The following is a 57671-nucleotide window of genomic DNA, read 5'->3' on the forward strand; positions in this document are numbered from 1 at the left end:
ATACCGCGGGTCACGAAGACTTCGGGGTCGGTTGGATTCAGCTGAAGAGCCTTGTCGTAGCAGGTCAGCGCCTCCTCAGAGCGGTAAAGGTTGTTCAAAATCATCCCTTTACGCTGCCAGGCGTCGCTGCTGAAAGGCTCAAAGGAGAGTAAACGGTCAACGAAATGCAGGGCCTCTTCGAACTGGCCATGTTCGAAGTAGAATTGGATGATTTCCTCGAGGGCCTCGGTGTTGTTGATGTCCTTTTCGCCGTTTTTCAGCTGCTCACGGAAACGGCGAAGATCATCATCCGAACGGTCGTTGGGCCGAGGAAGATGCTCATCGTCATCAAAATTGTCGAGCCCTGCCATCGCGGGAGCGCCTCCAGCCTATTCTTGCCAATTAGAAATGAAATCCTTGGATCAATTAAGCGAAAATTGGAGTGGCAGTCAAGGAGTGCACAATGAATGCGCTTGGCGTTTTAGCGAACTCAAGCCTAGAGAGCTTTTTCCGATTGATTTTCGTACGTTCTTGGGGTATATTTAGCTCCTCAAAAGTGGTAAAATGCTAACGGAGAACGCAGAAATTGTGAGGAATCGCATACGGGAAGTCTGTTCCCGCTGCGGACGCAAACCCGAAGACGTTCTCCTTCTGGCAGTCTCCAAGACGTTTGGAATCGACCGCATCAGCGAGGCAATCAATGCGGGTCTTTTCGATTTCGGCGAGAATTACGCTCAGGAATTTGTGGAAAAATGCTCGCAGGTCAATGATGAGCGCGTCCGGTGGCATTTCATAGGCCACCTTCAAAGCAACAAAGTCAAATACATAGCCGACCACGTCCATCTTATTCATTCGCTGGACAACGACCGGCTCGCAGAAGAGCTTCAGAAAAGAGCTGAGAAGTCGGGACGCCCTTTCGACGTTCTCGTGGAAGTGCATACCACTGACGAGGCAACGAAATTCGGTATTCCGCCTCGCGAGACACTGGATCTCGTCAAGCGAATTGCCAGATTCGGCCACGTGAGAGTTCAGGGATTGATGACGATGGGGCCGTTTTCTGACGACCCCGGCGATTCCCGCCCCTCGTTTCAACAACTCCGAGAGCTTCGGGACAGGATCGGGCGTGAAGGGATCGAAAACGTCTCCATGCGCCATCTCTCAATGGGCATGACTCACGACTATGAAGTTGCGATCGAAGAAGGTTCAACCATCGTGCGGATCGGGACGGCGATTTTCGGGGAGCGGACGTACGCGGTCTGAACAATCCGGCGAGTTCAACAACTGACGCAGGCCAGTCACCACTCGTTTCCGGAAGAAATGATCTGGCTCGATTGTCAGGGTCATTGACTTTCGTTGACAGTTTTGGCGGTATTGCTTGCCCTGATGTATTCGGGGCTTTGCCTGAACGCTTCTTTTGACCGGGGCGGATGGCCTGTTCTTACTATGCGCTGCTTCGGCTACAGAACCACCATCTCTCACTCTATGAAAGGTCGAGAGAATGAAGATTACACCGCTTGACATCAAAAGGCAGCAGTTCAAAAAGGTGATGCGGGGATATGACCCTGTTGAAGTGGATACCTTTCTCGACATGCTCTCGCACGAGCTCGAAGATGTTGTTGGCCGGAACAAAGAGTTCAGGGACAAGCTGATCGAGTTGGAGACGCAGCTCAAAGGTTACAAGGATATGGAAAGGACCCTGCAGCAGACTCTTCGGCAGGCCCAGGAGACGAGCGGCAAGGAGATAGAGAATTCGCGCAAAGAAGCCACGCTGATTGTGCAGGAAGCCGAACTCAAGGCGTCTCAGATTGTCGACAAGGCGCGGACGGATTTCGGCCGCATGAAGGAAGAGATCGCGAACCTCAAGGCGCGCAAAGAGAGCATCCTCAGCAGACTGAAAGTGCTTCTCAGATCAGAGATCGATCTCATCAAGGCTCTGGAAATCGATGACGATCCTTCGCAGCAGGATTCTTCCAGAGGAACCGGCAAAGAGAACCTTGAGATTGATGAGATACTGAAGAAACTCTGACCCATGCCCAGCGAGCTTCGCACACATATTGACGAAACGGTCCAATTCATCCGGACGAAGACTGCATCGACTCCAAGCATCGGCATTATTCTGGGGACCGGCCTCGGAGCCCTTGTCCAGGAGATTGAAAAAGAGACCGTCATCGACTACGGCGACATACCGCATTTCCCTGTCTCAACAGTCGAATCGCATCACGGCAAACTGATTTTCGGAACCCTCGCCGGCAAGAAGGTCGTCGCAATGCAGGGACGCTTTCACTACTACGAGGGATACGCGATGTCCCGGATTACGTTTCCGGTCCGCGTGATGAAATTCCTCGGCGTGGAGACGGTGCTCATCTCGAATGCTGCCGGTGCGCTCAACCCGGCCTACGTGCGCGGTGATGTGATGCTGATGTCCGATCACATCAATCTGCTCGGTGACAACCCGCTGATCGGTCCCAACGACGATTCGCTCGGCCCCCGGTTCCCTGATATGTCGGAACCGTACAGCTATGAGTTGATACACAAGGCGGAGGCGATCGCGGCTGAGCTTGGCATCAAGGTTCAAACAGGCGTGTATGTGGCGATGACGGGCCCGAACCTCGAAACGAGATCAGAATATCGCTTCCTTCGCATGATCGGCGCCGACGCCGTCGGTATGTCGACGATCCCTGAGAACATCGTTGCGGTCCATATGGGGATGAGAGTCTTCGGTGTTTCCATAGTCACGGACGAGTGTTTCCCGGACACACTGAAGCCGATCACGCTCGAAGAGGTCATAGCCGTTGCAAACAAAGCCGAACCAAAGATGACGGCGATCATGAAGGAGCTGGTGAAAAGGATGTAACGAGTTAGGACTTCGAAGTCTGGAGTTCCAGGTTGGCTGAACCAAACTTGGAACTTGGAACTTGAAACTTTCTTTGACCTCCCCCGATCCTTGCGAGCCTCGTCTTGAGCGTTCTGCTGAGAAGAATTCTATGGCTCATCCCCGCGGGCGGGAAGAAGTAGTCCATTTCTGATCACGTATCCAATGCGGTCACTCGAATGCCGTTCAAGCAACTGACAGACAAAATCAATTATCATTCGCTCGAAAGCGAAATACTGAGATTCTGGGACGACCGGCGTGTCTTCGAACAGAGTGTCACCTCACGCGAAGGGCAACCGGCCTTCACGTTTTACGAGGGGCCTCCGACCGCCAACGGCCGACCCGGCATCCACCATGTCATGAGCCGCACGCTGAAAGATCTGGTGTGCCGCTTCAAGACGATGCAGGGATTCCAGGTACATCGAAAGGCGGGTTGGGACACCCACGGTCTTCCGGTCGAGATCGAAGTCGAGAAAGCCCTTGGCTTCAAGAACAAAGATCAGATCGTCGAATATGGCATCGCGAAGTTCAACGAGGAATGCAAGAAGTCCGTCTGGAAATACAAAGTGGATTGGGAAGAGATGACCCGCATGATGGGCTACTGGGTCGATCTCGCTCATCCGTACGTCACGTTCGAAAACAACTATATCGAATCGGTTTGGTGGGCGCTCAAACAGTACTTTGACAAGGGACTGATCTACAAAGGATACAAGATCCAGCCGTACTGTCCCCGCTGTGAAACTCCGCTTTCCTCTCACGAAGTTTCTCTCGGCTACAAGGACGTGAAAGATCCGTCCGTGTATGTGAAAATGAAGGTGAAGGGGGAGCCCGAGGGGGTCTATTTCCTGGTTTGGACCACTACACCATGGACCCTGATCTCGAATGTCGCCCTCGCCGTTCATGCAGATATCGACTATGTGAAAGTTGAGCACCGCGGCGAAAAACTGATTCTCGCCGAAGCGCGGCTGAGTGTGCTTGGGGACGAATACACCGTCCTCGAAAAATTCAAGGGCTCCGCTCTGGCGGGCAAGGAATATGAGCGCCTGTACGAATATCACCATCCAAATGAAAAGGGATGGTACGTGATCGAAGGCGAATTTGTCACGACGGAAGATGGTTCGGGCATTGTGCACATCGCACCGGCATATGGTGAAGATGACTACCAGATAGGCCGGAAGTACGGCCTCCCGACAATCCATCCTGTCGACAAGTCGGGCGAGTTCGGTCCCGAGGTCACTCCCTGGGCGCACAAGTTCGTCAAGGATGCAGACCCTGAAATCATCGCCGAGCTCAAGCATCGCGGCCTGCTCTATAAGAAAGAATCGCACCTCCACAGCTATCCGCATTGCTGGCGGTGCTCCTCGCCGCTCCTCTATTATGCACGTGAATCGTGGTACATCCGCACGACCTCCTACGCACAGAGGATGATCGATCTCAACAACACCATCCGGTGGATCCCCCCTGAAGTTGGCTCGGGTCGGTTTGGCAATTGGCTCGAGGAAAACAAGGACTGGGCGCTCTCGCGCGACCGGTTCTGGGGAACGCCTCTCCCGGTCTGGGTCTGCGAAGGATGCGGCAAACAGAAGTGCGTTGGAAGCGTGGAGGAATTGAAGGAAGGAAAGAATGTCCCCGAGCCGTTGGATCTCCACAAACCATATGTCGATGGCGTAACGTTCGTCTGCAAGGATTGCGGCGGAACCATGAAGCGCACGCCCGAGCTCATCGACGTCTGGTTCGACTCCGGTTCCATGCCGTTTGCCCAGTGGCACTATCCGTTCGAGCACAAAGACGTCTTCGAAAAGAGCTACCCGTCCGACTTCATCTCCGAAGGCATCGATCAGACGCGCGGCTGGTTCTACACGCTTCATTCGATCGGCACGTTCTTGTTCGACAAACCGGCATACAAGAACGTGCTGGTGAACGAGCTCATTCTGGACAAACAGGGACAGAAGATGTCCAAGTCCAAGAAGAACTCCGTCGATCCGTTCGAGTTGCTGAAAAAGTACGGCGCAGATGCCACCCGGTGGTATCTTGTCGCCAACAGCCCGGTCTGGCGGCCGACGCTCTTTGACGAAGAGGGGATCGCAGAGGTTCAACGAAAGTTCTTCAGCACGCTCGTCAACACGTATGCATTTTTCGCCCTCTACGCGAACGTCGACCAGTTCGAGTTCACGGAAGCGCCGATCCCGCCCTCCGAGCGGGCCGAGATTGACCAGTGGATCCTGTCAGAACTGAATTCGCTGATCAAAAACTACGTGCAGTGGATGAACGACTACGATGTCACTCGTGCTGCGCGTGCGCTCAGTGACTTCACGATCGATCAGCTTTCCAATTGGTATGTGCGACGCAACCGCCGGCGTTTCTGGAAGAGCGAAAAAGGAAAAGACAAGACGGCCGCGTATCAGACACTCTATGAATGTATGTCGGCGGTCTCGAAGCTGATGGCGCCGTTTGCGCCGTTCCTGGCGGAAGAACTGCACCAGAACCTCAATGCGGTGGCAAAGCAGGGGGCACCCGAATCGGTGCATCTGTGCTCATTGCCTGCGGCTGATGAGAGCGTTATCAACAGGGTACTCGAGCAGCGAATGGAACGAGCGATCAAGATCGTCGGGCTCGTGCGGGCCATGCGCATGAAGTCCAATCTTAAAGTACGCCAGCCGCTCAAGAAGATCATCATTCCGGTTTCAAGCGAGCAGGACCGCACAGTCATCCAACAGATGGAAGACGTGATCCTTGAAGAGATCAACGTGAAGCAGATCGAGTATGTCACCGATGACTCGGGCATCGTCCGCAAGAAATCAAAGCCGAACTTCCGTTCGCTCGGCCAGAAGTTCGGAAAAACAGTTCAACCGATTGCCGCACGCATCCGGGAGTTCACGTCGCAGGAGATCAGTCAACTCGAGCGCGAAGGGTCGATGACGCTTCCCGTCAATGGGGTCGAGTACACCATTGGCAGGGATGACATCGAAATTCTTCACGAGGACCTCAAAGGATGGATGGTGGAATCCGACGGGTCGATGACTGTTGCCCTCGATACCGAGCTGGACGAGGAGTTGATCAGTGAAGGGCTGGCTCGCGAGTTCGTCAATCGCGTGCAGAATATGCGCAAAGATGCAGGGTTCGAAGTGACAGACCGCATCAAAATATACTATCGATCGACTGAGCGATTGGCAAACGCCCTGGACCGGCTGTCGGACTACGTGAGGCAGGAAACGCTTGCGACTGTAGTGTCAAATGCCCCGCCCGCTGCGGTCACGCTTGTAGACGCAGATATCAACGGGGAGGCGGCTTCGATAGGGATTGAGAAGAGTATTGACTCTTAAGAATTAACTACACAAGTTTGCACGTTCTACAGTGGCACCCTGTTGGTGTTGTCCGCTGTGAAGCAAACAACCAACAGCACTCATAACGGAGGAGATCGGACATGGCGAAGAAAATCACAACCAAGAAAGCTGCACCAAAGCCAGCGACCAAGAGCAAGGTGAAGGTCGTCGCGAAGGCGAAGCCGCCTGTGAAGCCGAAAGCAAAGCCGGCGCCCGCAAAAGCACCTGCCGCTCCCCGTGGATTTTCGAAAACTGAATTGGCTCACTTCAAGGGGCTCATTACCGAGAAGCGAAAGGAAATCCTCGAGGAACTTGAGACGCTCAAAGCGAGCATGATGGATGTTCAGACAGGGGAATACGTGACCGAGAATTCCACCTACTCACTTCACATGGAGCAGGGGACGGACACGATGGAGCGCGAGAAGACATTCTTGTTCGCCTCCCGCGAAGGGAAATTTCTAAACTACCTTGACGATGCCCTCAAGAGAATCGAAAAAGGGGATTATGGTTTCTGTCTCGATTGTGCAAGTTTGATTGACAAGGAGCGGCTTGAAGCGGTCCCTCATGCCCAGCTCTGCATCAAGTGTAAACTCAAACGCGGGCGATAGTCGGCGGCATTCCCTCATCATCAGTTTTTGAAGGCTATCGATAATGCGCGTTTTGTATTTGACGGGAATAGTCGTCCTGCTGGACCAGGTCACCAAACTTCTGATCAAGGGATTCGATGTCCCGATTCTCAACCTCTACCATGCCGGCATTGCTCTCGGCGCAAGCTATCCGATATTCGGAGATTTTCTCCGCCTGACGTTCATCGAGAATCCAGGGATGGCCTTCGGGATCGATGTTGGCGGAAAGCTGTTCCTCACCATCTTCTCCATTTTCGCGAGCATCGGCATCTTCATCTACCTGTACAAGATTCGCGGCGAGGCATTGGTCATCCGCCTTGCACTGGCGCTCATTCTCGGCGGAGCGATCGGCAATCTCATCGACCGCGTATTCTACGGTGTTGTCTTCGGTGAAGGGGCCCTGTTCTACGGCAAGGTCGTCGATTTCATCGATGTCGATTTCTTCAACGTCGACCTGCTCGGATTTCATCTCAACCGGTTCCCTGTCTTCAACCTCGCCGATTCATCCGTCTCTGTAGGCGTTGTGATGCTTCTCATGTTCCATCGTCGGTTCACGGAGGCTGAGCAGCCGCAGAAGTCATCGGAAGACCCATCGCCAAATCCGGATGCCCCGGCAGGGGTTCCTGTACCCGTCGCCAACGATCCGCACGCCGTGACCAGCAGGAGCGAAGGTTTCCAGAATACTACGTCCTAATATGGCAGTTTCTGCCAAAACTACTCCCCCTGCATCCTCCGACTCGGAAGAGCTCGAGAAGATTCGCATTGTTGTTCCTGCAAAGCAGTCCAGAGAACGTCTTGACGTCTATCTGACGCATCAGATCCAAAATGCCACGCGCAGCAAGGTCAGGAGCGGCATCGATGCCGGATTTGTCCTTGTCAACGGCAAGAAGGTGAAGGCGAGTCATCCCGTCGCCCCTGGCGAGATTATCGATATTACCCTTCAGCATCCGCCTCGTCCTGAGGCAAAAGCCGAGAACATTCCTCTCACCATTGTCTTTGAAGATGACCAGCTCCTTATTGTGAACAAGCCGGCCGGTATGGTCACGCATCCCGCTTACAGCAACTACACGGGCACGCTTGTCAATGCGTTGCTCCATCACTGCAATTCGCTTTCGACCATCAATACCGAAACACGCCCTGGTATCGTTCATCGATTGGATAAGGACACAACCGGGCTTATGGTTGTGGCGAAGAATGATGTCGCCCATCACCTGCTTGCGAAGCAGTTCGCGTCCAGGACGATCTCGCGGGAGTATTGGGCAATCGTGTGGGGGATTTTTAAGCAGCCGAAGGGGACGATCGAAGCCAGCCTCGGAAGAAGCAAGAAAGATCGTAAGAAGGTTGCTGTTACGGCAGCGGGCAAGCATGCCGTAACGGACTATGAGGTCATCAAGGCATTTGATTTTCTGTCCCTCATTCGGTTGAAGTTGCGGACGGGGCGCACGCACCAAATCCGTGTTCATTTGGCGCATGTCGGACACCCGGTTTTTGGGGATCCGACGTACGGTGGCCGCAGTCATCAGTGGGGTGGACTCGAGGGGAAGAAGGCGCACCATGCGCAGAATTTGCTGAAGCTCATCGGCCGTCAGGCTCTCCATGCAAAGACCATCGGGTTTATCCATCCCTCAAGCAAGGAACAGGTTGAATTCGATTCCGATGTGCCCGAAGACATGCAAGAGATACTGAAACTGCTCTCGCGTTGATCTCCAGTCCCCCCGAAAAATAGCAACGGCGCCCGATCTTCTGGACGCCGTTGCTGCATGATAAAGAGTCCTCTTCACTCAGTCTCTTCTTCTTCCGCCTTCTCTCCGGTTCTGCTCACTTCCTCTGGGCCTCTCTTCCTTTTTGCCTGGTGCCGGCTGTGGTTCAACACGTGTTCTTGGAGCCGGAGTTTCGTGACGCTGTTCGCGCTGTGGCCGCTCTGGTATGACGACTCGTCGTTCCTGCTGTTGTGGAGACTGTTCCCGCCGCAAGGAGGGAGCTCGATCAGCTTTTCGGCTCTGCAGTTCGCGGCGCTCTACGGTCGGACCTTGCGGCAATTGATTCCTTCGTTCGATGCGGGGCTGTTGTACGGGTTCTTCACGCCGTGGCGGCGTCTCCGGACGTTGAATGCGTTCTGGCGGAGGCTCGTTCCCTTCTCTCGTCACTGTCCGGCCGCGATCCGGTTCTCGCGGCTCGAATGTCCGACCCGATTCCCGGGGTGGCCGTTCGATCTTCTGCAGGTCGAGTGAGGACCCGCGGTCAAGTCTGCGCGCTTCGATGCGCTCGGGGGTCCGACCTGTCCCTGATCGATCCGGGCGATACACATCGATCCTGTCCTCGTTCCTGCCCCGAACGATTCTCTCACCGATATTATTCGTTTCTCTGACTTCCGTTCTTGCGATGCGGGTATTTCCTCCTCGCCGCTCCACGATACCCTTATCGATACCTCTATTGATGATGCGGTCGCCGTCAACGTCATACCGTCCGCCTGTTCGAGTGGAACCGATCAGCCGTCTCGTGTGCTCAATCGGGACTAGCTCACGTGTGACATGCGGAGAACCGAAGTGACGGTACCGGACAAAACTCCAATAGTGGTACGGAGCGAACCAGCGCATCGTGAACCGGATTCCAGCGTGGAAGCTGAAGCTGGCATACGGAGGTAACGGCGCCCACCCGATGTAATCATCATTGTACCGCCATTCGACCCATGAAGGTCCCCAGGTCCGATCGGGAATCCATATCCATCCGTAGTAGTCATCATTGTACCAACGCCCATAGTGGAAAACAGCCCAGCCGAAGGGCTCGTCAGAAAGCCAGTACCAGCCGTAATCCGTCCAAGCCCAATGGCCGAACATATAAGGTCGCCAGCCATATCGGACGTGAGTTGGCCGCCACGCATAGAAGCCGGCATCCATCTCGAGCCACTCCCCATACGGTGCAAGATCGCCGTAGAAAGATCCGGCATCACCGAAGGATGCAGAGCCGCGAACAGGGAAATCCTTCGGATTGGGGGATCCGGCATGTGCCGGTGTCGTGAGTGCTCCGAGAATGAGAAGGGTCATCAATAGGTTTTTCATGGCTCGCCTCGCATAGTTTAGTGCTCTTTCCGCCACATTTGGTTCAAGCTGCGTGCCATCAACGAAATGCGTCTTCGGAGTGTAAAATGGCCATCGATCAACAATTCCTGTCCTAATCACACACCAACCCGTTGGCTGGACAGTACACTCTCTTTCGCATTTTCGCCATCTTGAATACTTCGGCAAAATACGTCATCTTCCTCGCACGATCGAAGTTTCCGAGGCAGCAAATCAAGAATGGATTTCTGAAAAGGATGATTATGAAATATCCGCTCTTTAGAAGACTTGCTCGTTTGTCCATCTGTGGGTTGATCCTTCTCTCACCGGTGGAAGCCCAATGGCAGTCGATTGGGGATCTTGACACATTTGTGAGAGAAACAAACGGCGTGATACTCAGAGCCGGACCGACGGTCATTCGTGTGACCGCACTAACGCCGGATCTCATCCGGATTCGTGTGGCTGCACAAGGGACTTTCGTGCCTGATCAGTCATGGGCAGTCGTGAAGAACGATTGGGGAAGCGTCCGCGTTGACGTGCGAGATTCGGGCGATGCGCTCAGTCTGGAAACCGGGGAGGTGGTGGTGCGGATCAGAAAGAAACCGCTGAGGATGACAATCCTTGACCGGAACGGAACCGTTCTCAACAAAGACGATGATGAACGCGGGATTTCGTGGAGCGGCAAGTCCGTGCGTGTCTGGAAATCCATGCCACAGTCGGAGGAGTACTATGGTCTTGGGGAGAAGGCCGGCGCGTTCGATCGCAAGTACAGACACGTGACGATGTGGAATACCGACATTCCCGCGTACAAGGCCGACACGGATCCTCTGTACCAATCGATACCCTTCTTCTATGGCATCAACCGCGGAAAAGCGTACGGGATCTTCTTCGACAACTCATATTGGTCCTCGTTTGACATGGGGAAGGATTCCCCGGATCGGTACTCTTTCGGAGCAGAAGGCGGCGAGATGAACTACTATTTCTTTGCCGGACAAACGCCCAGGAAGATCCTCGAACGATTTACGGAACTCGTCGGCCGGATGCCGCTGCCGCCGCGATGGTCCCTCGGATACCAGCAGTGCCGATGGAGCTACTTTCCGGAAAGCCGCGTGCGCAAACTCGCGGCAGACTTCCGTGAGAAGAAGATCCCCTGCGACGTGCTCTATCTTGACATCGACTATATGGAAGGGTTCAGGATCTTCACGTGGAGCAAAAAGAACTTTCCTGATCCAAAGAAAATGATCTCGGATCTCTCCGGCGACGGGTTCAAGGTTGTGACCATTGTTGACCCGGGCATCAAGGTCGACTCGACGTACTCGGCGTTTATCACCGGAAGTGCGGGAGACAATTTTCTGAAATACCCTGATGGGAGATTGTATACGGGGAAGGTATGGCCGGGTGTTTGCGCGTTTCCCGATTTCTCGAGCGCTCTGGCGAGGGAGTGGTGGGGAAAGAACCTCGACGCGCTTGCTGGTGTCGGAGTGCGGGGATTCTGGAATGACATGAACGAGCCCTCGGTGTTTGACGTCCCGACCAAGACGATCGATCTCGAGGTGATCCATGACGACAACGGTCTACGAACTCCACATTCGAAGAACCACAATCTTTATGGGCTGCAAATGACACAGGCAACATACGATGGGGCGAAATCGTTGAAGCCAACGGAGCGGCCGTTTGTCCTCACCCGGGCGTCGTACGCCGGCGGACAACGATTCTCGGCAGCGTGGACGGGGGATAACATTGCTTCGTGGGAGCATCTCCAGATGGCAGTTCCGATGATGCTGGGCCTCAGCATCTCGGGCCAGCCTTTTGTCGGAACTGATATCGGGGGATTCGTGGACAGCCCGGACGGCGAGCTCTACACGCGCTGGTTGCAGCTGGGGATCTTTTCACCGCTGATGCGGACTCATACGGCCTGGGATACCAAAGACCAGGAGCCATGGTCCTACGGACCAGAGTTTGAAGCGATCAACAAACGGTCGATCGAGCTCCGATACGAACTCCTTCCCTACATCTACAATGCGATGAAGGAGGCGTCCACATCGGGTATCCCGCCGCTGCGCCCCCTCGTGTTCGATTATCCTGACGACGGCAACTTCACATTCAATGCGACGGAATTCATGTTTGGCGGCGGGCTTCTCGTTGCACCTGTCCTCTGGCCCGGCGTTCGCGACCGATCGATAACACTGCCGAAGGGAGAGTGGTACGACTACTGGTCCGGAACGCACTATCAGGGCGGGAGCCGCGTTGACGTGAAAGCCCAGATGGACAGGATCCCGATATTCGCAAGAGCCGGGGCCGTGATTCCCACGCAGCAGGTTCTTCAGTATTCAGATCAGGCCCCCATCGATCCTCTGACTCTGAGCGTGTTTCTTGCTGACACAGCGCGGTATGAATACTATGAGGATGACGGTCATACCTTCGAGTATGAGAAGGGAGTCTTCGCGAAGAGGATGATTCAGCTTACCAGGAAGGAAGGCGCAACGACACTGGTCATGGGTGAAGTGAAGGGAAGCTACCGAATCCCCGATCGATCTCTTGTTGTGCGGCTCGTAGGCGTTGATGTACAGCCTTCTGTGATGAGATTGTCTGGAGCGACGATTCCGAAGGTTCTGGCTCTTGAGTCGGTTGAGAAGGGGTGGAGGTACGACGCAGCTGCAAAGTGTGTCTGGTTAAAGATGCCCGAGGTGAGGGCTGAGATGATCATTGTCGTTCAGTAACAGGTGTGACCAAGCCGCCAAAACACCTGGCCCTTGAATCGCCTGCATGGTCAATCGTTGCCGCGAAGCTGTACCGGCCCTGAACTTTTGAATGAACCGGATATTTCCTATATTTGAATATGAAGCACTCCGAACTTCTCCTCGTTCTCGATTTTGGATCACAATATACTCAGCTCATCGCACGTCGGGTGCGTGAACTTGGGGTCTATTCCGAAATTCATCCCTTCAATATCTCCGTTGCGAAGATTCGCAGTCTGCAACCAGTGGGAATCATTCTCTCGGGCGGGCCTTCGAGCGTCTATGAAACCGATGCTCCAAAGCCGTCCCCCGAAATTCTCGGGCTCGGGATCCCTGTGCTCGGGATTTGCTACGGGTTGCAGCTGATTGCGGAGCAAATGGGAGGCAAGGTCGACCCCTTCGCCAGGAGAGAATACGGCAAAGCTGTGCTGCATGTTGACAAGGGAGACGATTTGCTGCAGGGACTCGACGATTCTACGCCGGTCTGGATGAGCCACGGTGATTCGCTCAGCCAAATGCCGGCCGGGTTCGAGCCGATAGCACATTCTGACAACGCTCCGATCTGCGCGATTCGCAACGCGTCCAAGAGGATCTTCGGTGTACAATTTCATCCGGAAGTTGCTCACACGCCGCAGGGGAAAAAGGTCCTTGGCAATTTCCTCTTCAATGTCTGCGGTGCGAAGGGAGACTGGACCCCCGCTCACTTCATCAAACAGTCGGTGCAGGATATACGAGAACGGGTCGGCTCTTCCCGTGTGCTCTGTGCGTTGAGCGGAGGCGTGGATTCCTCGGTCGCCGCCGTGTTGCTCCATCAGGCAATTGGTGATCGCCTCCACTGCATACACATCAACAATGGTCTGATGCGGAAAGGGGAGAGCGAGCAGGTTGTGGAGACTTTCCAACAGACCTATCACATCCAATTGACATATGTTGACGCATCGGAGACTTTCCTCACAAGACTTCTGGGCGTGACCGATCCGGAGAAGAAACGAAAGATCATCGGCAATACGTTCATAGAAATCTTCGAGATCGAAGCGAAGAAAATTGCCGGGAGTGGCGCAGGGTTTGAATATCTGGCCCAGGGGACGCTCTACCCGGATGTCATCGAGTCCACATCGTTCAAAGGCCCGTCGGTGACGATCAAGACTCACCACAATGTGGGTGGATTGCCTGAGAAAATGAATTTCAAGCTTCTCGAACCCTTCCGGGAACTGTTCAAGGACGAGGTCCGTGAAGTCGGAACGATGCTCGGCTTGCCGGCTCACTTCATCGAGCGGCATCCATTCCCGGGACCGGGACTGGCTGTACGTGTCCTGGGTGACATCACCCGGGAGAAGCTGGACCTTCTTCAGAAAGCAGACTTCATTTTCATTGAGGAGATACGAAACGCCGGGCTGTACAACGACATCTGGCAGGCTTTCGTGGTTCTTCTGCCTGTTCGGTCCGTGGGTGTGATGGGGGATGGAAGGACGTACGAGTATACGGCGGCGCTGCGTGCTGTCACGAGCGTCGACGGCATGACGGCGGACTGGTCGCGCATTCCATCCGACGTCCTGGCGAAGATCTCAAGCCGCATCACCAACGAACTGCGTGGAATCAATCGCGTCGTGTACGACATCAGCACGAAACCTCCTGCCACCATTGAATGGGAATGAAGGCGATTCGTCATCAGATGAGTCCGGAGCAGCGGGAACAACTCTCTACCACCATCAGTGAGATCCATGATTGAACTTCGCAATGTGACGAAGAAGTTCGGCAGTTTTACGGCAGTGGACAATATTTCCTTCGTTGTGCCGCCGGGGGAATTCTTCGGATTCCTCGGACCGAACGGGGCTGGAAAGACAACCACCATCAAAATGATGGCGGGGCTTTTTACTCCGACCGACGGGCAGATCCTCATCAGCGGCTATGATGTAGTCAAGGAGCCGATCAAAGCGAAGTCGCACACCTCATACGTTCCGGATCAGCCGTTCCTCTACGACAAGCTGACCGGCAGGGAGTTCCTGTACTTTATCGGCGGCCTCTACAAGATGGAGAAGAGCGCCATCGCAGAGAAGATCGCAGAGGTCATCGATCACTTCGAGATCGGTGATTGGGTGGACAAACGCACGGAGGACTATTCGCAAGGCATGCGTCAAAGGGTGACGATTGCGGCGGCGCTGGTGCATCAGCCCAGGGTCTTGATCATCGATGAGCCGATGGTCGGGCTGGACCCGCGCAGCGCGAAAATTGTCCGGGAAACCCTCAGGATGATGGCGCGGCAGGGGGTGAGCGTCTTCATGTCGACGCACAGCCTTCCCACCGCGGAAGAATTGTGCGACCGGGTTGCTTTCATCAAGGACGGGCGTATTGTGTTCATGGGAACGCAGGAAAACCTCCAGACATACAAACAGAAACTGGATGGAAAGTTCGAATCGGTGTTCCTCGAGTTGACGAAATAGCGATGACGAAGACCGCCGCGAGCACATGAGCACCTTCTTTCACATACTTAAATACAAGTTCCTCTCATTCATCAAGTCGACGTTTGACCGAAAGCTGGTGACTGCCGTCCGTGGGTTCGGATCGCTTGCCGTCTTTGGAGCGTTTTCAATCGCCGCATATTTTCTCGCGTTTGCAGTTACGAAGAGCGTTCTCGAGCAGACGCGAATCGGCCTGTTTGTCTACCACCGCTTCATCTCGATGATGTTATTCGTGCTTTTTGTCTCGGTGAACATGGGAAACATTATTGTTTCCTACGCGACGCTCTATAAGTCTTCCGAGGTCGGATACCTCTTCACAAAACCGGTCTCCTTTACCCAGATCTTCGTCCTCAAGTTCCTCGACAATTTTCTCTACAGCTCCGCGACGTTCTTCCTCATGGTGTTTATGGCGCTTCTGGGGTACGGCGCGTACTTCGGGTACTCGTGGCTGACGTTTGTTGCGGTGATGTTCCTTGTTCTTCTGCCGTATCTGTTCCTGTCGGCATGTGTTGCCGCGTTGATTCTGATGTCGCTCATGAAGGTGGCGAGCAAATGGGGTTTTCGAAAGGTCATGTCTGGTCTGGCTCTTTGCTACGTTGCGATGGTCGCCCTGTTTTTCAAGTACTCGAATCCGATCGAACTCGTTGAGTTCGGGCGCCGCTTGAACGTTGACACCAGCATATCCACGGCGGGACTGGACACCGGAGTGCTGGCCAATCTTCCCAACGCATGGGTTTCCAATGTTCTATTCTACATCGCTCGGGGGAACAGCTCTCTTGCATGGACGCACGGTGCGCAGCTGTTCCTGCTGACAGCGGCGATGTTTGGTGTCGTAGTGTTCGTGGCGCACCGGTTCTATTACAAGAGCTGGCTCGTCACGTTCGAATTCCAGGCCAGGAGCAACACGATTGAGTCAGGGAAGAGAGTCAAGGTCTTCGATTTCCGGAGAAAATCCATGTTCTCGCCTCAGCTGGAAGTGCTGTTGAAAAAGGAGTATTTCCAGTTCTTCCGCGAATCGAGCCAATGGATTCACCTTGCCCTGATGATCGTGCTTGTCGGTGTCTTTGCGTTGAGCGTCGGGAACGTGAATCTGAAACTGCGTGTAACGGAGATCCAGACTGTCGGTTATCTCATCCTCTATGCGTTCGGGGGCTTCCTCAGCTGTTCGCTCGCTCTTCGGTTCCTGTTCCCGGCCATCAGCATCGAGGGGAATTCATTCTGGAGCCAGCTCAGCGCGCCGCTGGATCTGAAGAAGCCGTACTTCATCAAGTTCACCATCGGTTTCATGGTGGTCTTTGTGCTGGCGCTGCTTGTCGCTGTGTTTTCAAATGCGCCGTTTGCTCGTATGTCGGAGCGGCGTCCCATCCTGATGTACTTCGGCATCTATAGCGCGTTCTGGGTTTCGCTCACGCTCGTCTCGCTCAATCTTGGCCTTGGCGGATACTTCGCGAACTTCAAGGAGAAGAACCCGATCCGCCTTGCATCATCGCAGGGAGCGACGCTGACCTTTCTGATGTCTCTTGTCTACCTGATGGCCCTCGTGTCGGTCATCATCCTCCCGTTGACAGAGTATTTCCAGTCGTTGTTCCAGTTTCTTCCCTTCGAGATCTCCACGATCGTCGCACCCGCCACGACGGTTTACATGCTCTCTGCTGCGCTCAGCGCGTTTGCACTTTTTGTCGGGCTCCGTTCTCTGCAAAGGGATTTTTGATTGCAATTCAGCCCCTCAATCTCTATCTTCTGCCAGTATGATAGACGAACCAACTCTGTCGCAGTGGCTTGATCAGGCCCGATCGCTGGTTGACGAGCGAAAGCTGCTGCATGCGCTTCAAATGTATCACAGAATAACTGCCGCCGCACCGTCTCTCGATACCGCGTGGGTTGAGCTCGCGTATGTTCAGTTTGAACTCAAGCAGTACCCCGCGGCGGAGAAGACTCTTCTTCGAGCTGTCTCAACAAGTAGCGAACCCGAGGAGATCCTTTTTCTCGTCGGCAACCTGTATCTGAAGCTCAACGAGTACGTCAAAGCGCTGTCGTACTACAAGAAACTCCTAGGACACCCTCAGACGCTGAGCAAAGATCTCCGTGCGCATCTGAATTTCAACGCTGCGCTTGCCTACTACTATCGCGATAACATCCGTCTCGCTGAAATACATTTTCGTGCCGCGCGCCGGATCGATCCGCGTTTCCCGAAGATAAACGAATCGCTCGGCGAGCTGCTCCTGCGGCGGGGAGCGTACGCAGAAGCGACCGATTGCCTGAAAGAAGCGATTGCGAAGGAACAATCCAGCTGGATCGCGCACTACATGCTCGGCACCGCGTACGCGAAGATGTACGATTGGCGAAAGGCGCATGCGGAATTCGTGATCGCAGTCGAAATGGATCCGAAAGAGCCGAGGGCGTGGCACATGTGCGGCGAGGCGCTGCTGGCGCTTCACAAGCTTGACGAAGCTGAGCGATATCTCCGCAAGGCGCTTGAGCTGAACCCCCAGCTGACCGATGCCGTCGTCGATTTTGGATTTCTCTTCCTCCGCCGCGGTGACTACCAAAGAGCCCGGGAGCTCTTTGAGCAAGCTCTTCAGGTGGAGCCCCATCACACCCGGGCCCTGCAGGGCACACGTGAACTTAAGCAATCCCAAACTCCGCACTCCTGATCTGCCATGACGCTGCGCCGACGCTATCTCTTGCTTCTGGCTCTCGCTCTTCTCACCGGGATGATATTCCACGCTGCTTTCAGCCAGATCTCGGTTCGTGACTCCGTGACATACGTGCCCGCCGTCGAACGAGCGTTCCAGAATGCGATGGGGCAGTTCAAGAATCATCGGTACAGGACTGCACTCGAGGCATTTCAGGGCATCGTGAGCATGGCGGAAACCACTCATCGGACGAGCGGTGCGTATTTGATGGGGGCCAAATCGCTCTATCATTTGGGAGAGTACGAATTGTCTGTCTCGCTCCTGAGAAAGTTCTTCAACGAGTTCAAGAAATCAGAATACAGCGACGACGCGGCGTACACACTTGGACTCGATTTGTACCAGTTGGAACAATACAGGCAATCCGCAGAAGCATTTCTTACGGCGTGTGAGGCTTCGGGTGATTCTGTGCTGGCGGCCAGGGCCGAACGAATGCTCAGCATCGTCGCCTCTGCAAACCTCCAGCCGGTGGATGTCCAGCGGCTCCTCGGGGAAGCGAAACACACGCGTGTCGAGGCCCTGCTGACCATACAACTCGCAGACAAGGTGCTCCGATCCGGCGATGCGAGTGAAGCGAGGACGCTGCTGAGGGGCGTGCTCGCACTTCCAAAACCGAATCCGTACTTCAGTGAAGCGCAAGCGGCGCTCGAGCGAATCGACCGGAGCGGTGTGCTGCGGATTGGCGTGGTGCTGCCGCTGACCTTCAAGTCCGATCAATCGAGCACCCGCGGCGTCGGTCAGGATCTCCTTGACGGCATACGCGTGGCGGTCGATGAGCACAATGCGGAAGCGATGCCGAAAGTGAATATTGAAGTGCGGGATTCAGAGCGTGACGCGGGCGTAGCGGCGCGCCAGGTTTCGGAGCTTACCGCGGATGACCAGATCCTGGCCATTGTGGGGCCGGTGTTCAGCAACGAAGTGTTCTCGAGTGCGGGGCTCGCTGCTCGGAAGGGAATCCCGCTCATCACGCCGACGGCAACATCGGTCGGCATCGCGGCGATCGGCGAATCGGTGTTTCAGGCGAACCCGGATTTTGTCGCCCGCGGGCGGGCGATGGCGCAATATGCCGCTCTGACTCTCGGCGCCCAGCGGTTTGCCGTTCTCGCGTCATCTGATACGGTCAACAAGCTCATCGTAGACGCGTTCGTCCGCGAGGTGAACGCTCTCGGAGGTCAACTTGTCGCTGTGCAATGGTACGCACCGGGCGAAACAGATCTTCGGGCTGAGCTCGCGGTATTAAGAAAACGGGGAATGGAATTGACGGAGCCGAAGGTGGTGAACTTTGGAGTCAAGCTTCGTCCGGTCGATCTCAAGAACATGGTCACCTGGGGTGTGCCGCAGCCCGTCCTCGATTCATTGTCAGCAGTGGGTGGCGTGGTCGACGTCACCGTGTTGTTCGGAGAGGCGGGAGCACGGATTGCCGATTCCATGAAAATCCCGACGCAGCGCGTCAAGGCGAAGTATGACAGCCTTGCGTATCCTGTCACCGGTATCGACGCATTGTTCGCGTCAATTGCCGGCTCAGAGGAAATCGGAATTGTCGCGTCGCAGCTGCGGTATTTCAATTTCCAGACTCAGTTGCTCGGAACCGGCAATTGGAACGACCCGACCGAGCTGGATCAGAACCGGCAGTATGCGAACGGGGTGATTTTTGCCACGGACGCGTATTGGGAAGAGATCGACCAGCAGTACCAGCTGTTTGCACGCGAATTCAAATTGAAGTACTCCAAAGATCCCTCGTTGAACGCTATGATCGGATACGACGCGATGAAGTTGCTCCTGCAGGCTGTCCGGCAGGGGGCGATTCGCCGCGAGGATGTTATCGGGGCGTTGAACACCGGGCGCGTGTTCAGGGGTGTTCATGCAAAGATCAGTTTCAACAAGGGGAGGGTCAATTCCTTTCTGACGTTGATGCAGTTCAAAGGACGGGTCATCAAGAAGGTTGGTGAGATTGACGTAAGCCGGAAGGCCATTACCGGCAACGAGTGAGGACCATGAACTCCCGTGACCAGACAGAGCGAGGAGTCTTCGAACCCTCGTACTATCACACGACGATCAAGCAATGGCCGTCGGGGGAGCGTCCGCGGGAGAAGCTGTCGAGGCATGGCCCAGCGTCTCTCTCCGAAGCCGAACTCCTCGCAATTCTCCTGCGCTCGGGCTCAAAGGGCGTAACTGCAGTCGACCTCGCTAAGAAACTCCTGTCTGATCATCGCACGTTGAGAGACCTGGCTCGCATGTCGGTTCTGGATCTCGGCCGTCTCGGCATCGGCAGGGTCCGGGCCGCGAGCATTGTTGCGGCGTTCGAACTCCTGCGCCGTCTGCCGGCGAGCGACGGAACGGACCGTCCGGTCCTTCAGGCTCCCGAGGATGTGGCGCGCATTTTCTCGCCGAAGCTCCGAGATCTCCGGCATGAAGAGTTCTGGGCCCTGTTGCTGACAACTTCGAATCATCTGATGCGGGAGTTGCGGATCACCAGTGGAACGCTCAACTCGTCGCTTGTGCATCCACGTGAATGTTTCGCCGAAGCCATCACGGAAAAAGCGGCGAGCGTGATTTTCGTGCACAATCACCCAAGCGGGAACCATGAACCGAGTCAGGAAGACGTTGCCATTACAAAGCAACTGGCCGAAGCGGGCAAAATTTTGGGAATTCCGGTCTATGACCATGTCATCATCGGCGGAGCGCAATTCTCAAGTTTCGCTCAACGCGGTCTGTTGTAAACGGTTCACTTAAAAACGTTTAACGGGTTACTTTTTCTTGACTTTTAGGGCTTGAATGTGTATCATTCTTCAGAGTTCGCTTTGTGAATACCGGACCGTGCAATTGAACACATAGGAGAAGTTCTCATGAAGAAATCATATGCTGGTCTATTTGTTGCGGGCGCGATGTTGGCGGTGTTGGCCAGCGGCTGCACGAGTAAACCAAGTGCGGCAGAGCTGAAGCAGTTGGAGGACTTGAAGGCCGAGGTGTCATCCCTGCAGCGAGAAATTTCTGCAAAGGAATCGGAGAAGGCCGCGTTAATGAAGGCAATCGCCGACAAGTCAGCTCAGCTGGCGCAATGTGAAAAAGACAAGGCGCTCGTGCAAGAGCGTTTAAAGGGAATGTAATCTAAGGCCCATTACCAAGGAGAATGACCATGAAATTTATGAATCGCGTAGTCCTCGTGGCGGCCTTAGTGCTCTATGTGTGCTCGTACGCCGCTGCACAGGAAATGACTAAAGAAGATTGGCAGAAGCAGATGACCGAGCTCACTGCCACGCGGAATGCACTCAAGACCAAGTTGACCGCGTTGCAGGCTGACGTTGACAAGCTGAAGAAGGAAGATGCCGACAAGGCTGCCGCCCTCAAGAAGTGCAATGACGACATCATGGCTCTGGTCGCTGCTGACGCAGCTGCCGAGCGTGCATTCGCTGCAAAACTCGATGAGGTCGATGGAAAGATCAATGAGCTTTCCCGTCTCTCCAACCAGGATCTGTGGGCCCGCAAGGCTGAGGTTGACGATGTTCAGAAAATGCTTGACGACGCAAAGAAGAACAAGCTGAGTGCGTTGCCGAAGTTCTACGACCGGATGAAAGAACAGCAGAATCGGCTTGATGCACTCCGCAAGACTCTGGAAGCCGCGCAGATGGCAATGACCTATACCGTTGGCACGTGGGCGAAAGACAGGGATTGCCTCTGGAACATTGCGAAGAAACCGAAGATCTATGACAATGCATTCATGTGGCCGAAGATCTGGCAGGGAAACAAGGACAAGATTAAGAACCCGGATGTGATCAAGAAGGGTCAGGTCCTGAGCATCCCGGCGAAAGCTGATTTGACGAAGGAAGAAAAGTCCGCTGTCCGGTCATACTGGAACAAGAAGAAATCAGCCGAAGAACCCGCGGCAAAACCAGCCGCTCCGGCAAAGAAGTAAGGGAGTACTACTTCCGTCGATTTGTTGAACGCACAAACGTATACGTCTTCGAAACGCCCTCTCCGCACCGCTGTGCGGGTGTGAGGGCGTTTCGCTTTTTTGAGGCGGCACACTCGGGAGGCATATCGGATTGGCTGAAAGGAAAGTTCTGCTTGCCGGCGTCGACACCATGCAGCTGCTCGGATTCAACGACGCCAACCTCCAGCTCATAGAGGATCGCTTCGATGCGGCGATTACAGTCAGGGGCGATCAACTGACGGTGCGGGGTTCGGAGGGGGAAATTGCCAAGGTCGCGAAGATATTCAAAGAACTGATCTACATCCTCAACAAGAACGGAAACCTCGCTCCCAATGACGTGGACACCGTCATTGACCTCGTCACTGTCAACGGTTCCATTCCTGAAGCGCACCACGAAGGTGCTTCCGAAGATTCCGACTATTCGATTCTCTACACGAAAGTCGGCATCATCAAACCGCGTACGCCCGGACAGAAAACGTACATCCAGCAGATCAGGAAAAACGATATCGTTTTCGGCATTGGTCCGGCAGGAACGGGCAAGACCTATCTTGCCGTGGCGATGGCCGTCGCCGCGCTCAAGAACAGGGACGTGACAAAAGTTGTTCTCGCCCGGCCCGCCGTGGAAGCGGGGGAGAACCTCGGCTTTCTTCCCGGCGATCTCCAGCAGAAGGTCGATCCGTACCTGCGACCGCTCTACGATGCGCTTGATGACATGCTTTCGGCGGAGAGGTTCCAGAGTTACATGGAGAAGCGCATCATCGAGATCGTGCCGCTCGCCTATATGCGCGGGCGAACCCTGCACAATGCCTTCGTCATCCTCGACGAAGCTCAGAACGCGACCGCAATGCAGATGAAAATGTTCCTGACGCGGCTGGGAGCCCACTCACGTGCCGTGATCACGGGGGATGTCACGCAGATTGATCTTCCGCACACTGCGGTCTCAGGACTCGTCCAGATACAGGATATTCTGAAGTCGATTCAAGGGGTGGGATTCGCGTATTTCGACAGGAATGATGTCGTCCGGCACCGCCTGGTGAAGGACATCATCGATGCCTATGACCGGTTCGACAAAACGGGTGATGGTACAAAGAAGAATGGCGACCGGACACCCCAGAAGGCCGGGGAGCAGCGCTTACCGTAGCTGCGATTTCTTTTCCAGTTTCTTCCCTTCATTCCAGATCGCGTCCATTTCCTCCAGCGTGGAGTGTTCCAGCTTCTTCCCGCGCTTTCGGATTTCTTCCTCGATCCGCTGAAAACGCTTCGTGAATTTCCCGGTCGATTTGCTGAGGGCGCTTTCAGGATTGACCTTCAGGAAGCGCGCGTAGTTCACAAGGGCAAACATGAGGTCTCCGAATTCCTCTTCCAGGTGATCATGTGAGCGTTTCTTCTCTGCGCCGTGCAGTTCGCCTATCTCCTCGACAACTTTTTCCCATACATCTTCTTTCCGTTTCCAGTCGAAGCCGACTTTCGAGGCCTTCTCCTGCAGGCGGTGTGCGCGGAGGAGGGAGGGCATTTTCTTCGGAACCCCGTCCATTAGCGACTTCCGTCCTTCAGAGAGTTTGATCTTTTCCCAGTTGTTCAACACATCCTTCGAATCACGGACCTTCGTAGTTCCGAACACGTGCGGATGACGCCGGATCAGCTTGGCGCTTGATTCAGCGACGACGTTCTCGATCGTGAATGCCGACTCTTCCTCAGCCATGATAGAATGAAGAACCACGTGCAGGAGCAGGTCCCCGAGCTCAAGCTTCAGGTCGTCAAGGTCCTTGTGGTCGATCGCTTCAACCACTTCGTACGCTTCCTCGATGAGGCTGTGGCGGATGGATTGGTGCGTCTGTTCGCGGTCCCACGGGCACTCCTTCCGCAGCCTGCGAACAACCTTGACATAATCAGCGAAAAGTGATTCGATGGTCTTTTTCTTCTTCAAAGGGGCCTCCTTCTTGGGTTGAATCATAAGGAAAATGGGGGGGAGAATCAAACGGAGAGATGCCAAAGTGCAAACGTGGGGCAAAACTTGATAGTTGAATTCACCCTGCAAAACGCGTAGATTAATTGGACTCCATGGAGCAACACCGCCACTCCTGCAATCATCGTGAATGAGTATGAGCAACCAGCGATCGGCTTCAAAGTCCTCGATTGAGAAACTCGTCCGGTTCTTCGAGCAGAACATCTATCAGCTTAAGTCCCCGGCCTTCAACGAGACGCAGGCACGCCAACAACTCATTGATCCTTTCTTCGAGGCGCTTGGCTGGGATGTCCACAATCGAAAGATGAATCCACTCTATCTGCAGGATGTGATTCCTGAGGGACGGGTGAAGACGAACGTGGGCAAAGAGGTCAAAGAGCAGGAAGTGTTATTTGAAAAGAAAGGCACACTGGGGAAGGCGCACAGAGAATACGCTTCAATTCTTGACTACATAGCGGAAGACAATTATAAGGCAAGCTGGAAAGAGGCGATCAAGAAGCCGGATTACCGTTTCCGTATCAAAGGGCAGACGAAATTCTTCGTTGAGGCAAAAAAGCCGTTCGTTGATCTCTCGAAGAGCAACGAGGCAATTTTCCAGGTCAAACGATACGGTTTCTCCGGAAGGGTCCCCGTCTCCATTTTAACGGATTTTGAGCAATTCAGGACGTTCGATTGTACGCACAGGCCGCAATTTGATAAACCGAAGCTCGGCGCTATCAAAGAGCTCGATCTCACCTACGGCCAATACCTCGATCAGTTCGACCAGATCTATGATACGTTTTCGCATGAAGCCATCGAAGGCGGATCGCTTGACACGCTGACACGCAAGCTTCTCCAGAAGAAGACAGGTGACTTCGCGCTCGATAAGCATTTCCTCGAAGACCTTTCTGCTTGGCGCGAGGAACTGGCCCGGGACATCGCAAAGCACCCGAAAAACCGGCGCCGCCTCACCGACTACACTCTGAACGAGTCGGTTCAGAGAATACTCGACCGGATTGTGTTCTTCCGTGTCTGTGAGGACCGTGAGATCGAAGTGGAGAACACACTCCTCGCCATTCTTCGCCTTTGGCAAAGCAGACCCGGCGTGGCCCTCTATTCACTCCTCAATGACCTCTTCAAACAACGGCGATCACTCTATAATGGCTTGCTGTTCGCCTCGCACGAATGTGAGGAACTTGAGGTAGGGGACGACGTGCTGCTCAAGATACTCCAGGGCCTCAACTATCCCTTTTCTCCCTACTACTTCAATGAGATCGGGGTCGAGATTCTTGGCAGTATCTATGAGAAATTCCTCGGCAAGACGATTCATCTCACGCCCAAGACCGTCCGCGTGGAGGAAAAGCCGGAGGTGCGAAAAGCCGGTGGTGTTTACTACACGCCGCAGTATATCGTGAATTACATTGTTGACAACACCCTGGGCAAGCTGCTCTATGACGATGTGGACGGAAACGGAGGGAAACGGAAGCTCAAGCTCTCTCCCAAACAGGTTTCGAAACTCAAGATCATTGACATCGCGTGCGGGAGCGGATCGTTTCTTCTTGGTGCATTCCAGAAGCTGACTGATTATCATTTGGAATGGTACCGCGAACACCCGAAGGAAGTCGAGACAGTTCACAACGTACCCGATGCTTATGGCGACGCCAACGGCAATTTGCGCCTTTCGTCGCGCAAGAAGCGGGACATACTGCTCAACAACATCTATGGCGTGGACATTGACCGGCAGGCGGTTGAAGTGACGCAGATGTCGCTCTATCTCAAAGTGCTCGAAGGAGAAAACGCTGAGACGCTCAACCCGCAAATGATGCTCGCACTCAGGGAGGCATACCTTCCATCGCTGGGAAACAACATCAAGTGTGGAAACTCTTTGATTGGGACAGACATTTCGGCTCAGTCGGATCTTTTTGATACTGAGTCCACTCAGAAGATCAATCCGTTTGATTGGGAAACCGAGTTTTCAGAAATCATGAAACGAGGAGGATTTGACTGTGTCATAGGCAATCCGCCGTACTTGGCTGGCAGGGAATGGACGGAAGACCTGTGGAATCAACGAGATTACTTGAAGCAGAGATTCAGTTGTATGACTGATCAGTACGATCTCTATGCTCTGTTCTTGCAGAAAGGCGTCGATCTATTGCACGATGGGGGCTATCTTGGATTCATCACTCCGACAACCTGGTTGAACAATGACCATTACGAGAGCTTGCGCCGGTGGATTGTTTCCAAGACAGAAGTAGAGAATCTGGCAGACTACCGTGATGTCGACGTTTTTCCCAATGCTACCGTCCTGCCAGTGGTATTCGTCGGAACAAGGAAGAAACGACCCGACAAAAAGAAGGTCTGCGTAATCAAGAAGTTCAGTGATCCCAATGCATATACAACTGCATCGTCTTCGGTGTCGGTGTGGGATGAGTTTCCGAGCTTGATCTTCAATCTTTCTCTCACCGATGCTGATGTTCCAGTAATGAAGAAGGTTGAGCGGTCTGCAAAACAAATTGGTGAGCTTTGCCAAGTTCGTTTCGGAGTGAAGGTCTATCAACGAGGCAAAGGAAGACCTCCTCAGACTGGAAAGGAGGCAGAGGTGGGGCTGTTCGAGTCGGATAAGAAGAAGGGAAAAGACTACTTCCCTTATGCTTGGGGAAGACATGTTACAAGTTGGCACATTGAAGCGAGGCTTCCTTGGTTGAAATATGGGCCGCACCTCGCTGAACCCCGGGATTTCGATTTATTCACTGGTCCGAGAGTCTTGGTGAGACGGATCGTCGGCGAGCGATTGATTGTCGCTCCGACAGAGCAAACGTTGATTGCTGACCAATTGCTACACACGGTGAAACCCAAGACAGGCTTAACCGACATTAGGTATTTGGCGGCTGTTTTGTGCAGCCAGACCATTGCATACTACTTTCGCAAACGATTTAACCGGACTGAAAAGACCTTCCCTGAGATCCGAGTTGGAGAACTGGAACAACTTCCTATGCGTACCATCGATTTCACAAATCCGATTGACAAGAGAGGGTATGACAATCTCGTCGCTTCGGTAAGCAAGATTGTCGAGTTGCACGAGCAGCTTCAAAAATCCACGTTCGACAGCGAAAAAGAGCCCATACTGCGTCAAATTGCCGCGACGGACAAGAAGATCGACAAGCTTGTGTACGAGTTGTATGGATTGACGGAAGATGAGATCAAGATTGTAGAGGGGGGGAGCGAATGAAGATGTTAGTCGAGGAATCTGGAGAATCCGATGTTTCTTTTCCTTGATGAAAGCGGTGATCACGGACTTGTCAATGTCGATCCGCAGTTTCCGGTCTTCGTTCTGTGCGGGATTCTGGTTTCCGATACGGCGTATGAAGCCATCGACAGGGACGTGCGAGAACTGAAAAAGAAGTTCTGGGGAGAAAAGAAGGTCATTCTGCATTCTCGTGATATACGGAAGTGCGAGAATGAATTCCAGATTCTTTTCGACGGAGATCTCAAGAAAGCGTTCTATACGGAAATCAACAAGCTTGTTTCCGAATCAGCATACACGATTATCGCTTCCGCCATCAACAAAGAAAATCACATCAAGCAGTATGGCAAGCTGGCAAGTGACGTATACGAAATCTCGCTTTCATTCATCATCGAACGATCGGTGTTTTTTTTGGACGATCTGCAATCCGGAAACCGTCAGCTACGCATTGTTATCGAGAGAAGAGGCAAGAGGGAGGATGGACGGCTGCAGGAACACTTCCAGCGGCTTTGTTCACGGGGAACAGGGTATGTCACTCCTGACAGGATCCGTTCATACGGCATGGACATCGAGTTTCGATCGAAATCAGATGATGTGAATGGTCTGCAATTGGCCGATCTCGTCGCTTACCCGATGGCAAGGTATGTCCTGGATCCTAAACGGGCCAATCCCGCATTCGAGGTCCTTGAACCAAAAATCTATGAAAAAAGCGGGAGGCGGTATGGGTTGAAAGTGTTCCCATAAAAGCAACAAGCCCGCCGAAGCGGGCTTGAGTGCCGACCGGGGACACCCCGATCCAAGATCCTGATGAGAGCCAACGACCGCTAGAGCAATCATTGAATCCAACCATATAATAGCATTCTTTTGGCACCCGGTCAAGAAAAAAGCAGTTGTGGTTCGATTGTGCCAAGCGATGTGAATTCAAGAATGTTTAGACGTCAGCCACAGAGGATTGTATGTGCAGTCTTCTGCGATTTCTTCAGCATTCCTTCAATAATGCAAGTAATAGGGAATTACCATGGACAAAACCATCCTTGTCGTAGACGACGAAATGGCGATCCGCATGATACTCGAGACTCTTTTGGGGCAGCGATTTGACGTTGTGTGCCTCGAAAACGGCGAACAGGCGCTCGATTGGCTGAAGGAGAACAAGCTCCCGGATTGTATGATACTCGACCTTTCGATGCCCGGAATTGACGGCTTCGAGGTAATTCGCCGGATGCGCGAGGACCGGTCCCTTGCCCAGGTGCCGGTCATCGTCCTGTCATCCAAAGATAGCACAGCAGACAGGATCCGCTGCTCGACTCTCGGAGCGCACGAGTACGTGGTGAAACCGTTCCATCCGGCGGACTTAGAAGCCCGGATCGACAGTCTCTTCCGACGCCGTGGTTAGACCGCGTTTCTCGTTGTTTTTTTCTCAGTTTCTGAGTACATTTTCATTGCCCATTGGCCGTTGACCATTCACAATTGGCCATTGCTAGGGGGCTGTAGCTCAGCTTGGGAGAGCGCTTCGTTCGCAACGAAGAGGTCGTCGGTTCGAGCCCGATCAGCTCCACGATGTAGTTAATTAGTGAATAGTTAATTTGTTAATTGGTGGATGGTGAGAAATGCCGTCGAATTCCGCTAACCAATTAACCAATCACTAATTAACCAGCTTTTCATCCATCTCGGAGAGTTTCTTTGGTTTTTCTTACTTCATTGAGGTCAAGTCCTGTGCAACAAGACGTTGCTCAACCCCGCCAGGTCCGGAAGGAAGCAACGGTCGGCAAAGAGTTTTGTGTGACACAGGGTCGCTTGACCTCTTTTTATTTGTCGCAGTCAGGTGATCTGGCTGCTTCAGCCCGTAAAGCCCGCCCCGTTGGCTGTTCACTGCTCTGCGTGAGTGAATAAAAACCAGGCACATAACTCATGGTACTACTCATCTCTTTACTCATCATCTCACTTCTCACCACCAGTCTTACGCTTATGTGGACTGTGCCCTGCTACGCCTACCGGCGGACCGGGGTCATCATCCCGATCCCTTCCCGATATACGCGGCGTGAGGAGATCTGGTTGGCCCAACGCGAAGGTCGATCTGGACGGTTCTTTACACGAATTTCTCCCTGCGGCCGTTCGCCGCGCCAAATGGGGGTTCGTCCATTTTCGTCTGCTGCGATGAGTCTCATTCCCATACAGTGGAGTCTGAGGTGGATCGGATTCCCGCATGAAAAAGGAAATTGTTATCAATTCCACGGCGAACGAACATCGTATCGCCATTCTTGAAGATGGAAAACTCGCTGAGCTTTTTGTAGAGACACCCGGTAAGGAGCGCATGGTGGGGGATATTCATCTTGGCAAGGTTGCCAAGGTAATGCCCGGCATTCGTGCGGCCTTCATCGACATCGGCCTTCAGCAAGACGCATTCCTTCATTTCTCCGACATCGGTTCCTCGATATCCGAATACAACGCCCTGTTCGAAGACGACGATGATGATGATCACGAGCCGTCTTCCGCTGCTCCCGCGACCGCTCCAGGCGAATCTCCCTCGACAAACGTTCCCCCGCCGTCCCACGACTCACGTAGATCCGGCCAGACGAATGGCGACAGCCAACGTCATCACCGGACTGACCGGGAAGTGAGTATTCAGAAGGGGCAGGACATTCTGGTGCAAATCACGAAAGAACCTGTCGGCAAGAAGGGTGTGCGGGTGACATCCGAAATCTCCCTTCCGGGCCGGTTCCTGGTGCTGCTTCCGTTTGACGGCAAAGTCGGAGTCTCGAAGAAACTTGCCGACTTCAAAGAAAAGAGAAGGCTGCGGAGAATCGTACGCCCGATCCTTCCACCGGGCTTTGGAGCAATTATCCGGACTGTCGCCGAAGGGAAGGAAGACAACCTGATCAAACAGGACCTTGAAGAATTGCTCAGGGTCTGGTCGAACATCGAAAAGGCGGTCAAGACCGAGAACCCGCCGGCATTGGTCTACAAAGACATGAGCACGACTTCGAGCGTGATCCGCGATCTCTTCGGGGACCGGGTTGAACGCGTTGGTGTGGATGACAAGAAGCTGTTCAAGGAGATCAAGGCGTACGTCCAGTGGATGTCCCCTGACATGCTCGACCGGCTGGAATTCTACAAGGGGAAGGAACCGATCTTCGACAAGTACGGGGTGGAGAAGGATATCCAGACGCTTATGAGCAAGAAGGTGTGGCTCAAGAGCGGCGGATACATCTTCATCGAGAAGACGGAAGCGATGACTGTGATCGATGTCAACAGCGGCAGGTACGCGGCGAAGAGAGAGCAGGAACTGAATTCGCTCAGGACCGACCTCGAGGCCGCGCGCGAAATGACGCGCCAGCTTCGTCTCCGGGATATCGGCGGTATCATCGTGATCGATTTCATCGACCTCGACGATGACAAGAACAGAAAGAAAGTGTATGATGAGGTGAAGAAGGAGCTCAAGCGCGACCGCGCCAAGACAACGGTGCTGCCGATGACCGAATTCGGTCTTATGCAGATCACCCGGCAGCGGATTCGTCAGAACGTGCAGATGAGTCTCAGCGACGCGTGCCCCACCTGCGGCGGAACGGGCCTCGTGCAATCGAAGACATCGACGCTGAACCAGATCGAGCGGTGGATCCGGAGGTTCAAATCGGAATCCCGCGAGTTCCGCCTCCAGCTTCACGCCAATCCGAACACTGCGGGCTATCTCACCCAGGGGACCATCAGTCGCATGACGAAAATCATGTTCAAGTTCTTCGTCAAGGTGAAGGTCGTTGAGGACCCGGCGCTTGCGATGGATGATTTCCGGTTCTTCTCGGTGAAACAGAATAAAGATATCACGGAGCAGTATAAGATGTAGGTCCAGGCACGGAATTCGAAACCCCAAACAAATCCGGCGCGCGAAACAAGGCAAACCAAGCCTGCTTTCCAGATTTGAATTTTGGATTTCCTTCGAATTTCCTGCCTGCCGGCAGGCGATAGTAGGATTTCGTATGTATCCCTGAGGTAACGGCATTATTTGGAGGAATCGCTCATGAAGTTCTTCATCGACACCGCGAACATAGCAGAGATCAGGGAAGCAGCGAGCATGGGAGTGCTGGATGGTGTCACCACCAATCCGAGCCTTGTCGCAAAAGAGGGGAAGGATTTTCGAAAGCTGCTGGAGGAGATCTGCAGCATCGTCGACGGGCCGATCAGTGCAGAGGTGGTCTCGACAGATTTTGACGGAATGATGAAGGAAGGGCGTGATCTCTCCAAGATTCACAAGAATATCGTTGTGAAGGTGCCCCTGATTAAGGACGGGATCAAGGCAGTCAAGGCCTTAAAGGGCGAAGGTATCCGGACGAATGTGACTCTTTGTTTCTCTCCGACGCAGGCGCTTGTCGCAGCAAAAGCCGGGGCATATTTCATAAGCCCTTTTATAGGTCGCCTTGACGATATCAGTCACAACGGGATGGACCTCATCCGTCAGATCGTGACAATTTATCGCAACTATCACTTTGAAACGCAAGTGCTCGTCGCGAGCGTGCGCCATCCGCTTCACGTTGTCGAAGCGGCAATGATCGGAGCGGACATTTGCACGATTCCGTTCAAAGTCATCGAGCAACTCATCAAACATCCCCTCACGGACTCCGGACTCCAGAAGTTCCTGGAGGATTGGAACAAGAGCCAGAAGAAATAGCCATGAAGAAGACTGCTTTTACAGATATCCACCGGTCGCTCGGCGCGAAATTGGTCGACTTTGCCGGGTTTGAAATGCCCGTACAGTACAGCGGCATCATCGATGAACACCTTGCGGTACGGAACAATGTCGGCATCTTTGATGTCACACATATGGGTGAATTCATTGTCCGCGGCAAGGACGCGGCTGCCTTCCTGCAGCGGATGACAATCAACGATGTCTCGAAGCTCTTTGAAGGACGCGTCCAGTATTCGGCGCTTTGTTACGACGATGGCGGAATCGTCGACGATCTGCTGGTCTATCACTGTGGTGATCACTACATGCTTGTGGTGAACGCCTCCAACACGCAGAAGGACTTTGACTGGTTGAAGTCGCATCTGAGTGGCGATGTCGATCTGCAGGACCGCAGCGCATCGTTTTCTCTGCTGGCTGTCCAGGGACCGCACTCGCTCACGACACTGCAGAAACTTACGGGCGTCAACCTCTCGCCCATTGAATACTATCATTTCGTACGCGGCACGCTGGCCGGCGTCGACATGATAATTTCTAGGACGGGCTACACGGGTGAGCTTGGCTTCGAGCTCTACTTTGACTCTGATTTTGCCGTCGGGAAAAAAGTCTGGGATGCAGTATTCGAGGCGGGGAAAGAGTTTGGTATCAAGCCGATTGGCCTCGGTGCGCGCGATACATTGCGGTTGGAAATGGGATATTGTCTATACGGCAACGACATCGATCAGACCACGAATCCCCTGGAAGCCGGACTGGGATGGATCACCAAACTGAGCAAGGGAGACTTCGTGGGAAAGCCGGCGATCGCGAAGGTGAAACAGGAAGGGTTGAAACGATCACTCGTCGGATTCAATCTCTCCGAAAAAGCGGTTGCCCGGCACGGCTATCCGCTCTCATCAAGCGGCGTCGAGATTGGACATGTCACGAGCGGCACGTTCTCTCCTACTCTCGAGCGAGCGATCGGGCTTGGGTACGTTGCCGCAGGATCCGGCAATCCGGGGAACTCCATAGCGGTGCTCATACGCGGCAAGGAAGTCGGGGCATCGATCGTGACTCTGCCGTTTATCCAAAAGTAAAATCAGACAGGTTGTTATCGCATGAGACTAGACGTTCGATTTGATCCTTTTGAGCTTGACGAACTGGAGCTTCGGGGAAAAAACATCATCGTGATTGATGTGCTGCGTTCAAGCACCACGATCGCGGTGGCACTAAACAACGGCGCCCGGGAGATCATCCCGGTCGAGAGTATCGAAAACGCCGTCAAGATTTCGGGGAGCCTTTTTGGGGATGTGACACTGCGCGGGGGCGAACGGAATGGGAAGACCATCCAGGGCTTCAACCTCGGAAACTCTCCTCTCGAGTATACCGAAGCGACCGTGAAAGGGAAGTCCATCATTTTCTGCACGACGAACGGGTCGGTGGCGATGTATAAGAGCCGGTTCGCCCAGAACCTGGCCATCGGGACGTTCGTGAATATCTCCAAAGTGATCGACTTCATCAAGGAAATCAAGCAGGATTTTGTTCTCATCTGCGCCGGGCGGGCAAATGCGTTCAGCAATTTCAGCCTGGAGGATGCCGTCTGTGCGGGAATGATTGTACACAAGCTTGCCGCGGCCAAGGAACTGGCGGTGGAACTGACGGATTCCGCTCTTGCTTCCCAATCGCTCTACAAGACCTATGGCCGGTCGCTGCTTAAGATGATGAAGAACACCGAACACGGCCGGTATCTCACAGAAATCGGCTTCCTGGAAGACATCAAGATCGCTGCTGCCGTTGACTCGTATGCGATTCTTCCGATTCTCAGCGGGAACGTGATCAAACTCAAGCGCGAGGAACCGCGCCACGCCGACGGTGAGAACCCGGCAAACGCTAAACCGGGCTCGTGAGCTGCATCTGAACACTATGGCCGAACCAACCAACCAACCCAAAGACGCACAGAAGAAAAAGAACCCCGATCGGCGACGACAGATCTGGTCGTTCCTCGGGATTCTCTTTTCCTTCATGCTTTTGCTGAGCCTTGTGTCGTACACTCCCGCCGATCAGTCCAACGGGCAGGTGCGTATCGTGGACCTTTGGAAAGTGCTGACTCCGGACGAGGCGCTCCAGGCGAAGGCCGACAGGACGCAGAATCTCCTTGGCTTGCTCGGTGCTATACTCTCGAACTGGTTCATCAACTCAACTATCGGGTACGGCATCATCGCGCTCCCGTTCCTCGGGCTGGCGTGGTCATGGTATTTGCTGCGGAAGAAGGAGCTGCACAAACTCATCCTCGCCACCAACTACGTTGTTGCCATTGCGCTTCTGTTTTCAGCCCTGATGGGCTCGATGCGGCTCATCGGCGATGTCCCGATACTCGCGATGGAATGGAGCGGTACTGTCGGGGACTTTGCCGCGAATACGCTGTATAAGCTGATCGGCTTGGTGGGAAGCTTCTTGCTTCTTCTGGGACTTCTCGCCGTCGTCTTGACCCTTCTGGTTGATCTTGATATCCAGCAAACCTATGAACGATTGCAGGAATTGCTGGCCCGGTTGATGGCGTGGATCCGCAGGAAGAGGTCAGAGTCGAAGCTCGAAGCGGCGAAAGAAGCAGAATCCCCGGCCCCTCGACGATCCGTCGAAATCAAACGCGATGCTCAGGAACATGTGCCGCCCCCGCCGATCATGCGGAAACCCCCGGTGAGGGAAGAGCGGCCGGAAGTTCAGCCTCCCGTTCTCCACGAGGAAGCGGACGAAGATCCGGCACCGCGTGAGCCCGAAGGCGACTTGCCTCTGGATATCAACGCGCCGGTGAAGGAAGAAGAAGTGAACTTCGATGAGCGGCCGGCTGCAGAAGACGTCGAAGAAGAAGAGATAGACTACATATTCCCCTCAGTCGAGCTGCTCGATATCGCACGAACGTCAGAAGAAGTGGACGAAGAAGAGCTGAAGGCGAATGCAGAGCTCCTGCGGTCAAAGCTGGCGGATTTTGGTGTCGAAATCGAAAGCGTCTCTGTGACGCCCGGCCCGGTGGTGACGCTCTATGAAATCGTGCCTGCGACCGGAGTCAAGATCAGCAGAATCGAAAGCCTCCAGGACGACATCGCCCTCGCTCTCAAAGCCCGAGGCATCCGCATCATCGCTCCGATCCCTGGAAAGGGGACTGTGGGTGTTGAGATTCCGAACCACAATCCCGCACTGGTAACGCTCCGCGGGATCATCAATTCCTCCAAGTTCCGGGATTTCAAAGGCGCTCTGCCGCTCGCGCTCGGGAAGACGATCACCGGCGAAGCCTGCGTGGACGATCTGGCCAAGATGCCTCACCTCCTCATCGCCGGAGCGACGGGATCGGGAAAGAGCGTCGGTATCAACACGATTATCACGAGCCTGATCTACAGGCTCCATCCGAGCGACGTCAAGTTCATTATCATCGATCCGAAGAAGATCGAGCTGTCGCAATATGGAAAGTTGAACAAGCATTTTCTCGCTGTGTGCCCCGATATCGATGAAGAAATCGTTACCACCCCGGGGAACGCGGTGCTCGTGCTCAAGAGCGTCGAAATCGAGATGGAGAACCGGTATGACCGCCTCGCTGCGGCCGGCGTGCGGAATATCGCGGACTACAACGAAAGGCTGAAATCGGGCCGTCTGCATGACACCGAAACCATCAAGCACAGGAAGCTTCCGTACCTCGTAATTGTGGTTGACGAACTTGCCGACCTGATGATCACGGCGGCAAAAGAAGTTGAAGAGCCGATCGCGCGCCTCGCGCAGCTTGCGCGGGCTGTCGGTATCCATCTCGTCCTGGCCACCCAGAGACCATCGGTGGACGTCATCACCGGCGTGATCAAGGCGAATTTCTCTGCGCGCGTCGCATACCAGGTGGCGTCGAAAATCGATTCCCGCACCATTCTCGACATGAATGGGGCGGATCAGCTGCTTGGGAACGGCGACATGCTGTACCTCGCCGCCGGGAGCCCGAAACCAATTCGAGTGCAGAACGCGTTCATCTCCGCTGACGAAGTGGAGAGGGTCGTTCAGCACATCTCGAAACAAAAGGGATACAGTCATCCAACCATGCTTCCTTCCGTCTTCGAGAAGAAGAAGGCGAGCAGTGCAGCTGGCGGTGGATCGACCGATGAGTTGTTTGAAGAAGCCGCGAAGATCATCGTGCGGCATCAGCAGGGATCGGTCTCACTTTTGCAGCGGCGGCTGAAGGTCGGCTATTCGCGGGCCGCCCGGCTCATCGACGAACTGGAAGCGGCGGGCATCGTCGGACCGTTCGACGGCAGCAAGGCGCGCGAGGTGCTCGTGGAGACTGATGCTGAACTGGATATTATTTTGAGGAGTCTGTGATGCGAAGTGTTGTGTTTGGGCTGTTGGTGTTCAGCGGAATTGCCCTGGGTCAGCAGAAGGAATACACCGTCAAAGAAGTCACCGACCGGATGCAGAAGAAATACGAGTCGATACAGGACGCGACTGCCCGGTTCACTCAGCACGTGAAATTCGGGTTCTCGAAGATCGAGCAGAGCTTTTCGGGAACGCTCAAGATGAAGAAGCCGCACCGGTACCGCGTCGAAACAGAGTACCAGACGCTCGTCACCGACGGCACGACGGTGTGGTCGTTCTCGCCGGTCAACAAGCAGGTCCTCATCGACCGGTACAAAGAAACAGGCGACTCGTTCACGCCCGAACAGTTTCTTCTGAATCTTCCGTCGAATTATTACGTGACCCTTGTTCAGCCCGAGGCCGGTTCAGAGAAGTCGACGATCATGCTGAAGCTTGTTCCGAAGGACGATCAGTCCTTCATCAAGTCGATGAAGGTCTGGGTGGACGAAGGTTCGTGGGTTGTCAAGAAAGTCGAAATGCTCGACGTCAATGACACGGAAAAGATCTACACGGTCCAGGAAATCAAGATCAATACGAACCTGAAGGACACCACGTTCGCGTTCACAGCCCCGCAGGGCACAGAAGTCGTCGACTTGCGTTAACCATCCATCATCCCTCATGCCATCACGACTCAAGAAAGTCCTTCAGACTGCCCTGGGGTTTCTCCTCGCCGGCCTCTTTCTGTTCCTCGCGTTTCGCGGTGTGAGTATCAAGGAGTTATGGGCCTCTCTCCAGGACGTCGATTATGTCTGGGTTGCGCTCCTCGTTCCTATTGTGGTCATCAGTCACTGGTTGCGGGCGGTGCGCTGGGCGTACCTCCTTGCCCCGATCAAGGAGAACATCCCGACCCGGAACCTGTTTTCAGCCGTCATGATCGGTTTCATGGTGAATAACCTGCTTCCCCGCGTCGGCGAGGTGACGCGCCCGTTTGCGATCGGCAAGTCTGAAAATATCTCGAAAAGTTCAGCGTTCGGGACTGTCGTGATCGAACGAATCATCGACATGGTCGTTTTTCTCTTCATCCTCTGCCTGATGCTTTTCCTGTATCCTGGTTCTCTGGATCCATTCTTCAGCAACGTGAATGCCGTCAGGCCGTTTTTCTTCATCGGATCCATCGGATTCCTGGTCTTCTTCGTTGTTCTCTTCTTCAAGGCAGAATCGCTCTTCCGGCTTCTGAGCTTTCTCAAACGATTCATTCCGAAGCGGCTGGAGGCCAAATACCAGTCGCTCCTTGATTCGTTTCTCAGCGGGTTTGCGGTTTCCAAGATGCGGAAACAATACCCCATGATCGTGGTGCTAAGTCTCCTGATCTACTTTTTCTATGCGCTGAGTCTCTACGTTCCCTTCTATGCATTCCACACCATGGCAGGACACAACCTGGACTTCGGCGCTTCCGTTATTCTGCTGACGATTTCCACGATCGCCTTCGCGTTCCCTGCCCCCGGGGCTCTGGGGACGTATCATCAATTTCTTTCTTTTGCCTTGGTCCGCCTCTACGGTGTCGACAATGTAACGGCGCTCAGCTATTCGATTATTACTCACGAAATGGGGTACATCATCACGACGGTGGTGGGACTCTACTACTTCTTCAAAGACCACCTGCACATTTCCGAGGTGGTCAACGGAACTTCCGACAACGAGATGGTTTGAATATGAAACAAGTGACGCAACACAACAAAACAGGCGATGTGCGTGTGGAGGAGGTGCCGATTCCGGCATTGAAGCCCGGTTTCGTGCTTGTCAGAACGCACTGTTCGCTCATCAGCGCCGGAACGGAACGGGCGGGCATCAACCAACGCAAGGCCTCGCTGCTCCAAAGGGCGAAAGCGCAGCCCGAACTCGTCCGGTTGGTTCTGGATCAGGTGAGGCAATACGGACTCATCAGCACGTATCGCCGGGTGCAGACCAAACTTGAATCGACTGCACCGATCGGCTACAGCGTCGCGGGTGAGGTTGTTGCCGCAGGGGGGAAGGAGTTGCCGGTGAAAGCGGGTGACTTTGTCGCGTGTGCCGGGGCGAACTACGCGAACCATGCCGAGTACGTGGTAGTCCCGATGCATTTGTGCGCCAGGATCCCGAAGGGAGTTAAACTTGACGATGCGGCATACACGACTCTCGGGTCGATCGCCCTCCAGGGAATCCGGCAGGTCAATCCGACGCTCGGGGAAACCGTTGTGGTCATCGGTCTTGGCCTTCTTGGCCAGTTGACGATTCAGATGCTGAAAGCAAATGGATGTATTGTGGTCGGAATCGACCTGGACGATACCTCGGTCAAACTCGCCAGGCTGAGTGGTGCTGATGTCGCAGTTCGTCGTGATACCGGCGATGTGAAGAATGTCGTCCGATCGGCCACCAAGGGGCTGGGAGCTGACGCGGTGATTATCACCGCGGCGACGCAAAGCAATGACACCGTGGAATTGGCCGGTGAACTGTGCCGGGAGAAGGGGCGGGTCGTGTTGGTGGGAGATGTGGGGTTGACACTTCCCAGGGCTCCGTACTACATGAAAGAGCTTGATTTCAGATTGTCGCGGTCGCTCGGCCCTGGCCGATATGATCCCGAATACGAAGAGCGAGGGAAAGACTATCCGGCGTCATACGTGCGGTGGAGCGAAAACCGCAACATGCTCGAATTCCTCCGGCTTCTCTCGACTGGTCAGGTCGATCTTCACCACCTGACGACACACCGGTTCCCGCTTGACGAAGCCCAGGCCGCATATGCGTTGATTACGAGCGTATCGTCGAAGAAGCATGAACACTTCATCGGTGTCCTGCTCGACTATGAAAAATCAGACGCGGAAGTCTTCGAGCAGCTGCCCCGCTCAGTGAAGGTTTCAACAAAAAAGGCCGAAGTGGGTCCCAAGGTGAGTCGTGTGGGATTCATCGGAGCCGGAAGTTTCGCACAAGGCTTCCTCCTCCCGCACATCGGACGATCGCAGACGACGTCGCTCGTGACAGTCTGCAACGGGAATGGTCTCAATGCCACGAACGTTGCGCGGACGTTTGGTTTCGAAAACGCCACCAGTGACCCCTCTGAAGTGTTCAAGAATGAATCGATTAATACGGTCTTTATCGCGACACGCCACAACCTGCACGCGTCGCTCACGGTGGATGCACTCAAGTCGGGGAAGAGCGTCTTTGTGGAAAAACCCCTCGCGTTGAATGCCTCCGAACTCAGGGAAATCCAGAATGCTTGCGAATCGGCCTCCGCTGCCGGCAAGGAGCCGTTGCTGATGGTCGGCTTCAACCGCAGATTTGCCCCTCAGGTGGTGCACGCCAGGAGGTTTTTCGAAAACGCAGTGGGCCCGTATGTGATGCAGTACCGGGTGAGCGCCGGATTCGTTCCGAAGAGTCATTGGACGCGGGATTCGGCTGAAGGGGGCGGAAGGATCATCGGCGAAGTCTGCCATTTTGTCGATTTGATGCAGTACATCACATCATCTCAGCCCGTCAAGGTTTTTGCGGAATCGCTCTCCGCGGCATCCGGCGGTGCGTCGGATGATGATTCAGTACTCATCACGGTCAAATTCCAGGACGGCTCCGTCGGAACCATCACCTATCTGGCAAACGGGGATGCTTCTCTCCCGAAGGAGCGATTGGAAATCTCGTCGACCGGAAGGACTGCCGTGATCGATAATTTCCAGCGCCTTTCGCTTTATCAAAACGGGAAGAAGCGTGAGTTCAAGCTCTCCAGTGTCGACAAAGGTCATCGCGCTGAAGTGCGCGAGTTCTTGACGGCAATCGAGGAGGGAAAGCCTTCGCCAATTCCACTGCAGAGTCTCATTGCGACGACGCAGGCGACATTCAAGATTATGGAATCGCTGCAAGTCGGAGTGCCGGTTTCCCTGTGAGACCAGGGAAGGTTTCAGCCGGATACGCCTTCGTGCTGTTCTTCGGCGGTTTTCTTCAGTCATCGAGCGCACAACAGTCGCCGCTTCAGAATGCCAATCGGTTCTTCGATGTCACCGCAGGGCTCGGCATCGCCGTTCATTCGACTCCGCTGCTTGCCAACTACATCAATGCTCTGGCGCAGCCGCCACTCGATCAGAGGGTTGATCAGTTCAATTCGGCCGCTGAATTCTATGTGATTCCCGAGCTCCAGGTCTCGCGTGATTGGAGTGTTGGAATCGAATACAGCATGCTTCTAAAGTCGTACTCCATCGACAGTCGATCGGCGTATGCGCGGACGGAGATTGCGTATGAAGTCCATATGCCTTCGGTGCTTCTCCACTACCTGGTGTTCGGTGACGGGTTCAGGCTGAAGTTCGGGGGCGGCGCCGGCTACCATTTCGCGAAGTTCGATCAGTCATTCCCGCTGATCGGTGCAGGTGAGACGTTTCGCATCAGCGGGCCCGGTTTCAAGATCGACGCCGTCGGGAATACGAAATTCGATGATACATTCTATGGGAGCATCGGGATTGATCTGCGGTGGGATTTTCTTGGCGCGTTGTCGCGCAGTGCCGGGGCATCCCAGGTTGCGCGGAGTGGTCCGGATCTTCCGAAGATGAATTTTTTCAATGCCGGAGTGAAATTCGGCGTCACGTTTCAACTCTTTTAAACTATCGTTCGCCAATGTCCATTTTGCAGGCTGCCATACTTGGATTGCTTCAGGGTCTCACAGAGTTCCTCCCTGTGAGCAGTTCTGGCCATCTGGTATTCTTCAAGCAGCTCCTCAACGTCAGCAATCCGGAGATGCTTTCGTTTGACGTCTTCGTGCATTTCGGAACGCTCATTTCAGTGTGCATCATTTTCCGAAAGGACATCGGTCACATTTTCAGGTCGTTCTTGGAAGCTGCCCGGACACAGACCTGGAAGGCGGCGTATGCGACGAACGAGTACTTCCGCCTGGGCACGGCAATCATCATCGCTTCGGTGCCGGCGGCGGTTGTCGGGTTGATATTCCACGATCAGATTGCTGAGGCGTTTCGCGATCCGAAGCTGGTGTCGGTCAACCTCGTCGTGACGGGTTTGTTCTTGTTCCTGACCCGGTTTCCGGTGGCACTCGAGGGTAAGCGCGTGGGAGCCGTGTCTGGATTTATTATTGGTATCGCGCAATCGGTGGCGATCCTGCCCGGAATATCACGTTCAGGATCGACGATCAGCACCGCATTGTTCCTTCACATTCCCCCCGCGCTTGCCGCACGATTTTCTTTTCTCCTTTCTGTTCCCGTTATTGCGGGGGCGGCATTGCTGGAAACGAAGACAATCGTCCACCAGGGGGCCGAAATCGGATTTGGCCCGTTCATCGTGGGAGTTGTTGCCGCAGCAATCATGGGATATGTCTCGATCAAGCTCCTGCTTCGCATCATCGAGCGGGGCCGATTCAGCTGGTTCGCGTTCTATTGCTTTGTCGCCGGCATCGCAGGCATTCTTTTCATTTCGTGAAAGGAATCAATGAAACGATCACTTATAGTGCTGCTCATTCTTTTTCTCATAATCATAACTGAAGGGTGCCAGAAGAAAACCGTGAATGCCACACTTGAGACCTCGAAGGGGACGATTGAAATCGAACTGTTTCAATCAGACGCCCCAAAGACCGTAGCCAATTTCACTGGCCTTGCCGAGAAGGGTTACTTCAACGGGATTATTTTCCACCGGATTTCCAAAGGGTTCGTCATCCAGGGGGGTGACCCAACCGGAACGGGGACTGGAGGGAAGAGTATCTACGGGAAGGAATTCGAGGATGAATTGAATCCTTCGACGCCCTCCTATCAGGCCGGGTATGTCCGCGGAACGCTCGCTATGGCCAACCGCGGCCCCAACACGAATACGAGCCAGTTTTTTATCATGCTGCGCGACATTCCTGGTATGCCGAAGAACTATACGATTTTCGGGAAAGTCACGAAGGGGTTGGACGTCGTCGATTCCATCGCCGCTGTCGAGATCACTCCGCAGATGGGTCCGAATGACGGAAAGCCGAAAGTGGATGTGGTGATGAAGAAAGTGACCATTGTGAAGTAAATGGCATTTGGTTAATTGGTTAAATGGTGATTGGTTCAACAACCATCGAACCACTCACCAATGAACCGTGGAGTTTTTCGAAGAACCTTGATGACCTACGCTGAATTCCTACAATCGTTCAAGTCGGACCACTTTGCGCCGATCTATCTCTTTCATGGAGAAGAAGACCTTCTCATTGATGAAGGAATACAGCTGATCGTCTCGAAAGCACTCGACGAAGGGACGAAGGGCTTCAATCTCGACGTAGTCTATGGCAGCAAAGCCGAGGCGAAGGACGTTGTGGCGCATGCGACATCGTTCCCGATGATGAGCGCGAAACGCGTGGTTGTTGTAAAGGAGTTTGAAAAACTCGCGACCACAGAGATCGCGAAGGAAATCGTTTCAGCCTACGTGAACAATCCGCTCGAATCGACAGTGCTCGTGCTTGTCTCGATCGCCCCGGATTTTCGCAAGAAGCCCTTCACGGATCTCAAGAAGAGGGCGGAAGTGATTGAATGTAAGCCTCTCTACGACAACCAGGTGCCTGCCTGGATCGCTGAACGCATCAAACGTCAGGGAAGAGAGGCAAATGCCGAGGCGTGCCGCCTCATGCAGGCTTATGTGGGGAATTCTCTCAGATCCCTTCAGAACGAGATCGACAAGCTCTTTGTTTTCATCGGTGACCGGAAAAAGGTAAACGTCGAGGATATCGCGGCGGTCGTCGGAGCGACAAAAGGGTACACGATCTTCGAACTCCAGAACGCGATCGGGCGGAAGGATGCAAAGGAATCCATCAGGATTCTTGAACGGATGCTCGAAGCCGGCCAGGCGCCCCTGATGATCATTGTGATGCTGACACGGTTCTTCACTCAGCTGTGGAAGCTCTCAGATATGAAGGCCCGGAGAATGGGCGAGCAGGAGATCGCGCGTGAAATCGGTGTGCCGCCCTACTATGTCAAGCAGTATATTGAGTTCCGATCCAACTTCGACGTTGACCAGATCGAGCAGAACTTCAAAGCGCTGCTCGAAGCCGACACAGTGATGAAATCGACATCGCGTGATCCTCATCTGGTCCTCGATCTTCTCGTCCTCTCGCTGATGCACCGCTCCACTGAGCCTGTCGGCAACCTGCTCTGACAATGTCTGCCCGGTTTCTCACCGCTGTGCTGTTCGGTTTCCTCGCCGCGGCGGCATCCTGCGCAGCGCGCTTGCTCACCCTCAGCGGCTCTCTCGCCACGTTCATCCTGGCTGTCATTATTTACGGCACCGGAGGGTGGCGATGGACGGTACCGATCGTCACCTTCTTCCTCCTTTCAAGCCTACTTTCGAGGTACGGCCGATCTCAGAAAACGATGTTCGACGAGGTGTTTGAGAAATCAAGCACGCGTGACTGGGGACAGGTCTTGGCCAATGGAGGCGTCGCCGGTCTGATCGCGGTTCTTTCCGGATTGTTTCCCCTCTACGATTTCTATCCTCTCTATCTTGGATCGCTTGCCGCAGTTACCGCTGACACATGGAGTACGGAGATCGGAGTGTTGGGGAAGGGAAGAACCTATTCCGTGGTTTCGTTCAGGCCCGTAGAGCCCGGGACGAGCGGTGGAGTTTCAGAGTATGGATCGATGGGAGGAGCCGTGGGTGCAGCTGTGGTGGCACTCTCAGGATATCCCTGGTACACGGAGCTTCGGACGACGCTCGTTGTCGTGACGGCAGGCATCGCAGGCAGTCTTGCCGACAGTCTGCTCGGAGCGACGGTGCAGGCTCAGTTCAAGTGTGTTGTGTGCGAAAAAACTACGGAGCGAAAAATCCACTGCGGCAAAACCACGAAGCTTGCCCGCGGAATCCCGTGGTTTGGTAACGATGTTGTGAACGGTCTGTGCGCGCTGGCAGGAGCGCTCGTCGTGTGGGGGCTTCTGTTGCTCCGGTTGTAGGTCGAAATGCCATTTCGACCACATTGAACCGGTGAACATCCAATGGCGAACAACGAATAACGAATCATGAAGTATGGTGCACTTATCTCACTCTCCACAACAAATCTGCAACGGTATCCTGCTTTCCTTCGAACTTGAATCTGAACAGTTTTGCCTGGTCGAAGTGATCGAGGCAGGACTTCACGCTGGCGTTGTCCCCATTCGTGGGGAAGAGCGAAGCGTTTCTTCAGTTCTTCTTCGCGTGCGCCAGGGGTCATTGCCATTGCCCTTCTCCTTCACGTTTCTAGAAGCTGCCACAAAAATCCTCACGCCCGCCTGCCTCTGGAATTGCCCGAGGCGGGCAGGCAAAGGCGCCAGGCTGCAAGAAAACCGTTGGGAAATCAAACCATCATTACCTGCTTTGCGTTCGTTGTTTACACCGACGCTCGTTGTCGGGGCGGCTTTGTGTGAAAGTTCTCGAAGGGGCCTCTAGCCTTTCTGGAAAATGAAAATGTATTCGTGCTTGAAAAGGTAGAACCCGCCGGCCAGGGCACGGAACCTCCAGAGCTCCTTCTGACTCCTCTTGCCCATGGTCTCCTCGAAGTTCTTGACTACGATGCTCTTGAGTTTGTAATTTCTTTTCAAGACTTCGTTCATCACCATGAAGCCGAGCGGCTTCCATTCCCCCTTCTCATATTTGTCGCCGATGACGACTGCGAGCATGCGGCCATCGTCCAGAGCCGGCGTAACATTGTCGACGACTGCTCCAAATTGCTCCGCGAAATCTTCCGGCGTCCGGGTATTCGAAAGATCACGGCGGCTCTTGCTGAACTGAATAATGTTGTGGTAGGGTGGATGGAGGATGACCAGCTGGACAGATTGTGTTTCATACTTCCGCAGAACCTGCTTGATATTGATAGTCCTGCTATCGCCGACCTCCAGTCCAACGATTGTTCCGGTGCTTTCGGCGTGATTTCCTTTCAGCGTTTGTCCGACCTTCTTCGCCACGGACGACTGGAGTTCAATGCCGATGCAATTCCGTTTCAGTCGCTGCGCTTCCAGCAGGGTCGTCCCGCTCCCTGCGAACGCATCAAGGACCCAATCTCCCGATTTCGTGTATCTCATCATCAACTGATGCGGTATCTGCGGAATGAAATTTCCCCAGTACCAGGACGAGTGACCGCCGGTTCCATCCCGGCGGTCGAGGAGCCAGAGACTGTCCGTCAGGATCGTCTTGTATTCCTTCCAGCGATTGAGGTTGATGTCGTTGATCTTGCGGGTCTTGACCTTGATGAGGGAGCGTTTCAATCTGTCAAGGTAGTACCGGGCCCTCGGGAGGGTTTTTGTGCGTTCGATCTGATCGAGTTGAGAAAGGAAATGGTCCCGGGGAATGCTTGCCAGGGGAGATTCGTCGTTGGAAGACCCAAGCGTGAGGATCGTGTTCGAGTCTGACGAGAGGCGCTCTTTCAGCGACCTGATACCCGAATGAACAGTTCGAATTCTCCCCACTTCGAGCAGACGGTCAATTGCCTCGAGAATGTCCACATCGTTGCCGGAAGTGAATGAGGCCATGGGATTGCCGGAAAGAGAAATGCTCTCTGTTCTGACCAAGATACAGATTTCCCGGTTCATTGCAAAGACGCGGCGTCGGGGTGCGGCATGGGGGAGTTTCTCCTTGATTTTGGGACGAAAAGAATTAGCTTTACTCGCACCCAGCCAACCCGATCCCATTTCTTATCCATTGACCGGTCATGCTCAATTACATTTGGATTTCGCTCATTGCTATCGGAATTCTTGTTGCAGTGGGAAACGACATCCGCGACGAGGTCCAGAACACCTACCGCAACGGCCTTCCTTTGGAAGCGTCCGTCGTGATTCATAAATCACCCACCTCGCTCAGGCAAACATGGGAGGGTGAACTTCTGCTCACGGCCGAGGCATATAACGACTTCTATGGAGCCAAATCGACCGCATCCGATGTCCGTCAGCCGGTCGTCATCAGTATAGTCTCGGGAATGGAATCTCAAATCGCTCTCCCCATTGTTCCGGCGACACCTGATCGTTGGAGGGAAATGGCGAAGTCCGCTGCAAACAGGGAGAGATTAACCGGAGTGGTGCGAACAATGACGATCGCGCCGGACCAGCAGACGGCCAGGGTCCAGGTCGTTATCGAGCCCGTCCGCTTCGTGAAGATGAAAGCAGTCACGCAGGCGGCGCTCGACTACGCTTCGACGGCTGTCACTATTGCACTGGGCCTGATCGGGGTCATGGCACTCTGGCTTGGCGTGATGAAAGTTGCCGAAGAGGCGGGCCTTCTCCGGATTGTCACAAGGATGCTGACCCCGATTACCAGGAGATTGTTCCCGGATATTCCGACGGATCATCCGGCAATCGGGGCGATGATCATGAATATTGCCGCAAACATGCTCGGTCTCAGCAACGCAGCGACACCGCTGGGGCTGAAGGCGATGGAGGAACTGAACAAACTCAATCCGAAGACCGGGACCGCCACGAACTCCATGATCACATTCCTCACGATCAATACCGGCGGTCTTATCCTGATTCCTGCGACTGCCATAGCGGTACGCGCGTCGGCTGGTTCGGCAAATCCTGGAATTATCATCGGCACCTCAATCTTCGGAGCCGCGTGCGCAACAGCGGCCGGTGTGATCGCGGCAAAACTCCTCCAGAGGCTTCCTAGGTATCGGAAAGATTTTGAAGCAGAGCCGGGAAAGGGGGTGTCCCATGGGTGATCTCTTCCGTGCAATCATCAACGTGGTCTCCATCCTGGCCATCCCGCTTCTTCTTCTCATTTTCCTCGGGTACGGCATCTTGAAGAAGGTCCGCGTGTACGAGGTCTTCGTGGAGGGAGCAAAAGAAGGGTTCACGACTGCCATCCGCATTATTCCATATCTCGTCGCGATGTTGTTCGCGATCGGCATCTTCCGTGCGAGCGGAGCTCTGGAATTGCTCACAGCTCTACTTGCGCCTGCAACGAATCTCATCGGCATGCCTCCGGAGACTCTTCCCATGGCGCTCATGAGGCCGCTTTCCGGAAGCGGGTCGCTTGGAATTATGACAGAGCTGATGAAAGTCCATGGCCCCGATTCCTTCATTGGAATCCTGGCATCGACCATGTACGGAAGCTCTGAGACGACGTTCTACGTGCTCGCTGTCTATTTCGGATCGGTCCAGATCAAGAATACCCGTCACGCAGTGCCGGCAGGCTTGATCGCCGATGTCTTCGGCATGCTCGGTGCCGTGCTGATCTGCAGAATTCTATTCGGAGCATAAATGAAATCGACTGTGCGGCCTTTCGAGATACTTCTTATTTGGGGTTTGCTGGCTTTCGCGTTCCATGAAGCGATCGCTCAAACTCCCTTGGGGCAGCCCTCGCGGTTCTCAGCGCTGAAGGATCAACAGTCGATCACCGGCGGCGTTGGCATGACGATCATCGATGGGAAGCCGTATTACCTCTTCAATCTTACACCTGAGCTTTCGTTTGGGAAAATCGGCGTTGGGCTGGACATCAATATCCGCGTTGGCGAAGACGGGAAGGTGCGCCACGAGGATTTTAAGGATGCCTACAGTTACCTCCGGCTCATCCGGTATCTCCGCTACGGTGCGAAACATGAACCCTTGTATGCCCGCGTAGGGTCACTCGACTACTCTCGCATCGGTCACGGCTCTATCATGTACATGTATCGGAACACGGCAAGTTACGATCTGAGAAAGGTTGGAGTCGAGTTTGACGCTGATTTTCAAAAGGTCGGTTTCGAGTCGATGTACAGCGATGTTGCCGGCCGAGGCGTCCTCGGCCTTCGCGGGTACGCGCGGCCTCTGCAATTCACAGATGCCGTTGCCCTGCCGATTATCGGCGGGCTCGAGGCAGGCGTGACCTTCGCTTCGGACCTGAACGCCAACGCGAACCAAACATGGGGAGACGCGCGTGGGAGCACTGGCAGCGCTCAGGGAGGAGGAGCGCTTTCGGTCATCGGTGTTGACCTAGGACTTCCTCTCCTGTCCCACGACGTTGTGCATTCCACCCTGTATGCCGACTATGCGAAGATCCTCACGTACGGGAGCGGAGCTACCGTCGGAATTAATCTAGAGCTAAGAGGGCTCGGCCTTGTGACTTTTGACGCGAAATACGAGAGACGGTTCGTGGGAGATCATTTCGTTCCATCCTATTTTGACGCGTTCTATGAGAGAGACAGGTATCAACTTCTCGACACGACGCGGTTCATAAGCAAGGCACAGATGTTGAAAGGGGCGCAATCGTACGACGGCTATTTTGGAGAACTGCTGATCAGCATCCTCAACACATTCAATATCGTCGGAGGATACCAGGCTCCTGTAGGAGTGCCGAATGGCGGCACGCTTCACCTCGAACTTGAGACGATGAAAGCGCTGCCGGGCATTCTTTTCAACGCCGGATACGATAAGAAGAACGTGGGAGCGATTTTCAAACTTGACAACAATTCACTCCTCTATGCTCAGGTCGGCTATCAGCCCATGCCATACCTCGTTGTGTCGATGCTCTATCAATGGACGTTTTCCGAAGTGCGTGATGAAGTGACGGGAAAAGTCACCGGCTACGAGCCGCAGAAGCGGATTGAGCCCAGAGTTGGATTCGTTGTTCACTTCTGAGTATGATCGAGGCAGGGTTGAAGGGCTTTTTAGTTGCTTTTCTTGGGTTGAGTGGCTATCTTTTTTCCGCCGTAATGGGTCTGCAGCTCTGATATTTGCACACGGCACGCATCGCTGCATCCCTTCCGCGTTGTTCACTCATTTGAATATCTTGCTATGTCCCTTCTGAATAAGCTCGTAGTCACCGCGATGCCGCTCATCCCGAAGGCTATCGTGGGTCGGGTCGCGGCGCGGTACATCGCCGGCACGACACTCGCCGATGGCGTCAAGACCGTGAAGAGGCTCAATCAGGCGGGGATGATGACGACCATGGACCTTCTGGGCGAAGACGTGAACGACGCCCGCGAGGCGCAGGCGGTTCGTGACAACATCCTCCCGATTCTCCAGGCCATCCACCAGAACTCACTCAATTCCAATGTCTCGATCAAGCCAACGCAATTGGGGTTGAGCATCGACAAGGAACTGGGGCGCAAGAACATCCGGGCGATTCTTGAGGAGGCCCGAAAGCTGGGAAATTTTGTGCGGATCGACATGGAGGACGCCCAGACCACCGACAACACGCTTGAGATTTACCGGAAACTCAAAGGGGAAGGGTTTTCGAATACCGGGGTCGTTATCCAGTCCTATCTTCACCGGAGTGAGTCCGACGTGCGTGCCCTGGTCAGAGAAGGCGCGAACTTCCGGCTCTGCAAGGGTATCTACAATGAATCTCCCGCGATCGCTTTCAAGGGCCGCCAGGAAATCCGCGACAACTTCATGAAGCTGCTGAAGATCATTCTCGAGGGGGGATCGTACGTCGGGATTGCGACGCACGACGATTTCCTCATCGACGGCGCGATGAAGCTCATCCAGAAACTCGGTCTGAAACCGGCGCAGTATGAATTCCAGATGTTGCTCGGCGTCCGTGAATCCAGGCGCGATGAAATCGTGCGGGCCGGACACAGGCTGCGGGTCTATGTGCCGTACGGAGAACAATGGTATGCGTATTCGACACGCCGCCTGAAAGAAAACCCGGCGATGGCATGGTATATTACCAAGGCAATATTTATTCGTTGAACCAGTTTTCTCTAACCCATAAGCGAAGGAGACAGATATGGCAGATACGAAGAGCGGTGGCGGGGGCGGACCGGTGTTCAGACCGTTCGTTCCTGTCGAGACCGACATGAAGGAGTTCACCGTCCGCGCGCTGATCATCGGCCTGGTGATGTGCGTGGTCCTCGGCGCGGCGAACGCCTACCTCGGTCTCAAAGCAGGCATGACGATAGCCGCGACCTACCCGGCCGCGGTAATCGGCATGGCAATCCTGCGAATCTACAAAGGCTCGCTTCTCGAAGAGAACTTTGCCCGTACCGTCGGTTCAATCGGCGAGTCCGTCGCGGCCGGAGCGATCTTCACCATTCCGGCGTTTGTCGTTCTGCAGCTCTGGAAGTTCGATACCGCCAACATGCTTACCGAATATCTCACTGCAAGTGCGTTGATGATTCTCGGCGGCATCCTCGGAATAATGTTTGTCACGATTCTTCGGAAAGTGATGGTCGAAGATTCCTCGCTGCCGTTCCCGGAATCGGTGGCGGCAAGCGAGATTCACAAAGCAGGGCAGCGGGGGACGGAAGCCGCGATGCAGCTGTTCAAGGCGATGGGCGTTGGGGCACTGGTCAAGCTGCTCTCAAGAGCCGACATCGGCACCAAGGACGGACTCGGAGCTTTCTTCTATCAGAACAGTTTTCAAATTCCTGTCGGGAAGCTGAAAGAAAGCCTCGTCCGTCTCGGACTCACGAAGGATTCCAACATAGTCCCGGCTGGCGGAATCACGACGTTCTCAGCCCCTGACATCACGCCTGCCTACATAGGCGTCGGATACATTATTGGCCCCGAGCTGGGCGCGCTGAACTTCGCTGGCGGTTTGCTGGCATGGGGTCTGTTTGTTCCTCTGCTTGTCTTCTTCCTTGGCCCCCACATGATTGACAAGTACACCGCGGTTGACGGGACGCAGAACTGGCCGGCATTGACAGGACACCTCTACCGGTTTATCGTGCGTCCGATTGCTGTCGGCGGCATGCTCGTTGGTGCGTGTTTCACTCTGTGGCGGATGCGCAAGAACCTTCTCCTTGGAATCAAGAGGGGTGTCGCAGACGTTCGCAAAGCGGCTTCTTCCGAAACGACGACACTTCGCACCGAGAAAGACCTTTCCTTCCGGGTGGTTCTCCTCGGGATCGTCGTTGTCTTCATCCTTATGATAGCGCTCTATTTCTATTTTACTCAGGCTATCGGCGGCGCTATCCTGGCCGCCATCGTCATGCTCGTCACCGGTTTCTTCTTCGCGGCGGTTTCGGGAAACCTGGTCGGCATGATCGGTTCTTCCAACAATCCCATCTCGGGCCTGACGCTGGCCACCACGGTCGTTGCAGCATTGACGATGGTCGTCGTCGGAGTTCACGGCGTTCAGGGGGTCGCTGCGGTTCTCGGTGTCGCTGCGGTAGTTTGCGTCTCTTCTGCTGTCGCAGGCGAGATGCTGCAGGATCTGAAAGTCGGACATATCCTGGGAGGAACACCATGGAAAATGCAGATCGGTGACATTATTGGCGTCATTCTGGCGGGTCTTGTGATGTTCTTCCCGTTGTACGTTCTTCACAATTCAGATCTCGCTCTCAACCCTCTTACAGGAGGCTTCGGAAGCAAGAATCTTCCCGCTCCCCAGGCCGGCTTGATGGCAGCTCTTTCTCAGGGCATTGTCGGCGGCGAGATGGCATGGCCCCTCGTCATCGTTGGAATCGCCATGGGCGTGGTGCTGATCCTCATCAAGGTGCGCAGTCCGATGTTGTTCTCCGTCGGCATGTACCTTCCGCTCGGGACAACGTTCGCCATCTTCATTGGCGGCCTTATCCGCGGAGTCGTGGACAAGCGTGCGAAGAAGAAAGGGTTCAACGATGCGCAGAAGGCCCGGGTAGAAAACGCGGGGATTCTTGCTGCATCCGGCCTGATCGCCGGAGAGGCATTGATGGGGCTGTTCATTGCCGCCGTCGTGTTCATTTTTGATCGCATGGGTAAGCCGCCCGAGTTCTGGGCGATGGAGGCCTTCAATGATGTCGCACCGTGGCTTGCTATAGCGTTCTTCGCGGTTCTTGCGACGTACCTCATTTTTGTTCCGTTGAAGAAAGCGGGTTCACCGGATGAACCGGCTCCTCCAACTGCGATGATGTAATCTCGTCATATGTAGTGAAGTCGAGCGGAGTAGCGCCATCAGGCCTGCTCCGCTCATTTTGTCCTTACTGGTAGGGTTCACATTGTTTGCCCGACGACAAGATAAGAAATCGATAAACCTGCTGGAACTTACACCGGTGCAGCGTGTTCCCTGGGAGACAGGGGAGAGCGGAACCGTTGTGGTACTTGTACCGAAGTTCCGCAATCCGCTGTTGGTGCGTTGGCTCGTGCCACGAATGAGGTTCCCCCACTTCCGTGTCAAGCTGGACGCGATCGGAAGTTTCGTGTGGAAAATGTGCGACGGGACGACGACCGTCGCCGAGATGGCGGGCAAAATGACAACCGAGTATGGGGATACTGCTGCGTCCGCTCAGGAACGCCTTCGTAAGTTCCTCCTGACGTTGGAGAAAACGGATCTTGTGAATCTCTACGCCGAAGCTCCTCATGCTCCGCAATGACGAAGTCTTGACAGACACTTGATGATGTGAAGTTCTACGATACGGCTGCAAATGTGCAGCAACAACGAAATCTTAAGGAGATCTACCAATGCCAAACCCAATTGAAGGTCTGAAGCCCGAAGGCGTGTGGAAGTACTTTGCTGAGATCAGCAGGATCCCGCGCGGGTCGAAGAATGAGAAGCAGATCGCTGCCTATGTGATGCAGAAAGCCAAAGAGTTCGGGCTCGAGGCAAAACAGGACAAGTTCATGACGGTGGTGGTGCGAAAGCCGGCCTCGCCCGGATACGAGAACCGCCCGATGGTGTGCCTCCAGGGGCATCTCGACATGGTGTGCGAGAAGAACAACGACAAAGCCCACGATTTTGAAAAAGACCCGATCGAACTCGTTCGCAACGGCAATATCATGATGGCGAATGGTACGACGCTCGGGGCGGACAACGGTATCGCCGTCGCCGCAAATCTTGCCATCATGGAAGACAAGTCGCTCGTGCACGGACCGTTGGAATTTCTGTTTACGATCGACGAAGAAACCGGGTTGACCGGCGCTACGAACCTGAAGCCGGGTTTTGTCCAAAGCAAGATTCTGATGAACCTCGACTCAGAGGAAGAGGGGGAACTGTATGTCGGCTGCTCGGGCGGAAGGAACACTACCGGTATCTGGAAAGTCGATTTCGAGAACGCGCCCGGAAAGACCGTCTGCACCGTGATCCGTGTGAAGGGGCTGAAGGGGGGGCACTCAGGATTGGAAATCGACAAAGGACGAGGCAATTCTATCAAGATCCTCAACCGCGTGCTGATTGCGCTGAGCGATCTCGGTGGGCGGCTTGCGAATATTGAGGGGGGGAACAAGAGCAACGCGATTCCCAGGGAGGCCGAAGCTCTGGTGTATATCCCCGCGGCCAAATTGAACCAGGCGAAGAAAGTTGTGGCTGCTTATCAGCACACAACCAAGGCAGAGTTGGCTAGTGTGGAGCCGGATCTGGCAATCGAAATAGAAGTGCGCAAGGATGTGAAGAGGGGAAAAGTGGTGAAGAAACAGCAGCAGGCGCTCGTGTTGAAAACGATTTCGGGGTTGCCGCATGGTGTCATCAAGATGAGCGCGGACATCCCGGGTTTGGTTGAGACATCAACAAACGTCGCGGTCATTCGCACCGAAAAGGGAAAGATATCCCTCATTACCAGTCAGCGCAGTTCTGTTGCGTCGGAGATCATTGAAGTCTGCCAGATGGTAGGTTGCGTGTTCGAGCTCGGCGGCGCCAAAGTCGAACGCAATGAAGGGTATCCCGGCTGGAAACCGAATCTCGATTCGCCGATTTTGAAGACGGCGAAGGCGACGTATAAGTCGCTCTACGGCAAGGAGCCCGCAGTGAAAGCGATTCACGCCGGACTTGAATGCGGTATCATCGGTGAAAAGTATCCTGGAATGGACATGGTCTCCTTCGGACCGACAATGCAGGCTGTTCATTCGCCGGATGAGAAGATCTACATCGATACCGTCGACAAGTTCTGGAAGTTCTTGTTGGCAATCCTGAGAAACGTCAACTAAAGGTCAGACGTGAGACGGCAGACGGGAGACGACACAGTCCCCGTTTCCCGTCTTATTTTTTACGTCTCACGTCTTATTTCTTACGTCTTACTTCTCACGTTTTACGTCTCGCGATTAGGCTCCCTCAACTCAACTAACACACTCCTCATTCCTAAAACTCAAGTTATGCCAGACACTAACTCGCTTCATACCGTTGCCTCATCCAAACCCCAGCCTCCTCGTCTCGTTCGCTGGATTGTCCTGGTATTCATCAGTCTGGCGATGTTCGGCAACTACTACATCTATGACGCTATCAGCCCGTTGGCTGATGTCCTCGTCAAACAGCTGAATTTCACCGACTCGGATATCGGATTGCTCCAGGGCATTTACAGCGTGCCGAACATTTTCATGGTCTTGATCGGCGGTTTTATCATCGATCGCCTTGGGACGAAGAAATCGACCTTTATCTTTTCGGTGCTGTGTCTTGTCGGAGCAGTTCTTACGGCTCTGAGCGACACACTGGTGGTGATGGCCGCCGGTCGGCTGGTGTTCGGGCTGGGGGCTGAGTCCTTGATCGTGGCTGTCACGACCGCCATTGCAAAGTGGTTCAAGGGGAAGGAGCTCAGTTTCGCGTTCGGCATCAATCTCACGATTGCCCGTCTCGGTTCCTTCGCCGCTTTGAATTCTCCTTCGTGGGCGGCGGGGTCATACGAGCACTGGCGCGGACCCCTCCTGATCAGCATCGTGTTCGGCGTGGTGTGCGTTGTGGGTGCTCTCATCTATTGGATTCTCGAAAGCCGCGCGGAAGAGAAATACCAGATTGGTGCTGCTGGTGAAACCGACAAGGTGAAATGGCAGGACCTCCTGAACTTTGGAACATCCTATTGGTACATCGTGGCGCTTTGCATCACGTTCTATTCGGGCATTTTTCCATTTCAGACATTTGCTGTCAAGTTTTTCATTGAAGCCCATGGCACCTCACGCGAAATGGGAGGATTCCTTTCGAGCATGTTGACGGCGTTCGCCATGATCGCGACACCGCTGTTCGGCCTTCTGGTCGATCGTGTCGGGAAACGGTCATTGTTCATGATGTTCGGCTCACTGCTGCTCACGCCAGTGTACCTGATGATGGCCTATACTCACATCTCCCTCTTTGTCCCGATGGCGATGATGGGAGTTGCTTTCTCTCTCATCCCGGCCATCATGTGGCCGTCCGTCAGCTACCTTGTGGATCAGTCGAAGCTCGGAACAGCTTACGGGCTGATGACATTGATACAGAATATCGGACTCGCCGGGTTCAATTTTCTGATCGGTTGGGCAAATGATTACACCGGAGCGAGTGTGACAAATCCCGGAGGCTATCATCTCGGTATGTGGATCTTCTCTTCGTTGGGACTGTTTGGCTTCCTCTTCGCGTATCTTCTCCGGAGAAGCGAAACCGGCCCGCATGCACATGGATTGGAAACGATCAAGGCGGGTGGGAAGTGAAGCGGGAGCAGAAAAGAGAGAGACGGTAGACGGAAAACGGAAGACGGAAGGCTGTAGACGGGAGACGGTAGATGTGAAACGGAAAAGAGGTCTGTCGTGGAACGCGCACACAAGAAACTGAGAGTATGGCAGGAATCAATGTTGCTGGTGAAGGTGATCTACGATCTCACACGGTTCATGCCAGACGACGAGAGGTTCGGCCTGATTTCGCAAATGCGTCGAGCCGCAGTGTCTGTCCCAAGCAACATTGCCGAAGGATCAGCTCGCCAGACGAAGAAAGAATCGATTCAATTCTATATGATTGCGCGAGGGTCGCTAAGTGAACTTGACACTCAGATCGAGCTCTGCCAAGTCTTGGGCTTTCTCACATCAGCACAGAACCTGAAGGCCTCGACCCAACTCGAAACAGTTGGCGCTCTTCTCAACGGCCTGATTCGCTTCAAGAGAGAGCCAACACAGTAATCGCTTACCGTCTCACTTCTTACGTCTCACGTCTTACCACGAGGGCACTACGATGAACATCTCAACCCAGCTCTATTCCGCAGCTCAGATTGCTGTTCGCGACTGCATGGGCACAAAAGCGGGTGAGCGAGTTCTAATCGTCACCGATGAACCGCTCCGGATAATCGGATACGCACTCTGGAATGCAGCGAAGGATCTTGGCGCCGAAGTGATGATCGTTGAGATGCTCCCCCGGAAGACAAATGGTGAGGAACCGCCTGCTGAAATCGCCGAATTGATGAAGATGGTCGATGTCGTGCTCTGTCCGACCTCGAAATCACTCACGCACACGGACTCGAGACGGGCGGCCAGCGCAAAAGGAGTCCGCGTGGCGACGCTACCAGGAGTGAACGAAGAAATCATGGTCCGCTGCATGAACGCCGACTATCACAAGATCGCTGAGCGCACGTTCAGCCTCTGCCGTGAGATGGAGAAGACCTCGGTCATTCGTGTCAAGGCGCCCGGTGGCACTGATATCACCATGCCGATAAAAGGGCGGGAGGCGCATGCGAGTTCAGGACTGTTTCGCGAGAAGGGCCTTTGGGGTAACCTCCCGACAGGCGAATCCTACCTCGCTCCGCTCGAAGGCCAGTCGCAGGGAGTTGTGGTGGTCGATGGATCGATGGCCGGTGTCGGCATGGTACACGATCCAATCACGATCACGGTGAAAGACGGTTATGCAACCGACATCAAAGGCGGCGCAGAAGCGGACCGTTTGATCGCGTTGCTTGAGCCCCATGGCAAGGATGCCCGCAACGTCGCAGAGTTTGGTATCGGCACAAATGACAAAGCCATCCTCACTGGTCTGATTATCGAAGACGAGAAAGTCATGGGGACCATCCACATCGCGTTCGGCGACAACAAGTCCATGGGCGGATCGGTGCGTGTGGCCAGCCACCTCGATGGATTAGTGAAGAAACCGACAGTCTGGTTTGACGACAGGATGATCATGGAGTCCGGCACGCTTCTCGTCGTTTGAACCAGGGCTTGACGGCATCCGGCCGGCTGGGGACAGATTGGCCCAAATGGCCCATTTTGAGCAAATGCACGTTTTGCACGATATTTCTTCTCTGCGCTGGAACTGCCGCCTTGCCCTTCGGTGTTCATGGTGTAGCGGATGAACTGCCGCCCATACCATTATCATTCATATCCATTAGCAATCGTAATCATGAACGTCCTGAAATCTACATTTCTTTTAACGCTTTTTGGTCTGCTCACAACATTCGCACAGGAAGAGCCTCGTTTCGGCCGAGTCACCGGGCGAGTAACCGATGCAACGACAAAAGAGGCGATCGTGGGCGCGAATGTCGTTATCCTCGGAACCGGTCTTGGAGCTTCCACAGATCCTGACGGCCGCTTCGACATCCGCCGCGTTCCTACCGGCACGGTTCGCGTCCAGGCCTCGCTGATCGGGTATCTCCCGCTCACCGTGTCGGACGTTGTCGTCACGTCGGTGAAGCCGACGGAGCTTTCAATCGGAATGACGGAAAACGAGATCAAGATCGCGGGCGTCGAAATCACTGCGGGGTATTTTGCGAAAATCCCCGATACGCCGCTGAGCACGCTGATGCAGTCGAATGAAGAAATCCGACGACTTCCCGGAGGGTTGGAAGATGTGGTGCGTGCTATCTCGATCCTTCCCGGAGTCGCCCAGGTGGATGGAGGCCGGAATGATCTAATCGTCCGCGGAGGCTCACCGTCAGAGAACCTCTTTGTCCTCGACAACATCGAGGTCCCGAACATCAACCACTTCGGAACCCAGGGGGCCAGCGGAGGACCGCTGAGTTACGTCAATCTCGACTTCGTGGAAAACACCTCGTTCTCCACTGGTGGGTTCGGAGCCAAGTTCGGTGACAAACTCTCTTCGGTGCTCACAATCAACCTCCGGGACGGCAGAAAGGATGCGCTCGGCGGAAAAGCAACCATCTCCGCGAGCCAGTTCGGGCTGAACTTGGAAGGTCCGGTGGGCTCGAATGCGTCTGTGCTCTTCTCCGCGCGGCGAAGCTATCTCGATTTCATTTTCAAGGCTGCGGGTTTTGGCTTCGTGCCGGAGTACTGGGATTTCCTGAGCAAAGCAAGCGTTTCATTCGGTCCGAAAGACCAG

General features: G+C 54.3%; 48 protein-coding genes, 1 tRNA gene and 1 other RNA gene (1 of these 50 running past the window's edge). 46 read left to right on the top strand and 4 right to left on the bottom strand.

Annotated elements, in window-relative coordinates:
• On the bottom strand, nt 1-350 hold a 350-nt coding region (locus tag NTU47_05970; protein MCX6133345.1), incomplete at its 3' end, for a tetratricopeptide repeat protein.
• Between the two features lie 193 nt (nt 351-543).
• Between NTU47_05970 and NTU47_05975 the strand changes: the two genes are divergently transcribed.
• From NTU47_05975 to NTU47_06005, 7 genes are all read left to right on the top strand, one after another.
• A complete protein-coding gene (locus NTU47_05975; GenBank protein MCX6133346.1) occupies nt 544-1239 on the top strand; it encodes a YggS family pyridoxal phosphate-dependent enzyme in 696 nt (231 codons plus the stop codon).
• A gap of 238 nt (nt 1240-1477) precedes the next feature.
• Nucleotides 1478-2005, top strand: coding sequence for a DivIVA domain-containing protein (locus tag NTU47_05980; protein ID MCX6133347.1), 528 nt, complete (start codon nt 1478-1480; stop codon nt 2003-2005).
• Between the two features lie 3 nt (nt 2006-2008).
• Nucleotides 2009-2833, top strand: a complete 825-nt coding sequence (locus NTU47_05985; protein MCX6133348.1) for a purine-nucleoside phosphorylase — start codon at nt 2009-2011, stop codon at nt 2831-2833.
• A 197-nt stretch (nt 2834-3030) separates the two neighbouring features.
• Nucleotides 3031-6174, top strand: a complete 3144-nt coding sequence (gene ileS / locus NTU47_05990) for an isoleucine--tRNA ligase (GenBank protein ID MCX6133349.1) — start codon at nt 3031-3033, stop codon at nt 6172-6174.
• 101 nt (nt 6175-6275) lie between these two features.
• Complete coding sequence (locus NTU47_05995; GenBank protein ID MCX6133350.1) at nt 6276-6782, top strand: TraR/DksA C4-type zinc finger protein; 507 nt, start codon at nt 6276-6278, stop codon at nt 6780-6782.
• Nucleotides 6783-6825: 43 nt separating this feature from the next.
• Complete coding sequence (gene lspA / locus NTU47_06000; protein ID MCX6133351.1) at nt 6826-7494, top strand: signal peptidase II; 669 nt, start codon at nt 6826-6828, stop codon at nt 7492-7494.
• Nucleotide 7495: 1 nt separating this feature from the next.
• The gene (locus tag NTU47_06005) at nt 7496-8503 is read left to right on the top strand and encodes an RluA family pseudouridine synthase (protein ID MCX6133352.1); all 1008 of its coding nucleotides are present in this window, start codon (nt 7496-7498) and stop codon (nt 8501-8503) included.
• Nucleotides 8504-8581: 78 nt separating this feature from the next.
• Here NTU47_06005 and NTU47_06010 read toward each other — a convergent pair whose 3' ends face one another.
• Nucleotides 8582-9859, bottom strand: coding sequence for a hypothetical protein (locus tag NTU47_06010; protein ID MCX6133353.1), 1278 nt, complete (start codon nt 9857-9859; stop codon nt 8582-8584).
• A 260-nt stretch (nt 9860-10119) separates the two neighbouring features.
• Here NTU47_06010 and NTU47_06015 point away from each other — a divergent pair, with 260 nt between their 5' ends.
• The 10 genes from NTU47_06015 to NTU47_06060 all read left to right on the top strand — a co-directional run bounded on the left by NTU47_06015 (nt 10120) and on the right by NTU47_06060 (nt 22818).
• Nucleotides 10120-12576, top strand: coding sequence for a DUF4968 domain-containing protein (locus NTU47_06015; GenBank protein MCX6133354.1), 2457 nt, complete (start codon nt 10120-10122; stop codon nt 12574-12576).
• 119 nt (nt 12577-12695) lie between these two features.
• Nucleotides 12696-14249 (top strand): glutamine-hydrolyzing GMP synthase, encoded by a 1554-nt coding sequence (gene guaA / locus NTU47_06020; GenBank protein ID MCX6133355.1) that lies wholly within the window; start codon nt 12696-12698, stop codon nt 14247-14249.
• Between the two features lie 66 nt (nt 14250-14315).
• A complete protein-coding gene (locus tag NTU47_06025; GenBank protein MCX6133356.1) occupies nt 14316-15035 on the top strand; it encodes an ABC transporter ATP-binding protein in 720 nt (239 codons plus the stop codon).
• A gap of 25 nt (nt 15036-15060) precedes the next feature.
• On the top strand, nt 15061-16764 hold the full coding sequence (locus tag NTU47_06030; GenBank protein ID MCX6133357.1) for a hypothetical protein: 1704 nt from the start codon (nt 15061-15063) through the stop codon (nt 16762-16764).
• Between the two features lie 37 nt (nt 16765-16801).
• Nucleotides 16802-17707, top strand: a complete 906-nt coding sequence (locus NTU47_06035) for a tetratricopeptide repeat protein (protein ID MCX6133358.1) — start codon at nt 16802-16804, stop codon at nt 17705-17707.
• A gap of 6 nt (nt 17708-17713) precedes the next feature.
• Nucleotides 17714-19735, top strand: a complete 2022-nt coding sequence (locus NTU47_06040) for a penicillin-binding protein activator (GenBank protein ID MCX6133359.1) — start codon at nt 17714-17716, stop codon at nt 19733-19735.
• 5 nt (nt 19736-19740) lie between these two features.
• Nucleotides 19741-20466: a DNA repair protein RadC gene (radC, locus tag NTU47_06045; protein ID MCX6133360.1), complete on the top strand. Its 726-nt coding sequence runs from the start codon at nt 19741-19743 to the stop codon at nt 20464-20466.
• A 126-nt stretch (nt 20467-20592) separates the two neighbouring features.
• Nucleotides 20593-20853 (top strand): hypothetical protein, encoded by a 261-nt coding sequence (locus tag NTU47_06050; protein MCX6133361.1) that lies wholly within the window; start codon nt 20593-20595, stop codon nt 20851-20853.
• 29 nt (nt 20854-20882) lie between these two features.
• The gene (locus NTU47_06055) at nt 20883-21659 is read left to right on the top strand and encodes a LysM peptidoglycan-binding domain-containing protein (GenBank protein ID MCX6133362.1); all 777 of its coding nucleotides are present in this window, start codon (nt 20883-20885) and stop codon (nt 21657-21659) included.
• 130 nt (nt 21660-21789) lie between these two features.
• Nucleotides 21790-22818: a PhoH family protein gene (locus NTU47_06060; GenBank protein ID MCX6133363.1), complete on the top strand. Its 1029-nt coding sequence runs from the start codon at nt 21790-21792 to the stop codon at nt 22816-22818.
• Here NTU47_06060 and mazG read toward each other — a convergent pair.
• Entirely contained in the window at nt 22810-23604 is a 795-nt protein-coding gene (gene mazG, locus NTU47_06065; protein MCX6133364.1) for a nucleoside triphosphate pyrophosphohydrolase, read from the bottom strand. The two genes, NTU47_06060 and mazG, sit on opposite strands and share 9 nt — an antisense overlap.
• Nucleotides 23605-23779: 175 nt before the next feature.
• Between mazG and NTU47_06070 the strand changes: the two genes are divergently transcribed.
• The 18 genes from NTU47_06070 (at nt 23780) to NTU47_06155 (ending at nt 43765) form a co-directional block, all read left to right on the top strand.
• Nucleotides 23780-26851, top strand: coding sequence for an N-6 DNA methylase (locus NTU47_06070; GenBank protein ID MCX6133365.1), 3072 nt, complete (start codon nt 23780-23782; stop codon nt 26849-26851).
• 30 nt (nt 26852-26881) lie between these two features.
• A complete protein-coding gene (locus tag NTU47_06075) occupies nt 26882-27610 on the top strand; it encodes a DUF3800 domain-containing protein (protein MCX6133366.1) in 729 nt (242 codons plus the stop codon).
• A gap of 274 nt (nt 27611-27884) precedes the next feature.
• Nucleotides 27885-28259 carry a response regulator transcription factor gene (locus NTU47_06080; protein ID MCX6133367.1) on the top strand — a complete coding sequence of 125 codons (375 nt, stop codon included), beginning with the start codon at nt 27885-27887 and terminating at the stop codon, nt 28257-28259.
• An 88-nt stretch (nt 28260-28347) separates the two neighbouring features.
• Nucleotides 28348-28421 (top strand) — tRNA-Ala (locus NTU47_06085).
• A gap of 147 nt (nt 28422-28568) precedes the next feature.
• Nucleotides 28569-28669, top strand: an RNA gene (ffs, locus tag NTU47_06090) — signal recognition particle sRNA small type.
• A 400-nt stretch (nt 28670-29069) separates the two neighbouring features.
• Nucleotides 29070-30704, top strand: a complete 1635-nt coding sequence (locus tag NTU47_06095) for an Rne/Rng family ribonuclease (protein ID MCX6133368.1) — start codon at nt 29070-29072, stop codon at nt 30702-30704.
• A 174-nt stretch (nt 30705-30878) separates the two neighbouring features.
• A complete protein-coding gene (fsa, locus tag NTU47_06100) occupies nt 30879-31526 on the top strand; it encodes a fructose-6-phosphate aldolase (protein MCX6133369.1) in 648 nt (215 codons plus the stop codon).
• A gap of 2 nt (nt 31527-31528) precedes the next feature.
• Nucleotides 31529-32611 (top strand): glycine cleavage system aminomethyltransferase GcvT, encoded by a 1083-nt coding sequence (gene gcvT / locus NTU47_06105; protein MCX6133370.1) that lies wholly within the window; start codon nt 31529-31531, stop codon nt 32609-32611.
• A gap of 21 nt (nt 32612-32632) precedes the next feature.
• On the top strand, nt 32633-33421 hold the full coding sequence (locus tag NTU47_06110; protein ID MCX6133371.1) for a 2-phosphosulfolactate phosphatase: 789 nt from the start codon (nt 32633-32635) through the stop codon (nt 33419-33421).
• 16 nt (nt 33422-33437) lie between these two features.
• Nucleotides 33438-35867 carry a DNA translocase FtsK 4TM domain-containing protein gene (locus NTU47_06115; GenBank protein ID MCX6133372.1) on the top strand — a complete coding sequence of 810 codons (2430 nt, stop codon included), beginning with the start codon at nt 33438-33440 and terminating at the stop codon, nt 35865-35867.
• Nucleotides 35867-36502: an outer membrane lipoprotein chaperone LolA gene (lolA, locus tag NTU47_06120; protein ID MCX6133373.1), complete on the top strand. Its 636-nt coding sequence runs from the start codon at nt 35867-35869 to the stop codon at nt 36500-36502. The genes NTU47_06115 and lolA overlap by 1 nt, the downstream gene beginning before the upstream one ends.
• Before the next feature lie 16 nt (nt 36503-36518).
• The gene (locus NTU47_06125) at nt 36519-37550 is read left to right on the top strand and encodes a lysylphosphatidylglycerol synthase transmembrane domain-containing protein (GenBank protein ID MCX6133374.1); all 1032 of its coding nucleotides are present in this window, start codon (nt 36519-36521) and stop codon (nt 37548-37550) included.
• A 2-nt stretch (nt 37551-37552) separates the two neighbouring features.
• The gene (locus tag NTU47_06130) at nt 37553-39748 is read left to right on the top strand and encodes a bi-domain-containing oxidoreductase (GenBank protein MCX6133375.1); all 2196 of its coding nucleotides are present in this window, start codon (nt 37553-37555) and stop codon (nt 39746-39748) included.
• Nucleotides 39745-40455 (top strand): hypothetical protein, encoded by a 711-nt coding sequence (locus NTU47_06135; protein MCX6133376.1) that lies wholly within the window; start codon nt 39745-39747, stop codon nt 40453-40455. Before NTU47_06130 ends, NTU47_06135 begins: the two co-directional genes overlap by 4 nt.
• Before the next feature lie 14 nt (nt 40456-40469).
• Nucleotides 40470-41282 (top strand): undecaprenyl-diphosphate phosphatase, encoded by an 813-nt coding sequence (locus NTU47_06140; protein MCX6133377.1) that lies wholly within the window; start codon nt 40470-40472, stop codon nt 41280-41282.
• A 9-nt stretch (nt 41283-41291) separates the two neighbouring features.
• Nucleotides 41292-41858 carry a peptidylprolyl isomerase gene (locus tag NTU47_06145; protein ID MCX6133378.1) on the top strand — a complete coding sequence of 189 codons (567 nt, stop codon included), beginning with the start codon at nt 41292-41294 and terminating at the stop codon, nt 41856-41858.
• A gap of 90 nt (nt 41859-41948) precedes the next feature.
• A complete protein-coding gene (holA, locus tag NTU47_06150; protein ID MCX6133379.1) occupies nt 41949-42974 on the top strand; it encodes a DNA polymerase III subunit delta in 1026 nt (341 codons plus the stop codon).
• 2 nt (nt 42975-42976) lie between these two features.
• Nucleotides 42977-43765 carry a DUF92 domain-containing protein gene (locus tag NTU47_06155; GenBank protein MCX6133380.1) on the top strand — a complete coding sequence of 263 codons (789 nt, stop codon included), beginning with the start codon at nt 42977-42979 and terminating at the stop codon, nt 43763-43765.
• 468 nt (nt 43766-44233) lie between these two features.
• Here NTU47_06155 and NTU47_06160 read toward each other — a convergent pair whose 3' ends face one another.
• Nucleotides 44234-45316 (bottom strand): DNA methyltransferase, encoded by a 1083-nt coding sequence (locus NTU47_06160; protein ID MCX6133381.1) that lies wholly within the window; start codon nt 45314-45316, stop codon nt 44234-44236.
• Nucleotides 45317-45495: 179 nt separating this feature from the next.
• On the opposite strand from NTU47_06160, the gene NTU47_06165 reads away from it, so the two are divergent.
• The 11 genes from NTU47_06165 to NTU47_06215 form a co-directional block, all read left to right on the top strand.
• The gene (locus NTU47_06165; GenBank protein MCX6133382.1) at nt 45496-46497 is read left to right on the top strand and encodes a hypothetical protein; all 1002 of its coding nucleotides are present in this window, start codon (nt 45496-45498) and stop codon (nt 46495-46497) included.
• Nucleotides 46490-47038 carry a spore maturation protein gene (locus NTU47_06170; GenBank protein MCX6133383.1) on the top strand — a complete coding sequence of 183 codons (549 nt, stop codon included), beginning with the start codon at nt 46490-46492 and terminating at the stop codon, nt 47036-47038. The genes NTU47_06165 and NTU47_06170 overlap by 8 nt, the downstream gene beginning before the upstream one ends.
• A complete protein-coding gene (locus tag NTU47_06175) occupies nt 47039-48394 on the top strand; it encodes a hypothetical protein (GenBank protein MCX6133384.1) in 1356 nt (451 codons plus the stop codon).
• Between the two features lie 156 nt (nt 48395-48550).
• Nucleotides 48551-49450 (top strand): proline dehydrogenase family protein, encoded by a 900-nt coding sequence (locus tag NTU47_06180; GenBank protein MCX6133385.1) that lies wholly within the window; start codon nt 48551-48553, stop codon nt 49448-49450.
• Between the two features lie 37 nt (nt 49451-49487).
• Nucleotides 49488-51596: an oligopeptide transporter, OPT family gene (locus NTU47_06185; protein MCX6133386.1), complete on the top strand. Its 2109-nt coding sequence runs from the start codon at nt 49488-49490 to the stop codon at nt 51594-51596.
• A 58-nt stretch (nt 51597-51654) separates the two neighbouring features.
• Nucleotides 51655-52053 (top strand): PqqD family protein, encoded by a 399-nt coding sequence (locus tag NTU47_06190; GenBank protein ID MCX6133387.1) that lies wholly within the window; start codon nt 51655-51657, stop codon nt 52051-52053.
• Between the two features lie 88 nt (nt 52054-52141).
• Nucleotides 52142-53599: an aminoacyl-histidine dipeptidase gene (locus NTU47_06195; protein ID MCX6133388.1), complete on the top strand. Its 1458-nt coding sequence runs from the start codon at nt 52142-52144 to the stop codon at nt 53597-53599.
• A gap of 165 nt (nt 53600-53764) precedes the next feature.
• Entirely contained in the window at nt 53765-55066 is a 1302-nt protein-coding gene (locus tag NTU47_06200) for an MFS transporter (GenBank protein MCX6133389.1), read from the top strand.
• A 96-nt stretch (nt 55067-55162) separates the two neighbouring features.
• Nucleotides 55163-55528 (top strand): four helix bundle protein, encoded by a 366-nt coding sequence (locus NTU47_06205; GenBank protein ID MCX6133390.1) that lies wholly within the window; start codon nt 55163-55165, stop codon nt 55526-55528.
• A gap of 52 nt (nt 55529-55580) precedes the next feature.
• Nucleotides 55581-56546: an aminopeptidase gene (locus NTU47_06210; protein ID MCX6133391.1), complete on the top strand. Its 966-nt coding sequence runs from the start codon at nt 55581-55583 to the stop codon at nt 56544-56546.
• A 138-nt stretch (nt 56547-56684) separates the two neighbouring features.
• Nucleotides 56685-57671, top strand: partial view of a TonB-dependent receptor gene (locus tag NTU47_06215; GenBank protein ID MCX6133392.1) — the 5' end (the start) only. The gene runs 1347 nt beyond the window's last position; only the first 987 of its 2334 coding nucleotides appear in the window; its start codon is at nt 56685-56687; the stop codon falls past the right edge of the window.

The organism is Ignavibacteriales bacterium, assembly GCA_026390595.1.
Classification (GTDB): domain Bacteria; phylum Bacteroidota; class Ignavibacteria; order UBA10030; family UBA10030; genus UBA9647.

Coding starts and splice junctions, on each gene's coding strand:
- NTU47_05975 (MCX6133346.1), top strand. CDS start 544: ATGCTAACGGAGAACGCAGAAATTGTGAGGAATCGCATACGGGAAGTC.
- NTU47_05980 (MCX6133347.1), top strand. CDS start 1,478: ATGAAGATTACACCGCTTGACATCAAAAGGCAGCAGTTCAAAAAGGTG.
- NTU47_05985 (MCX6133348.1), top strand. CDS start 2,009: ATGCCCAGCGAGCTTCGCACACATATTGACGAAACGGTCCAATTCATC.
- ileS (MCX6133349.1), top strand. CDS start 3,031: ATGCCGTTCAAGCAACTGACAGACAAAATCAATTATCATTCGCTCGAA.
- NTU47_05995 (MCX6133350.1), top strand. CDS start 6,276: ATGGCGAAGAAAATCACAACCAAGAAAGCTGCACCAAAGCCAGCGACC.
- lspA (MCX6133351.1), top strand. CDS start 6,826: ATGCGCGTTTTGTATTTGACGGGAATAGTCGTCCTGCTGGACCAGGTC.
- NTU47_06005 (MCX6133352.1), top strand. CDS start 7,496: ATGGCAGTTTCTGCCAAAACTACTCCCCCTGCATCCTCCGACTCGGAA.
- NTU47_06010 (MCX6133353.1), bottom strand. CDS start 9,859: ATGAAAAACCTATTGATGACCCTTCTCATTCTCGGAGCACTCACGACA.
- NTU47_06015 (MCX6133354.1), top strand. CDS start 10,120: ATGAAATATCCGCTCTTTAGAAGACTTGCTCGTTTGTCCATCTGTGGG.
- guaA (MCX6133355.1), top strand. CDS start 12,696: ATGAAGCACTCCGAACTTCTCCTCGTTCTCGATTTTGGATCACAATAT.
- NTU47_06025 (MCX6133356.1), top strand. CDS start 14,316: ATGATTGAACTTCGCAATGTGACGAAGAAGTTCGGCAGTTTTACGGCA.
- NTU47_06030 (MCX6133357.1), top strand. CDS start 15,061: ATGAGCACCTTCTTTCACATACTTAAATACAAGTTCCTCTCATTCATC.
- NTU47_06035 (MCX6133358.1), top strand. CDS start 16,802: ATGATAGACGAACCAACTCTGTCGCAGTGGCTTGATCAGGCCCGATCG.
- NTU47_06040 (MCX6133359.1), top strand. CDS start 17,714: ATGACGCTGCGCCGACGCTATCTCTTGCTTCTGGCTCTCGCTCTTCTC.
- radC (MCX6133360.1), top strand. CDS start 19,741: ATGAACTCCCGTGACCAGACAGAGCGAGGAGTCTTCGAACCCTCGTAC.
- NTU47_06050 (MCX6133361.1), top strand. CDS start 20,593: ATGAAGAAATCATATGCTGGTCTATTTGTTGCGGGCGCGATGTTGGCG.
- NTU47_06055 (MCX6133362.1), top strand. CDS start 20,883: ATGAAATTTATGAATCGCGTAGTCCTCGTGGCGGCCTTAGTGCTCTAT.
- NTU47_06070 (MCX6133365.1), top strand. CDS start 23,780: ATGAGCAACCAGCGATCGGCTTCAAAGTCCTCGATTGAGAAACTCGTC.
- NTU47_06075 (MCX6133366.1), top strand. CDS start 26,882: ATGTTTCTTTTCCTTGATGAAAGCGGTGATCACGGACTTGTCAATGTC.
- NTU47_06080 (MCX6133367.1), top strand. CDS start 27,885: ATGGACAAAACCATCCTTGTCGTAGACGACGAAATGGCGATCCGCATG.
- NTU47_06095 (MCX6133368.1), top strand. CDS start 29,070: ATGAAAAAGGAAATTGTTATCAATTCCACGGCGAACGAACATCGTATC.
- fsa (MCX6133369.1), top strand. CDS start 30,879: ATGAAGTTCTTCATCGACACCGCGAACATAGCAGAGATCAGGGAAGCA.
- gcvT (MCX6133370.1), top strand. CDS start 31,529: ATGAAGAAGACTGCTTTTACAGATATCCACCGGTCGCTCGGCGCGAAA.
- NTU47_06110 (MCX6133371.1), top strand. CDS start 32,633: ATGAGACTAGACGTTCGATTTGATCCTTTTGAGCTTGACGAACTGGAG.
- NTU47_06115 (MCX6133372.1), top strand. CDS start 33,438: ATGGCCGAACCAACCAACCAACCCAAAGACGCACAGAAGAAAAAGAAC.
- lolA (MCX6133373.1), top strand. CDS start 35,867: ATGCGAAGTGTTGTGTTTGGGCTGTTGGTGTTCAGCGGAATTGCCCTG.
- NTU47_06125 (MCX6133374.1), top strand. CDS start 36,519: ATGCCATCACGACTCAAGAAAGTCCTTCAGACTGCCCTGGGGTTTCTC.
- NTU47_06130 (MCX6133375.1), top strand. CDS start 37,553: ATGAAACAAGTGACGCAACACAACAAAACAGGCGATGTGCGTGTGGAG.
- NTU47_06140 (MCX6133377.1), top strand. CDS start 40,470: ATGTCCATTTTGCAGGCTGCCATACTTGGATTGCTTCAGGGTCTCACA.
- NTU47_06145 (MCX6133378.1), top strand. CDS start 41,292: ATGAAACGATCACTTATAGTGCTGCTCATTCTTTTTCTCATAATCATA.
- holA (MCX6133379.1), top strand. CDS start 41,949: ATGACCTACGCTGAATTCCTACAATCGTTCAAGTCGGACCACTTTGCG.
- NTU47_06155 (MCX6133380.1), top strand. CDS start 42,977: ATGTCTGCCCGGTTTCTCACCGCTGTGCTGTTCGGTTTCCTCGCCGCG.
- NTU47_06160 (MCX6133381.1), bottom strand. CDS start 45,316: ATGGCCTCATTCACTTCCGGCAACGATGTGGACATTCTCGAGGCAATT.
- NTU47_06165 (MCX6133382.1), top strand. CDS start 45,496: ATGCTCAATTACATTTGGATTTCGCTCATTGCTATCGGAATTCTTGTT.
- NTU47_06170 (MCX6133383.1), top strand. CDS start 46,490: ATGGGTGATCTCTTCCGTGCAATCATCAACGTGGTCTCCATCCTGGCC.
- NTU47_06175 (MCX6133384.1), top strand. CDS start 47,039: ATGAAATCGACTGTGCGGCCTTTCGAGATACTTCTTATTTGGGGTTTG.
- NTU47_06180 (MCX6133385.1), top strand. CDS start 48,551: ATGTCCCTTCTGAATAAGCTCGTAGTCACCGCGATGCCGCTCATCCCG.
- NTU47_06185 (MCX6133386.1), top strand. CDS start 49,488: ATGGCAGATACGAAGAGCGGTGGCGGGGGCGGACCGGTGTTCAGACCG.
- NTU47_06195 (MCX6133388.1), top strand. CDS start 52,142: ATGCCAAACCCAATTGAAGGTCTGAAGCCCGAAGGCGTGTGGAAGTAC.
- NTU47_06200 (MCX6133389.1), top strand. CDS start 53,765: ATGCCAGACACTAACTCGCTTCATACCGTTGCCTCATCCAAACCCCAG.
- NTU47_06210 (MCX6133391.1), top strand. CDS start 55,581: ATGAACATCTCAACCCAGCTCTATTCCGCAGCTCAGATTGCTGTTCGC.